This window comes from Mesorhizobium sp. M0833 (assembly GCF_040319905.1).
Classification (GTDB): domain Bacteria; phylum Pseudomonadota; class Alphaproteobacteria; order Rhizobiales; family Rhizobiaceae; genus Mesorhizobium.
Genome location: NZ_JAMYOQ010000009.1, coordinates 114,506 through 170,149, shown reverse-complemented (window position 1 = coordinate 170,149; position 55,644 = coordinate 114,506). Strand labels below are relative to the sequence as shown.

Here is a 55,644-nt window from a genome sequence, read left to right as displayed (position 1 = left end):
CATGGCCACAGCAGCAATTGCCAGCCGATCGGCCGGTCCCACCGGGCAAGCTGCGCATAGGGCCACAACCCCCGCGGCAGCGCGCGATAGACCCAGTGGCCGCTCGGCGCATCGGCGACGCGGCCCTGGGCCGCTTTCGACTGGACGGTTTCCATTTTGCTGAAGTGGCAGCAGAGGCGAATGCCGTCAAGCGTCAAGCAGCCCCCGCACGCTCGCCGCGCGCAATCGGCGCTTCGGCAGCCAAATGTCTTGACCCGTCGGGCGCGGCGCAATAGCGCAGTCCTGGTCTTGGAATGACGAGGAATCTGGGCATGCGTGTTTTACTGATCGGCTCCGGCGGACGAGAACATGCGCTGGCATGGAAGATGGCGGCGTCACCGCTGCTGACCAAACTCTATGCGGTGCCCGGCAATCCGGGGATCGGCCGCGAAGCCGAGCTGGTGAGGCTCGATATTGCGGATCACACGGCGGTGGCCCGGTTTTGCCGCGAGAATGAAATAGACCTCGTCGTGGTTGGGCCGGAAGGGCCGCTGGTCGCCGGCATTGCCGACGACCTGCGCGCCGAGGGCATCCGCGTCTTCGGCCCGTCAAAGGCGGCGGCACGGCTGGAAGGATCAAAGGGTTTCACCAAAGACCTCTGCGCCAAATACGGCGTCCCGACCGCCGCCTATGGCCGCTTCGGCGATCTGGCTTCGGCCAGGGCGTATGTCGAGAAGACGGGTGCGCCGATCGTCATCAAGGCCGACGGCCTAGCTGCCGGCAAGGGCGTCACCGTCGCCATGACGCTTGACGAGGCGCGGACCGCGCTCGACGCCTGTTTTGATGGCTCCTTCGGCCAAGCCGGCACAGAAGTGGTGGTAGAGGAGTTTCTCGTCGGTGAAGAAGCAAGTTTCTTCTGCCTGTGCGACGGCACCACCGCGCTGCCCTTTGGCACGGCGCAGGACCATAAGCGCCTCAGTGACGGCGACACCGGCCCGAACACCGGCGGCATGGGCGCCTATTCGCCGGCGCCGGTGATGACGCCGGAGATGATCGACCGAACCATGCGCGAGATCGTCGAGCCGACCATGCGCGGCATGGCTGAAACAGGCGCTCCGTTTTCCGGCGTGCTGTTCGCCGGGCTGATGATTACTGACAAGGGGCCGAAGCTGATCGAATACAACACCCGTTTCGGCGACCCGGAATGCCAGGTGCTGATGATGCGGCTGAAGGACGATCTGCTCGTCCTGCTCAACGCCGCCGCTGACGGCCAACTGGCGCACACCTCGGTGCGCTGGCGCGACGACGCGGCGCTCACCGTGGTGATGGCGGCCAGGGGTTATCCCGGAACGCCGGAAAAGGGCTCGGTCATCCGCGGTGTCGAGGCGGCGGCGGGTGAGGGCGTCGAGATATTTCATGCCGGCACCGCGATAAACGGCGGCGCACTCGTCGCCAATGGCGGTCGCGTGCTCAACATCACGGCGACCGGCCGCACCGTCGGCGAGGCGCAGAAGAAGGCTTACGCCGCGCTCGACAGGATCGACTGGCCGCAAGGCTTTTGCCGCCGTGATATTGGCTGGCTGGCACTGGCGCGCGAGCAGTCGAACTGACGCTTCAGGCGGCCTCCGGCCTCAGTGCAGGCCGCGGTAGAATTCGGTCGAGACGGTGCTGACCGCACCGGCGGCGGAGACAATTCCAGGGTCCGATGCCGCACGCTTTTCGTTTCGCATCCAGGCGACATATTCGGCAATCCCGCGGGGAAGGCTCGGCGCCGTCTTCGCAGCCGGCATTTGAAAGCCGCTGCTGAAGCTGGCCAAGCGCGCCCTGAATACCGCGACCAGTTGCTCGAGGCTCGGGGGTGCTGCCACGGTGGCGTAGGTCATGGCAGTGCCAGCGAGCCCCGCCTCGCGTGAGAGCGGCACCGGTATCAAGGCGAGATAATCCGGCTGCACGTCGATCAGGCCGCCGAACGGCCACTGCGCGCGCAATTCCGTCGCGTTCATCGGCGCGACGCTGACGTCGATATCGTTGGGTGTGCCCGCGACCCGGTAGGGACAGCGGAACCGGCCGCAATTTGCTCGCGCCGAAAACTGCCAGAGCGCATAGCCCTGCCAGTTGCCCATCGGAAAATGCAGGCCGATGTCTGGCTTGTAGCGCGCATACCACAGCGGCAGCCGGGACAGGAGCGGGTATTTATACTTGTTGTCGGCGATATGCCGGGCTGTCGTGCCGTTGGTGTAGAGCACCGGAAAGCGGCCAACCCGACGATGCACATGGCGCACGAATTCCTCGGCATCCTCGAGCGACATCCATTGGGTGGGGTCATCGTCCTCGATATCGAGGGCAAGCAGGTCATCCGGCCCGGGTTTCACGAAATTGATGAAATTATTGGCCTGTCCCACGGGGTTGCCGGGGCGGGCGAGATGATAGGCACCCCATTTCAGGCCCAGTGCCTTGGCCACCACCTTGCGCGTCTGGAACAGTTCCTGTGCCATCGCATGGCGTTTCCAAAGCGTCTTGCACAGCCGCAGCTCGGTCTCGTCGCCGAAACAGAAATAGGGTGGCGGCATTCCGTCCGATGCCTTGTTGATGAAGCCGACAAGACGCTTGTCGTCGGCTAGCCGGGTCCAGTCGATGGAATTGTATTCGTAGGCGTCGACGACCAGCGCCCGGTCCGCATCCTTCCAAGGTTCGGAAAAATCCGAGGCCTTTGCCGGCGTCAGCGCCAGCGTCATCGCGGCCGCGACAAGGAGGAGCGCTGAGCGGACAAGGGGGCGCGCCGGCGTTTTCAAACAGCAGATCCTTGCTGGCCAAAGCCAAATACTGAACCGCCATGGTTAAGGAAATGCTCTCGATCGCGGCCCGGGGACGCCACGGCTCGGACAGCTTCTCCGTCGATGGTTTTGATGGTCGTCAATGTCGAGAGCGGGTTTGAAACGGGTCGGGCGCCGGCACTTGCGACAGCGTTCCCGCCGTCTCGCGCTTACGGTGATGGGCGAGCGAGCATTGCGGCGAGCACAATATGCCGCGATCAGACCAATAGGCTGCTCCGTTCTCCATCTTACCTTCATGATAGCGAAACCCGGCCGCCCGGTAGGGCAGGCCGCATTCGATGCAGCGATAGGCGTCAGGTCTGGCGAGCACGGACGGTCCGATCCGGTGTTCCTGATTCCGCCGGTTGAACTTATCCCGGCTTTTGCCGAATTTAGCCTGCGTCGCAGCAATTGGCAAAATCCGCGTGACAAAGTTTGACGTTTACGTAAAAAGAAGATCGCCAGGGAGGCCGAAAGCAGATGATTTTGCCTCGGCACGGGTCTTAAGTAGACCTTTCGAACTGAGGGCGGCCGGACTGAGGAGGAGCGAGCGCCATGTATCGGGCACCGGTCGAGGAAATCGCCTTCACCCTGAAGCATGTCGCCGGCCTGAAGCCGGCGCTCGACGCCGGCAACTTTGGCGAACTCGGCGAGGACGTCGTCGACGCCATTCTGGCCGAGGCCGGCCGCTTCGCCAGCGAGGAGGTGGCGCCGCTTTACACGATCGGCGACCGGCACGGCTCGGTGCTCGACGGCGCTGCCGTCACTACCCCGCCCGGCTGGAAGGAACTTTATCGCCGCTGGATCGGCGGTGGCTGGAATGCGCTGTCGGCGCCGGAAGCGTATGGCGGCCAGGCGCTGCCGGCCACGCTCGGCGTCGCCGCGCTTGAAATGTGGAACTCCGCCTCGATGGCGTTCGGCATCGCCCCGACGCTGACCATGGGCGCGGTCGAAGCACTCGACAAGCATGGTTCGCAGGCACTCAAGGCCAGATATCTGGAAAAGCTGGTCTCCGGCGAATGGATGGGCACCATGAACCTGACCGAGCCGCAGGCAGGCTCGGACCTGAATGCCTTGCGAACCCGCGCCGAACCGGCCGGCGACGGCACCTACCGCATCTTCGGGCAAAAGATATTCATCACCTATGGCGAGCACGATTTCACCGACAACATCATCCATCTGGTGCTGGCGCGGCTGCCGGACGCACCGCCCGGCACGCGCGGCCTGTCTTTGTTCCTGGTACCGAAATTCCTCGTCGGAGACGATGGCGCGCTGGGCGCACGCAACGACGTCTTCTGCTCCGGGCTGGAGCACAAACTGGGCATCCACGCTTCGCCGACCTGCACGATGATCTATGGCGATGGCTTCGAAGGCGCTGCGCCCGGCGCGATCGGCTGGCTGGTCGGCGAGGAGAACAAGGGCCTCGCCTGCATGTTCACCATGATGAACAATGCGCGCCTTGCCGTCGGCATGCAGGGCGTCGCGGTCGCTGAGGCGGCGATGCAAAAGGCGCTCGCCTATGCAAACGACCGCCGGCAAGGCAAGGCGGCAAGCTATCGCGGTGCCGGCATGGCGCCGATCGTGCATCACCCCGACATCCAGCGCAGTCTTCTAACCATGAAGGCGCTGACCCAGATTGCCCGCGCCATCTGCTATTCCTGCGCCCACGCCATCGATCTCGCGTCGCGGAGCGAGGATGCAAAGCACTGGCAGGAGCGCGCCAATCTTTTGACGCCGCTGGCCAAGGCGTTTTCCACCGATGTTGGCGTCGAGGTCGCCTCGCTTGGGCTGCAGGTGCATGGCGGCATGGGGTTCATCGAGGAGACGGGGGCAGCAGCGCTTTATCGCGACGCGCGCATTGCACCCATTTACGAAGGCACCAATGGCATCCAGGCGATCGATCTGGTGACGCGCAAGCTGCCGCTCGGCGGCGGTCAGCATGTGCATGGCTACATCGCCGAGCTCAAGGCCGTCGCCGATGCGGTGCGAGCGTCGAACCTTGAAGGCTTTGGCCGCACCGCCGATCGCCTCGACCAGGCGCTTGATGACCTGTCACAGGCGAGCCGTTTCCTGCAAGACCTGCAGGCTGAAGGCCGTCCGGACGAGGCGTTGGCGGGCGCCACACCTTATCTCAGGCTGATCTCGCTTGCCGCCGGCGGCGCCTATCTGGCGCGCGGCGCGCTTGCCGACCAAAGCCGCATCGCGCTGTGTCGGTTCTTCGCCGAGAACCTGCTTGGCGAAGTGGGCGCGCTCAAGGAGCGCGTCATCGGCGGCGCCTACAGCCTTGCCGTTGCCGGCAAAGCGCTGATTTCAGCCTGACGTTCGCACGCGCCGAAATTCACAAAGGCCCAAATTCACAAAGGACCAATCCGTGACAGACCACATCCTCGTCGAACGCCAGGGTGCCATCCAGATCATCCGCATGAACCGTCCGGACAAGAAGAACGCCCTGACCCGCGCTATGTACGCGACGATGTCGGCGGCTCTTGTCGGCGGCGACGCCGATCCGGCAATCCGCGTCCATGTCTTTCTCGGCGTGCCCGGTGCCTTCTCGTCCGGTAACGACCTTGCCGATTTCATGGTCGTCGCCTCGGGCGGCGACAGCGGCACCGAAGTCTGGGATTTCCTGATGGCGCTGGCCAAAGCGGAGAAGCCGATGGTTTCCGGCGTCGACGGCATTGCGGTCGGTATCGGCACCACGCTCAACCTGCATTGCGACCTGACCTTCGCCACGCCGCGCACAATGTTCCGGACGCCCTTCGTCGATCTCGGCCTTGTGCCGGAGGCCGGATCGAGCCTGCTCGCACCGCAGATCCTTGGCCGGCAAGGCGCCTTCGCGCTGCTTGGCCTCGGCGAGGGCTTTTCGGCCGAGCGCGCCAAGGCCGCCGGGCTGATCTACGAGGTGGTCGAGGAAGAGGCACTCGAAGCATCGGTATTGGCGGCCGCGGGCCAGATCTCGGCCAAACCGCCGCAAGCGCTAAGGATCGCGCGCGACCTGATGCGCGGCTCGCGCGACGACCTTGTCGAACGCATCGGCAAGGAAAGCCACCATTTCCGCGAGCGGCTCACATCCGATGAGGCCCGCGCCGCCTTGACGGCCTTCATGACCAGGAAAAAGGCCTAGACCGTCCGGCCTTGTCTCGCATCGTGGACCCGCCGGCAGCAACCGACGGGCGGTTTCGCCATGCTCTCTTTGTCACATCGCCATTTTTTGTCACATCGCCATTTTTTTACGTTCGGCCTGGGCCTTTGCCGAAGACGTGTCGATCATGAATGTCTTGCCTTTGGCGTCGGTCATCAACATCATGCAATGCTTGATCGGTTTCGCCATTTTCATCATTTCGGCGCTCATCTTCGCGTCTGGCATCATGGTGCCCATATGCCCATCGGGCATGATCGCCATGACCTCCCCACCCTTCATCATCGTCATTGTCCCCATCGCCTCCTCCGCAAAGGCCTGCGAAGCGAAAAGGCCGACGAGACCGGCTATCGTGACCAACCTGAGTGAATGCATTGCTTCCTCCTGAATTTGCGCCAGCGGCGCGTTGAGCCCTTTCCTGGTTCGTTGCGGCACGCTGGAACGTTTCACGCACACGAGATCGTGATCGTGGGATTGGAAACGCCAGGTCTCTATAGCCCGGCATGGGTCGCGCAGGAGCCTGATCTCCTGTGTCTCGATGCGACTTACATGGTCTGCGGCCAGCGCTGCGCGGCGTGCATGACGGTGAGGATTTCGACAGTTTCGCCGTCGATGCGACAAGGGACGATATACGGCACATCGACCAAGACGAGTTCCCGTGTCCCCTTGATGCGCCCGATGCGCCCCATCGCCGGCTGTTCGGTGAGATGTTCCGCCGCCGTTACGATACGCGCAATGATCCTCGCGGCCGCCTCCGGATTGTCTTTCTCAACATGCGTGCCGATTTCATCAAGCCGCCGCAACGCCCGCTTGGTCCAGCGGATTCGCTTATGGCTCATGCCTGGCGGGTGGATTTAACGTATTTTCTAACGACAGCCTCTACGTCGCTGGCACCCGCAAGATCGCCTTGCGAGGCTTCAGCCAATCCTGCCTCTATCTCGGCGAGTTGCCATTCCTCACGGGCTACAAAATCCTCAATGGCCTTCGCAGCCACGTAGGAGCGCGAGCGGTCGAGCTTCTCGGCAAGCCGGTCTAGCCGGTCTGCAGTTTCGTCACGAACGCGCACGGTAAAAGCCGTCATGGCCACATTCCTCTGGTTCATTATGATTATTAGTGAACCAAAGTGGTTCGTCAAGGATTGCCGCATCGTCCTCTACGGATAAAGCCTCACCTTGTCCCAGCCGCCCTCGGCGTTGCGCGAAAAGACGACACGGTCGTGCAGCCGGAACGGACGGTCGTGCCAGAACTCGATGGTCTGCGGCACGATGCGGAAGCCCGACCAGTGTTTTGGCCGCGGGATGTCGCCGATCGCGTGGCGCGCCGTGTATTCGGCGACCGCCTTTTCCAGCGCGAAGCGGCTTTCCAGCGGCCGCGACTGCTTGGAGGCCCACGCGCCGATGCGGCTGCCGCGCGGGCGCGTCGCGTAATAGGCATCGGCTTCGGCGTCGGTGACGATCTCCACCGGGCCGCGCGCCCGCACCTGCCGGCGCAGCGATTTCCAGTGGAAGCACATCGCCGCTTTCATGCTGCCCAGGATCTCGCGGCCCTTGGCGCTCTCGAAATTCGTGTAGAAGACAAAGCCGCCCTCATCGAAGCCCTTGAGCAGCACCATGCGCACATTCGGCATACCCTCGGCGTCGACCGTCGCCAGCGCCACGCTGTTGGGGTCGTTGATCTCGCTCTTTGTCGCGTCGTCGAGCCACGCCGCAAAAAGCCGGAACGGCTCCGCTGCCTCGGTAAAGTCACCGCTTGTTAACCCGGTTTCGCTCATAGTTTTCCCAAATTTGTCGCCGGCTGGGGAGATTGCCGATTGTCGCGTATCGCGCAAGCTTTTGACAGTGGGCAATGGAGTGTTATCGCTTCGGCCAGCGCCAAAGCCATGATCGTGACAATCATCCTGCCGCTTGCCGCCTGTGGCGGGGGCGGCTTCAGTCTGGAGCAGACGGAGGTCGACCGCTCGATACTCACCTCGAGCACGCCGGCCTCGGTCACGCCGCTCGATCAGGACCGCGCCTCCGACCAGGCCACGATCCGCAACGCCGTGTCCTCCGCCGACGTCGAGCAACTGGCCGGGCAGGCCGTTCCGTGGGCGAATGCCGATACCGGCTCGCGCGGCTCCATCACCGAGCTCGCGGAATTCAGGGCTAACGGCGAGACATGCCGTCGCTTCACCGCTTCACGCGAGAGCTTCGACGGCGTCGCGCTGTTCAAAGGCGAAGTATGCCTGGCCGGCGGCAACGCCTGGCGAATGCAGGATTTCAAGGCGCTCTGATTTTCCGCCGGAGACATAGTGGTAAACCACTGGAATTTCTTCCTATGCAAGCGCATATAGGAGGCGATCATGGAACCACTCCTTCTCCAGGGCAGTAAGCATGCGCGACCCCTATGAGGTGCTGGGCGTTGCCAAGAACGCATCGGCCAAGGACATAAAATCGGCGTACCGGAAGCTCGCCAAGAAGTATCATCCGGACCAGAATCCGGATCCCAAGGCAAAGGAGCGTTTTGCCGCCGCCAACCAGGCTTACGAGATCGTCGGCGACGAGAAGAACCGGGCGGCTTTCGATCGCGGTGAGATCGACGCCGAAGGCAAACCGCGGTTCCAGGGTTTCGAGAGTGCGGCCGGCGGCGCCGATCCTTTCTCCGGTTTCCGCCGGCAGCAAGGGCCGGGCGGCGCGCATTTCGAATTCCGCACCGGCCGTCCCGGCGGTGATCCGTTCGACGGCAACAGCGACATCTTCAGCCAGATCTTCGGCGATGCTTTTAGCCAGCAGCGCGGAGCCGGCATGGGCGCCGGCCGCCGGATGCCGACCGCAGCCGACCTCAACGTCACGCTGGACGTCACCATCGAGGAGGCCGCAACCGCCCAGAAGGTGACGGCGATGTTCCCCGACGGCCGCAAGGTGGCGGTCAAGCTGCCGGCCTATGTCGAGGACGGTCAGACCATCCGGTTGAAAGGCCAGGGTGAGCAAGGACCGGGGCAGCCGGGCGATGCACTGGTCAAGATCCGTTTCCGCCGGCACCCGCGCTACCGCGTCGAGGGCCGCGACCTGCATGTCGACCTGCCGGTGGAACTGGCCGATGCGGTGCATGGCGCCAAAGTGGCGGTCGAAACCCCGACCGGCAGGATTGCGGTCAATGTTCCCCCTTGGTCGAGCTCGGACAAGGTTCTGCGGCTGAAGGGAAGGGGCCTGCCGGAAAAGGCCGGCGGTCACGGCGATCTCTACGCGCATGTGCGACTGATGCTGCCGGAAGGCGGCGACGCCGAGCTCGAGGCGCTGATGCGCCGGCGAAAGAGCTGACGGTCGAAAAGGCCGGCGCTGATATCATGTGTGAAACGCGGACATGAGTGGTTTCATGCCGTCGATTATCGACAGGAAACGAGCAACCAGCGCCACTGGGGTAGCCGACCACAACTCGCGATCGGTCATGCGCGCACTCGCGTCTATCAGTCGCCGAGTCTTCCCCCGCGGTGCCCCATCATCATCCGGGAAGCATACATCGTGGGCGAGCGCTTGCCGGGCAGATTTGCATCGAGAACGATCTGTTCGACGAACCCCTGGTTCATTTCGAATTCCACGCACTCATCAAGCTTGTCGACGATCCAGAGAAGATAATTGTCTGCTGAATTTCGGTCGTTAGGGTCAGCTTTCTTATCAAATCCGCAGTCGTCAATAGGTATGGGTTGAGGTGCGGCAGGAATAAGCATGATTTTTGGCTTTGGAAGGTCATAGCAATGACCTTCATACGAATAACCCACGATGATGCCGCATGATAGGGGCGCTTCCTGTTTCACCATTTCGTTAAGTGAAATTACGCTTGAAATTACAATTAATCCGAACTTTCGTATGTCCAAAGATATTTGTGTTGCATATCCAATACCATCTGGAAATATACTAGAGCTTTTAGCTATTAAATTGGCTACTTGACCATCTGTAAGCTTACCTTTTTGGCTAATATATTGGAATTGCTCTTTAATCTTTTCATTGTTACTGAGGTCATCCATTGTAGATTTTACGGCTATATCGAATTGATCCCCCGAAATGCTTTTCTCCTCTCCGGGGAGCAATAATTCGCTTCCGTTTGGGGAAATACCATAGAGTCTGACCTGAGTTGCATTGTACGCGCTCTGTGGGAAGGTTAGTGTGGGCCTTTGACAGTCGGCACTCATTTCCGCGCTCCTCTATCCGTTGCTTCATAAAATTTCCCGCCATCTGAAGTTCTCTTCGAAGCTTGCCGCTATCGCCGGGCGGATGCGTTCGGACACTTCGATGATGGTGGAGGCTGCGACTGCGAATGTGAGATGATCGGCATCGAGGCGCGTCCACGCGCGCGCGAGCGAAAGCGCGACATCGTCGCGCGCCTTGATTAGCTCGGTCTTGAAGAGGAACGGACGGGCTCGGAATGCATCGCCCGTGAAGTTAGAGATGTTCTGCATGTCGGCCTCGCCAACCTGTCTGATGTCGAAGCGAAGCAGGCGCTCGTCGGCGAGGCCCTGCCCCACCAGGCCGGCGTGGTAGAGATCGACCAGGGTATCGAACACCGCTCCCGTGAATGGCCGAGACCTGTCATGAATCTCTTCGGTCACTTCCGTCATCTTGCGTGAGTTACTGGCAAGGCGGATCTGGCGGTCGCCCGTCAATTCGGCGATGCGGTTGAGCTCGTTGAGGACAAGCAGGTTTGCCTGGCTATGCCGTAACAATCGATCCATCCCGCTGTCGAAATGCAGGAACGAAAGCAGCGAAATAAGATCGGCGTTGGCTTCGTGGAACGGCCCGAAGTCGCCGTCCTGCAGGCCTTTCATGGGCATCCCGAAGAGAGAAAAGAGTATGGAGTGACCTATTTCATGCGCGATCACGTCGAAGTTGAGAGCGTACGGATGGCCGTGCCCGTCGGCTCCGCGCTCGCGGCCAAGCTCCAGATAGCCATACCCCGATTGCGCATTCTCCCACTCAATCCAGGGAATGATCTCAAGCCGCTCGTATGTTTCGGCGAAGTACCAGATAATCGGTTTGCCCAGATAGCTTTCCCAGATGTCGAGCACCCGGCTCGCAGCCGCGAACGCATGGGCTGCCAGGAACTGACGCGACTGAAGAGAGAGCTGGTCGAAATGACCATCAAAGCCGGGTTCGGCTGGTGGAAAATACGCGCCGACGAAGGGCGGCAGGTAGGGATATTCGTACGGCTGCTTGTCCAGCACGGGATCACGCACGTATATACGATGATCCTCCGGGCCCGCATGGATCAAACCAGGCGATGTTGAAATCCAGACCACCTCGGGTTTCTCGTAACCAGAAACGTAAGGCGCTTGTGGATATAGCAGGAAGCGTGTTCCAGCCGACATCCCCGCCCGACCCTGCGCGGCCCCTCTCATAGTCGGCGACACTAGCACGAAGCCTGCACTTCGTAAATTGCACCAGGTATCACCGGCAACTCTGTCGTCAGATTGCTAAGCCGGCGTCCTCCAAATCTTGGGCAAACGCGACCGTCATTCTGAAACTCTTCAATTCCGCCGGCACGAATGCATTTTCGTGCATGAGTTGCATAGCTGACAGTGCGTCGCGTTTCTTTTGCTGAACGAAAGCCCCTGCGAGAATTTGCCGGCAGGCTTCGATATCATGGTCACCGGCTTCCGGTAATGCCTCGCGGACCATTCGCGACAGCGTACGTTCCCTAAAATTGAGGTTCCGGGCCGCGTTCTCAAGCTTTCCTGACAAATCGGTGGAGATCAGGTTCCGCCTCAAAGCGGCGCGGATGGTCATTCGCAAATCAACCAAAGCGTGCGTTAATGGCGAAAAATTCACCGCCTTCGGACCGTACAGCACTGCCACTGCGTCATCAGGCAGAAAAGCAAAGCGGCGGTACCATCGATAGATAAGGCCAACGCCGTGCATGTACGGGTAAAGCTCGGCGGCTCGCAGGGCTCCCATGCTTCCAGCACCAATCACCGGGATGGCCTGGCTGATCGCCCACAGTATTTCCTTGTGCCTCACTGCCGGCTCAGCCTGGAAAGCGCCGTCTATGATGACAATTGCAGCCGGGTCATAACGCTGCACCGCGGCTATGATCGAGCCTTGCACCGCAGGTGCCAGGCAGATAACGTCGGCCACCTGCTGTGCCTCTGGATGCGGTAGCGTGGGGCCGGTGAAAACGAGCCGAGGTCGCATCCGGTCACTCCACTAAAGGGTACAATTGCGGGATAACTATCCTGACGGCCGACAGTCGGTTCCAAGGGCTGGTGTTGAGGCGGATCAGATACACCGCGCTGATTCCGCTTTCCTCCAGTCGTGCGAGAAGACTGCCACGCAAGGTCTGCCCGCTCGCCGCTCGATCGGCAGGCTGGCGGGCGAAACTCACGTCCTTGCGGCCGCCGATGATCAGCTGGCGGTGCGCCTCGATAAGCTGCCAGTCGGGATATTTCGGATAAGACGCCCGGGTCATGTCGTCGCGCGCACCCGAGATCGCCGCAAGCCGCGCCTGCGCCGCCTCATGGATCGCTTGGACGGCAGCTGCCGCCGGATCGAATGCAGCGGCCGAGCCGTCGGCCGGCAGATGGAGCAATGCCGTCTCGCGAGGATTGCTCTCCATCAGATGGCACCAAATCACAGGCAGGCCAACAGGCGACGGCGCAAACCAAAGGCCGACGATCATGTCCTTTCGTGCAAGTTCATCCAAAAGGGCCACGACCCTTGCGTCATCGATGGTCGCTGGATCGATTCGCTGGTGTTGCAGAAAACCATGCGTCTTGAGAGCGCGGGCGATCGCATCGCGTTCGACGCATTCCAATATGCCGTGTATGATGGCGTCTGCTTCATCAAGCGCGGCCGCCAGTCCGGTTGTCGTTGGCGTGAAAATTCCGTCACAGGGGGTGGGCGGTACGAGATAGGCCGTGTGCACCAATTCCAGCGGAACGAAGTCGCGGCCGCCGCCCAGCAGGTTCTCCGCCTCCATCCAAGCGATTTCTCGGCCGCGCCAATCAGCAGGGGCGGGCTCTCGCAGCCACGTCTCAAATCGCCCGTAGGGTATCCCGAGTAACCTGGCCGAAGCGTAAGCTGCATCAAGATATTCGATGCGCTCGGCGAAAAAGCTCTCAGCGGATTCCAAAATGGCCGATATGGCAGCGCGAGCCAGGCTGGCACCCTTTCCCTGCGCGACCGCGTTTGAAAACGAGAACGGCCTCGTTGCCTGCACGACCGGGATGCCGAGACGGTCCAGGCCGGTAATGTCCGCAATACGGGTGATTCCCAACGCTTGGCGCATCGACATCAGATACGTCAGCGCTTCGTCTGCCGGAGGACCAAGGCGCTCATATTGTTCCACTATCGGCTGGCCCGCAGTTCCGGCTCAGGGTTGACGATCAGCGGTTCGCCGGGCTCAATCGACTTCCTTGCCGCTTCGACACGGTCGTTGTAGCTCCGAAACAGTACGGGCGAGAGATTTGACGCGCTGAGCGTCTCGTAGGCCGCGATGAGGATGGGCACGGCATTTTGCTCGGCTGCAGTATTGAGGCTCTTCTCAAGGGCAGATGCCACCTGGCCAGCTGCCGCGCCGTCAAGGACGAGAAGTTGTGCAATTCGCCGGTGTAGTTCCGCCAGCCAATATCGACTGCCACCCGCCTCGGCCTGCGCCACCGCCGAATGAAGCAGGGCAAGCGCGTCACTGATCTCACCCGAGCGCGCGAGAAGTTCCGCCAGCATGCCGCAATAGACGGGCTCGTCCTCAGGTGTCTGCACTTGTCCATGCAGGCCGAGGGCCTCACGCATCTTGTCCTTGCCCCGCTCGAGGTGGCCAGCGTTGCCATCGCACCAGCCCTCGAAGATTTGTGCCGAGACGACTAGCGAAGGCAGGTGATGAAGCGCGGTCAGCTGCCGCAGATCCTCAATCACGTCACGCAACGAAGCGAAGTCGCGGCGATAGCAACTCAGCATCGCGCCGTTGATACAGGCATGCGCAATGCTGCTGACATGGCCAGTCTGCTGAGCCCAGCGGCGGGCCTCCGACATGGAGCGGAGAGCGCTCGTTGCACGTCCCGAGAACCACAGCGACAGTGCACGATGCGCCAAGCCGCACACGCGCGCGTCGTGCCCCCCAAAACGCGTGGCATTCGCGTGCCCCTGGCCCACGTCATAGTGCGGCAATCCAGCATCAACCGCGGCTATGCATCCACCATGGTCTCCGCGATTGAAATCGACTGCCCACAAGCAGTGCCTAGCCTGGAGCTGAATCTCGGGGTCGTTAACCTCCTTTAGATCACTGACGACGGCCTGCGCCCGCTCGCCATCAACGACCGAACCCGTGAACCACCAACCCCAATAGATCGGGAACCACTTGGCGCGCTCCGCTATCGGCCGACGCCGTGCGAAATTTACGCCTTCGTCGTAGAGCCTGCGGGCATGCTCGGAATTTGGGCCTTCGACAGCGGTCAATATCGGCCCGAGCGCAACCATCGCCGAGAGCCGCAGCGCATCCCGTTTGTCATGATCAGAAACCTGCCCGCAAAGCGCAATGGCGTGCTCGAGCAGCTGCCTTGCCTCAGCCATAGCCGAGCGGGACGAGCTTTCCATGCCGGCATTGACGAACTCGCCGATCGCTTCGTCAAGCAGGCCGCCTCGCTCAGCATGATCTGCAAGAGCTGCCGTTGTTAGCCAGCCAACGAGGCTGCGGTTGCCACTAGCCACCGCATAAAGACGCTGATGCAGGATCCGGCGCCGTTTCCGCAGTGTTCCACTATAGATCGTTTCTTGGATAAGCGCATGCCGAAACGCGTACACTGTTGCCGCTGCATGCCTGGCGCGTATGAAGCCAGCCTCGGCCAGGGCATTGAGCGCCGCAGAGATTGTGCCCGGGTCAAATTCCGGCAAGAGCGCCGACAGCAAGTCCAGGCTGAATCTGTTGCCGGCGACGGCGGCCGCGCGCGCCACCTCGCGGGCGCGGCCGAGAGGCTCGAGCCGGGCGTCCAACACTGTTTCCAACACCGCCGCGCGGCCGAGCGAAACACCCTGTGGCAGGTGCTCAGTACCGCTACCGGCATTCTCCGCCATCCATTGGCAAACCTCCTCGATGAACAGGGGTACACCGCCGGTGACGCGCTCGACCAACTCTATCAGCTCAGGCGCGGGCGCTCGTTTGCCTTGAGGCCACATCGTCGCGATTGCCCGCAAGGTGTCGGCATGCTCAAGGGGAGCGAGCAGGACATGCTTGCTTTTTTCGTCCAGCCAGTCGCCAGATCCCGGCCTCGTCGTTGCGATCAAGAGCACGGGGCAACTAGGAACCAGTTTTGCAAGTTCACCCAGCAGTTGCTTCGACGTAAGGTCGATCCAGTGAATATCTTCAACGATCAAGATCACTGGGCCACTGGCGCACGTTGCTTGTAACGCATGGCGCGCAGCCCAACCGGCCTTCTCTCGGATCACTTCCGGATCCATCTCATGGAAACCGGACCTCGCGCCTTCCACGCCGAGCAGAAAAGAAAAGATGTCGACGACTTCGGCGTCGTGAATGTCATGTGCTGCGAACACCTCTGCTACAAGCGCAGGGGTGAGTGCACGCTCGCCATCGTCGAAATTGCCCAGCATCGCCTGCCGCAGTGGATACAGCGTCGAACGCGAGTCGCCTGGCATACATTGGAAGAGGAGCAACCTGTTGCGTTGGAAACGCGTTCGCCGGCGCACCTCGTGTAGGATGCGCGACTTGCCAATGCCGGCCTCGCCCTCGATCACTACGACTTGGCCACGTCCCGAAACGGCCTCATTCCAACATTCGTGGATCAGCTCGGCCTCATCCGTACGGTCGACCAAGGGACTGGTGAGGCGTCCGAACGCGGAGAAGCGGTCTACCCCCCGCTTGTGACTCAGCGCCTGCCAGACCTGCTCGGGTTGCGCGAAGCCTTTGATGACGTGAGAACCGTAGAAGCTAAATACGTGTGAGCGCCGTGCCAGATTGCGCGTCTCGTTGCACACGACGACGGTATCCGGCCGGGCAATTGCCTGCAGCCTGGTTGCCAGCGCAAATGCAGGGCCGGTTACCGTGTCCTGCGCTACAGCGGTGTCGCCCTTCAGGATCAGCGTCATCGAGGTCGCCACACCGACCCTTACATGCAGGTCGCTCCTCCCTTTCTCCGCGGCAAGGAGCTTGCACGCCCTGACGATCTCAAGTCCGGCGCTGATCGTCAGCGACGCCGCATCCTTCGCACCCAGATCGACTGGGAACACAGCGACGCCGCCGTCGCCGACCTCGACCGTCACGGTTCCGGAGCACGATACAATCGCTTCCTTGGCGGCCATTTGAAACGCCAAGATAAGTTCCTCAAAATCTTCGATGCCGAGCAGGCCCAGCAGCTCGGTGGAGCCTACGAGATCGTAGCAAAGAGCGGTTAGTATGCGCCGTTCGTGACGGGTCTCGACACCGTCATCCATCAACCCTTTGCCGATCGGAAGGCGCGAGCCAGTCCCCGCCTTCGGAACATCAACTCGGCTCTTATGCGACATGTCACCCTCGCTGACAGGGCATACTATCAAAAGTATGACAGAGCACAAATTACTGAGCGGCGATCGCCGGAAGGTGCGACGGCTGCTCAGGACCTCTCGCCTGTGGGTTGGCGGACTCAACGTCAAATTTTTTGTCCAAAGGCAGACATTCGACGGCCTAAGCCCAGACGTCCGCTCCCGGCGCACCGCAAAGCGGTCGTCCACGGCCCAAAGTATGGAAGTCGGCTCGGGGTCATGAGCGTGACTTCGGCCGCTGGCCAACGAAACTTCCGCCAAAGGGTCATCTTCCGCCGTGACACCGATACTGGCGTCGGATTTTTCCACTGGCCCCACGACTGCAAGGTCAAAGCGCTACAGCGTCCTTTGCGCGCCCAAAAGGACGCCCGGCTCTGTAGACCAGCGGCTTTGTCCCCGAACTGTCCGCTTTGAACGCTTGAAGGGGCACTGTGGCTGTGCGATAGGCACTCCACAAAGCAGAGAACCTTGCGGAGAGCGCTGACATGGCGGGTGAACGGGGCCTTATGGCCGGCAAGCGCGGCCTTATCCTTGGCATCGCCAACAATCGCTCGATCGCTTACGGCATCGCCAAGGCCTGTGTCGATCACGGCGCCGAGATCGCGCTGACTTATCAGGGCGAGGCGTTCAAGAAACGTGTCGAGCCGCTCGCGGCGGAACTGGGCGCGCATGTCGCCGGCCATTGCGATGTGACCGACCCGGCCAGCCTCGATGCGGTGTTCGCCGATATCGCCAGCCATTGGGGCAAGCTCGATTTCCTCGTCCACGCTATCGCCTTTTCCGACAAGGACGAGCTGACCGGCCGCTATGTCGAGACGACGCGCGATAATTTCCTGCGCACCATGGATATTTCGGTCTATTCCTTCACGACCATTGCCAAACGTGCCGAGGCGCTGATGACCGACGGCGGCTCGCTGCTGACGCTGACCTATTACGGCGCGGAAAAGGTGATGCCGCACTACAACGTCATGGGTGTCGCCAAGGCGGCACTCGAAGCCAGCGTGCGCTATCTGGCCGTCGATCTCGGTGCCAAGAAGATCCGTGTCAACGCGATCTCCGCCGGCCCGATCAAGACGCTTGCCGCATCCGGCATCGGCGATTTCCGCTATATCCTGAAATGGAACGAATACAATTCGCCGTTGAAGCAGACGGTCACGCAGGAGGAGGTTGGCGATTCCGGCGTCTATTTCCTGTCCGACCTTTCGCGTGGCGTCACCGGCGAGATCCATCATGTCGATTCCGGCTATCATGTCGTCGGCATGAAGGCGGTCGACGCGCCGGATATTTCGACGGTCAAGGACTGACGCCACCGCCTGACCTCTTCCGGAAGACCTGATGTACCCGCTCGTCTATATCGTGCGCCACGGCCAGACGGCGTGGAACGCCGAGGCCCGGCTGCAGGGGCAGGCCGATACCGACCTCGACGAGCTTGGCCGCGAGCAGGCTAGCCGCAACGGGCGCAGGCTGGCCGAACTCATCGACAAGCCCGAAGATTTCGACTTTGTCGCCAGTCCGATGCGGCGCACGCGCGAGACGATGGAGCGCCTGCGCGCGGCGATGAAGCTCGATCCGCACGCCTATCGTACCGAGCCGCTGCTCGTGGAGTTGAGCTTTGGCGACTGGCAGGGTTTCACCTTTGCCGAACTCGAGGCGAACAATCCTGGTTCGACCAGGCGCCGTCGGCTCGATAAATGGAATTTCCAGCCGCCCGGCGAAGGCGCCGAAAGCTATCAGATGCTGCTCGAACGGGTGAAGCCGTGGTTCGACGCGCTCGATCGCCAGACGGTCTGCGTGACCCATGGTGGCGTCATGCGCGTAATGTTCCGCTTGGTACTGGGGATGTCCGAACAAGATGCGGTCAGCATGGACGTGCCGCAGGACCGCGTGCTCAGACTGGACGGCCGGCGCCTGGAGTGGCTTTGAGACCGATGACGCAGCGTATGTTGAGATCAGGTCGGGCCGGCATCAGCTGAATGTCGACGCGTCCTACTCGGTCGATCCGGTGTCCGGCAGTTCCATATCGGTGACGACATTCTCGCCATTCGTCACGTCATAGGCGAGGACGATGTCCATGCCTGGCTTCAGCGCATCGAGGTCGGTTTCGGCGTTCAGCTTGTAGGACTTGCCGTCGTCCAGCGTCAGCGTCAGCGCATCCTTGTCGACCTTCTTGATCAGGCCTTCGGTCTGGCCGGCGAAGGCGGCGGTGGAGATCAACAGCGTGGCGGCAACAGCGCCAATCAGGATACGCATCATCGTCCTCTTTAATCATTGCCGGTACAGCGGCTCGGTCCAACGGAACGGAACTGAGCAGAAACCAATCGAATGTGTCAAAACTAAATCCGCCGGATCACAGTTTGACCACTGTGGAAAACGCCAATAGAAGGCAGGCGACAGCGCCGCGCGTCCTCCTGGACGCGCAAAGGACGCTGTAGCACTTTTGATTTTGTGCATGATCCTTTCCGAAAATCGCTCCGATTTTCGGGGTTATGCGCTAGGCCGGCTCCGACGCCGGCAGGGCTGGTTCCATGTCGCACAACACGTTCGGCCATCTTTTCCGCGTCACCACCTGGGGCGAAAGCCACGGGCCGGCGCTGGGCTGCGTCGTCGACGGCTGTCCGCCAGGCATCCGCTTCACTCGCGACGAGATCCAGGCCGAACTCGACAAGCGCCGCCCCGGCCAGTCACGTTTTGTGACGCAACGTCGCGAACCGGATGAGGTGAAGGTCCTGTCCGGCTTCGTCCTCGATGAGGACGGCGAGACGATGATCACGACCGGCACGCCGGTGTCGATGCTGATCGAGAATGTCGACCAGCGCTCGAAGGATTATGGCGACATCGCCCGCCAGTTCCGGCCGGGCCATGCCGATTACACGTACGAGGTCAAATACGGTCTGCGCGACTACCGCGGCGGCGGCCGCTCGTCGGCGCGTGAGACGGCGGCGCGGGTGGCGGCCGGAGCGCTTGCCCGGAAGGTCGTGCCCGGCATGGTGGTGCGCGGCGCGCTGGTGTCCATGGGCGATAAATCGATCGATCGCGCCAATTGGAACTGGAATTTCGTCGGCGACGCCGAAAACCCGTTCTTCACACCTGATCCGGCGTCCGTCGCCGTCTTCACCAAATATCTGGACGGCATCCGCAAGGCGGGCTCCTCGGTCGGTGCGGTCATCGAGATCGTCGCCGACGGCGTTCCGGCCGGGCTTGGCGCGCCGATCTATGCCAAGCTCGACCAGGACATCGCCGCCGGCCTGATGTCGATCAACGCCGTCAAGGGTGTCGAGATCGGCAACGGTTTCGAGGCCGCCCGCATCACCGGCGAGGAGAATGCCGATGAGATGCGCACGGGCAATGACGGCAAGCCGGTCTTCCTGTCCAACAATGCCGGCGGCATTCTCGGCGGCATCTCGACCGGCCAGGCGATCGTCGCGCGTTTCGCCGTCAAGCCGACCTCGTCGATCCTGACGCCGCGAAAGTCGATCGACAAGGACGGTAACGACGTCGAGATCATGACCAAGGGCCGGCACGATCCGTGCGTCGGCATCCGCGCTGTACCGATCGGCGAGGCGATGGTTGCCTGCGCCATTGCCGATCATTATCTGCGTCATCGGGGACAAACGGGAAGGCAGTAGGGAGTAGAGTAGGGGAGTAGGTTACGCAGCTCCCACGACAGCATTTTTTCCTTTTCTCTACTCCCGTACTGCCCTACTCCCCTATTCCCTGCGAGCGAAGCGAGCACTTATGCCTTACGACCAGAAGAAGATCGTCGAAGCCCTGCGCGCCTTCGAGCGCGGCGAGATCGTCGTCGTTATGGACGATGACGGCCGCGAGAACGAGGGCGACCTGATCGTAGCCGCCGTCCATTGCACGCCGGAAAAGATGGCGTTCATCGTTCGCAACACGTCGGGCATCGTCTGCACGCCGATGCCGCGCGAGGAAGCCAAGCGGCTCAACCTGTCGCCGATGGTCGCCGACAATGATTCGGCCCACACCACCGCCTTCACCGTCAGCGTCGATTTCAAGCACGGCACCACGACGGGCATTTCAGCGGACGACCGCACACTGACGGTGCGCAATCTCGCCAACGGCAATGTCGGCGCCTCCGATTTCGTCCGGCCCGGCCACATCTTTCCGCTGATCGCGCGCGAAGGCGGCGTGCTGATGCGTTCGGGCCATACCGAGGCCGCTGTCGACCTCTGCAAGCTCGCCGGCCTGCCGCCGGTCGGCGTCATTTCCGAGCTGGTCAACGATGACGGCACCGTCATGCGTGGCCCGCAGGTGCAGGCCTTCGCCGAAAAGCACGGGTTGAAGCAGATCTCGGTTGCCGACCTCATCGCCTACCGGCAGCGCAAGGAAACGCTGGTCGAGCGTGTCGCCTGTTCCGACATCGAGACGGCAGGCGGTAAGGCACAGGTCTTCACCTACACGCTGCCCTGGGATTCGATGCATCATGTAGCGATCGTCTTCGGCGACATCCGCGACGGCGAGGAGGTGCCGGTGCGCCTTCATTCCGAGGACGTGGTCAGCGACGTGTTCGGCACCAGCCACCGACTGGACGCCATCATGAAGGCGATGGGCGAGCGTAAGCGCGGCGTCATCGTCTATCTGCGCGAAGGCTCGGTCGGCGTCGCCCATCAGGAGCGCAAGCGCCCGGCTGCCGGTGACCGCGAGGATCACGAAGAGGCTCGCCGCCGCGAAAACGAATGGCGCGAGATCGGCCTCGGCGCGCAAATCCTCAAGGATCTCGGCATTTCCTCGATCAATCTGATCGCCTCGCGCGAGCGCCATTATGTCGGCCTCGAAGGTTTTGGCATCCACATCGCCAAGACCGAGATTCTTTAGGCCATTCTCACGGTGCTGGTATGCGTCCGGCCCCGGCTCGGGGCCGGACGCACCGGAAACTATTCCGCAGCGACCGCGGCTGCGTCGCATGCCGCCATGTCGCAGTTCGGCGCGGCAAGGCTGCGCTGGCCGGCGAGCACGATGGCCAAAGCGATTGTGCCCGATGCCACCGATACCCAGAACCCGTTCTGCGCGCCGAAAGCGTCCACCACCCAGCCGGCGGCGAAGGAGCCGAGCGCCATGCCGATGCCGATGCCGGTCATCACCCAGGTCACGCCCTCGGTCAGCACCGCCTCCGGCACGCGCCGCTCGATCAGGCCGAATGCCGTGATGAAGGTCGGCGAGATTGCCACGCCGCTAACGAAGACGGCCAGTGCCAGCAGCGGCACGGTGTCGGCGACGAGCAGCGGCAGCGTGGTGAGCGCAATGATGGCGATTGCGATGGCAAGCTGAATCTGCAGCGGCACTTTCAGGTTCAGGGCGCCGATGACGATGCCGACGACGAACGATCCGAGCGCGTAGACGCCGATGACGAAGCTGGCGGCGCCCGGCTGGCCAAGCTCCTTGGTGATCGCCACGGTGCTCACCTCCGTGGTGGCGAAGGTCGCGCCGATGAAGATCAGGGCCAAGGTGATGATCTGGACCGGCCGCAGGCGGATTGCCGAGCCGCCCGAACCGTGTTCCACCGGTCGCGCTCGCGGTTCGGTCGAGCGCTGCAGGATGAAGGCCGTCGAACCGAAGGCCAGGAACAATGTGCTCGCGAGCACTCCCGCTTCCGGGAAAAGCGCGACACTCAGTCCGACCGACAGCGATGCGCCGGCGATGTAGACCAGTTCGTCCGCCGCCGACTCGAAGGCGAACGCCGTGTTCAACTCGGGGCGGTTGCGAAAAATCTCGGTCCAGCGTGCGCGCACCATTGCCGGGATGCTGGGCATCACGGCGGCGAGCAGCGCCGAGACGAATAGCGTCCATATCGGCCAATGCTGATTGGCCGCTGCAATCAGGATCGCGAAAGCGAGCGTGGCAATCATGGTGGTCGGCACCACAACCCGCGTCTGGCCGAGGCGGTCCACCAGTCGCGATGCCTGCGGGGCGACGAAAGCGTTCGCCAGCGCATATGTCGCGGAGACGGCACCGGCCAGCCAGTATTCGCCATCGGTCTGCGACAGCATCGCGACGATCCCGATCGGAGCCATGGCCATCGGCAGCCGGGCAACGAAGCCGGCCGCGGCGAAGCCTTTGGCGCCCGGCGCGCGAAAGATCTGGGAATAGGGATTTTGCATGGTCTGGCTCCTCGACAACGGCCGCTTCGGCGATTACATACGTAGCGTATGAGTTTAAATAAATCATACGCGGCGTATGTCAATTGGCATACGAAGCGTATGTTAATAGGGCCAGAGCATGCACAGACCGCGCAAGGAGATGATTGCCGAAACCCGCGCAAAGCTGATCGGGGCGGCGCGCCAGGCCTTCGGCACGCTCGGCTATGCCGAAGCCTCGATGGATGACTTCACGGCATCGGCCGGGCTGACGCGCGGTGCGCTCTATCATCACTTCGGCGACAAGAAGGGCCTGCTCCAGGCGGTTATCGCCGAGATCGACGCCGAAATGGCAGCCCGGCTGAAGGTCGTTTCGGCCAAGCCGGACAATCTCTGGCAGGGCTTTGTCGACGAATGCACCGCCTATATCGAGATGGCGCTGGAGCCGGAGATCCAGCGTATCGTGCTTCGCGACGGGCCGGCGGTGCTCGGCGATCCATCGCAATGGCCAAGCCAGAGCACATGCATCCGCTCGATGACAGAGAGCCTGCAAAGACTGAGCGACGAGGGGACAATTCTCGCCGTCGATCCCGAAGCCGCGGCAAGGCTGGTCAGCGGCGCCTCGCTGCATGCGGCGCAGTGGATCGCAAATTCGAACGATCCCGAAGCGACGTCGAAGAAGGCAGTGAAGGCGTTCAAGGTTCTTCTGGAAGGGCTGCTCAATCGCACCGGCAAGCTGCATCAACCTGATCGACCGTCAGCGATGCAGCCCGAGGTTGACCGATCACCGGCCTGAGATCATCTTTTCGCCAATCCCAGGCGGCTCGCGGTGGGCTCAGCCGATGTCGGTTGCCTAAACCCTGTTGAACACCGCGTCGCCAGCGCGCGAAAACATGGCCAAAGCGGTAAGGCGCGCCTATATCGGGGCATGGTCACGAGACTTTACACCCATCCGATTTTCCTCGAGCACATAACACCGCCCGGTCATCCGGAGCGGCCGGACCGTCTGCGCGCCATAGAGCGTGTGCTTGACGACGAGGCCTTCGCGGCGCTCGATCGCGTCCAGGCGCCTGAAGGCGACGAGGCAACCATTCTCTACGCGCATCCGCCCGAATTCGTCGAACGTGTCCGTGCAGCGATACCGGACACCGGCATCGCCCGTATCGACGCCGATACCACCGCCAGCCCGAAGAGCTGGCAGGCTGCCGTGACCGCGATCGGAGCTGCCAACGCCGCGGTCGATGACGTCTTCACCGGCCGTGCCGAGAACGTCTTCGTCGCCGCACGGCCGCCCGGCCATCATGCCGAAAAGACCACCTCCATGGGTTTTTGCCTGTTCAACACCGCGGCGATCGCGGCACGCTACGCGCAGAAGAACCATGGCGCCGGCCGTGTCGCCGTCGTCGACTGGGATGTGCATCACGGCAACGGCACGCAGGACATCTTCTGGGACGATCCGTCGGTGCTCTATTGCTCGACACACCAGATGCCGCTTTACCCGGGAACCGGGGCTGCGAGCGAAACCGGCGCCGGCAACATCGTCAACGCGCCGCTGGCGCCGCAGAGCGGCAGCGATGTTTTCCGTGACGCCTTTCTGTCACGCATCCTGCCGGCGCTCGACAATTTTGCGCCCGATCTCATCATCATCTCCGCCGGCTTTGACGCCCACCACCGCGATCCGCTGGCCGAGATCAACCTGACCGAGGATGATTTCGACTGGGCGACCGGCCAGTTGCTCGAACGAGCCGGGCGCCATAGCCGCAACCGGCTCGTCAGCGTGCTCGAGGGCGGCTACGATCTGCAGGGATTGGCATTTTCGGTCGCCGCCCATGTCGGGCGGCTGATGAAGGGATAGATGATGGCTGGTGAGACCAACGAGGACGTCAAGGCGATGAGCTTCGAGCAGGCGCTCGAGGCGCTGGAACGGATCGTCGACGATCTGGAGCGCGGCGACGTGCCGCTCGACCAGTCGATCCGCATTTACGAGCGCGGCGAGGCGCTGAAGGCGCATTGCGACCGGCTGCTGAAAGCGGCCGAGGACAAGGTCGAGAAAATCAGGCTGTCGCGTGACGGCAAGCCGGTGGGGACAGAGCCGCTGGATGCGGACTGAGGCGCGGCCTCGAACGACGATTGTGCTTACCGGCTTTGGACATCATCACGATTGAGGGTAAAACTCATCCCGTTTGAAACGGCTCCAGGACGAGAGGAGATTGCGAACGATGTGCAGAAACATCAAAACCCTGTTCAATTTCGATCCGCCGGCAACCAATGACGAGGTCCGCGATGCCGCACTTCAGTTTGTCCGCAAGCTGAGCGGAACGACACGGCCGTCGAAACAGAACCAGCATGCGTTCGACCATGCCGTCGAGGCCATTGCCGCCTCGGCGCGTGAATTGCTCGACAGCCTCGAGACGACGCAGCATCCGCGCAATCGCGAAGAGGTGGCGGCCAAGGCGAAGGCCAAATCTGCACTTCGCTTCGCCTGAGGGGACTGCGTGAGCTTCTTTCCCGGAAACGATCCGCTGATGGGCGATGCCTTCGCCAGCGATCAGATCGAATTGATGGTCATTCCGAATGCCAAGGACATCGGCGGATTTCAGGTTCGCCGCGCCTTGCCGACGGCCAGGCGCCGGCTGGTCGGACCCTTCATCTTCTTCGACCGCATGGGTCCAGCCGTTCTGCGGGCCGGCCAGGCGCTCGACGTGCGCCCGCATCCGCATATCGGCCTGTCGACGGTGACTTACCTGTTCGACGGCAAGATCAGGCACCGCGATTCGCTCGGCACCGAGATGGTGATCCAGCCCGGCGACGTGAATTTGATGACCGCCGGCCGCGGCATCGTCCATTCGGAGCGCACGCCGGAAGAACTGCGCGGCGCGCCGATGTCGGTTTCCGGCCTGCAGACATGGCTGGCGCTGCCGGACGGCAAGGAAGAGGTCGCGCCGGTCTTCGAAAACACCGCGGCACTGCGCCTGCCCGAAATCGATGCAGAGGGTGTCAGCGGCCGTATCGTCATCGGTGCATTGTCCGGACTGCGCTCCCCGGTCGCCACCGCTTCGGACACGCTTTATGCCGATCTCAAGCTGGCGCCGGGTGCCAGCGTGAAGATCCCGGCCGATGCCGAGGAGCGCGCCATCTATACGCTGGAAGGCGAGGTTTCGATATCCGGTGACCGCTTCCCGGCCGAGCGGCTGCTGGTTTTCCGGCCCGGCGAGGAGATCGTTGTTTCATCGGAGGGCGGCGCCCATTTCATGCTGTTTGGCGGCGCTTCGCTCGGTTCGAAACGTTATATCTGGTGGAATTTCGTATCGTCCTCAAAAGAACGCATCGAGCAGGCGAAAGAAGAATGGAAGACGGGCCGCTTCGATATCGTTCCTGGAGACGAGCAAGAGTTCATCCCGCTGCCCGAAAGCTGATGCGCGTTACCGCCACATTTACATTCGCCGGCCAGCGGCATATTTCACGATTAACAGAAAATCTGACCAGGCTCGCAAACAGTGAACGCAAAGCCCGATACGCCGCTTCTCGACAAGGTCCGCGTCCCAGCCGATTTGCGCACGCTTGCCGAAGCCGACCTGCCGCAGCTGGCGTCCGAGCTTCGCGCCGAACTGATCGACGTCGTTTCCCACACCGGGGGCCATCTCGGCGCCGGCCTTGGCGTCGTTGAACTGACTGTCGCGCTGCACTACGTCTTCAACACGCCGGACGACCGGCTGATCTGGGACGTCGGCCACCAGGCCTATCCGCACAAGATCCTGACCGGCCGCCGCGACCGCATCCGCACGCTGCGCCAGGAGGGCGGCCTGTCCGGCTTCACGCGTCGCGTCGAGAGCGAATACGATCCGTTCGGCGCAGCCCACTCCTCAACCTCGATTTCAGCCGGCCTCGGCATGGCGATGGCGCGCGATCTGTCCGATGGCCGCAACAATGTCATTGCCGTCATCGGCGACGGCGCCATGTCGGCCGGCATGGCCTACGAGGCGATGAACAATGCCGGCGCACTCGATGCCCGGCTGATCGTCATCTTGAACGACAACGACATGTCGATCGCTCCGCCGACCGGTGCGATGAGCGCCTATCTGGCGCGGCTCGCCTCAGGCAAGACCTATCTTGGGTTGCGCGATTTCGGCAAGAAGCTGACGTCCTATCTCGGCGAGCGCGCGGATCGCGCCATCAAGCGCGCGGTCGAGCACGCGCGCGGTTACGTCACCGGCGGCACGCTGTTCGAGGAGATGGGTTTCTACCACATCGGTCCGATCGACGGTCACAACCTCGAGCACCTGATCCCGGTGCTGAAGAACGTCCGCGACAATGCCGACGGCCCGGTGCTGATCCATGTCGTGACCCAGAAGGGCAAGGGCTACGCCCCGGCCGAGGCGGCGGCCGACAAATATCATGGCGTCAACAAATTCGACGTCATCACCGGCGCTCAGGCCAAGGCGCCCGCCAATGCGCCGAGCTATACGAAGGTGTTTGCCGAAAGTCTGATCCAGGAGGCCCGAGAGGACGACCGCATCGTCGCCATCACCGCCGCCATGCCGAACGGCACCGGGCTTGACCTGTTCGGCGAAGCGTTTCCGGCGAGGACCTTCGATGTCGGCATTGCCGAGCAGCATGCGGTGACCTTCGCCGCCGGCCTTGCCACGGAAGGCTTCAAGCCTTTCGCCGCGATCTACTCGACCTTTCTCCAGCGCGCCTACGACCAGGTCGTTCACGACGTGGCGATCCAGAAATTGCCGGTGCGCTTTCCGATCGACCGCGCCGGCTTCGTCGGCGCCGATGGTGCCACCCATTGCGGCGCCTTCGACACGACGTTCCTGGCGACGCTGCCCGGTTTCGTCGTCATGGCCGCGGCCGATGAGGCCGAGCTGCGCCACATGGTACGCACCGCTGCAAACTACGATGACGGCCCGATCGCCTTCCGCTACCCGCGCGGCAACGGCGTCGGCGTCGAGATGCCGCAACGCGGCTCGGTATTGGAGATCGGCAAGGGCCGGATCGTCAGGGAAGGCACCAAGGTTGCGCTGCTTTCCTTCGGCACCAGACTGCAGGATTGCCTTGCCGCGGCCGAGGAGCTTGGCGCGGCCGGGCTTTCGACTACGGTCGCCGATGCCCGTTTTGCCAAGCCGCTGGACGAGGACCTGATCCGGCGGCTGGCCCGTTCGCACGAGATCCTGGTCACGGTGGAAGAGGGCGCGGTCGGCGGCTTCGCCAGCCATGTGCTGCAGTTCCTGGCCCATGAAGGGCTGCTGGAGAGCGGCTTGAAGGTGCGCCCACTCGTGCTGCCCGACGCGTTCGTCGACCATGCCAAGCCGGAAAAGATGTATGCCGATGCCGGGCTGGACAGCGCCGGCATCGTGCGCACAGTGTTCGTGGCGTTGGGGCATACCGCACAGGCCCAGCGCGCCTAGTTTTAGACGCATTTCCCGCGACGCCGAAGCGATTCAACTTGGCTGCAAGATGCCGGTCTGAATCAAAATCTCAACTGCTTGAATCAAATTGCCGGCGAACAGTCGTAACGTGCTGTTTACGCTGCTGTTTCCGGCCCCGCACGCAGGTGTCCGGCGACAGCAGCGACGGTCTGACGCCGGCCGTCGAACGGCGGGTTTCGCGGAAGATATTCTAAAGCATGATCCCGAAGAGACTCTAGAAACTAGAACCACATATCCCGCACGCAGCGACCATCTCTCGGCAAATCCTCGAATGTATCGAGACCATCGAAATGGTCGATCGGGAGATCGGCGACGGCCTCGGGCGGCGCAAGCCTCACATTGACGGCGATGCGGTAGCGCCCAGCCGCATCGGGACGCAAACCGCGCCAGGCCAGGACGCAAGCGCACGTTGGACAGAAGAGAATCTCAAGTGAAGGATGAGCCTTTCCGACGCGACTATAGGCGCTTACGGGCCCCGCAAGGCGGATGCGTTCGTCGACATAGTCGTAAGCCCAGAGCGTGCCGTAGCGGCGGCAAAGTGTGCAGTTGCAGGCAGTGACCGAACCGGGATCGCCCTCCAGGGTCCAGCGGGCGGCACCGCAGTGGCAGGTTCCCGTCAGCATTTCCTCCTCCGCGTTTCGACCACAAAACGGCATCTCGTTCTTAGCATTGCGTCGCGCCTGGCGCGAGGTTCGACTGGTAGCGGAGCGGCTTGATGCGTTCACCGCTTTTCCAGCCATGCCTTGTCTCATCGCCAATATCCTTGCCATCATCGTTGGCATTCGCCATGAAGGCCGATGACTTCCCTTCCGCCAGCCACCATACGCCAGAGGCTCGATGAATTGCTCGTCCAGCGCGGCCTGTTTGCCAGCCGCTCGCGTGCCCGCGATGCCGTGGCGCGCGGCACCGTGACGGTCGATGGCATCGTCGCCCGCAAGCCAAGCCAGGCCGTTCTGCCTGAGTGCAACATCGTCGTTGACGATCCGGCGCAAGGTTACGTGTCGCGCGCCGCACTGAAGCTGAAGGCTGGTCTCGACCATTTCGGCCTCGACCCCACCGGCAGCGAAGCCCTCGATGTCGGCGCCTCGACCGGCGGCTTCACGCAGGTGCTGCTCGAACGCGGCGCGGCGCATGTCACGGCGATCGATGTCGGGCACGGCCAGATGCACTCCGACGTTGCCGGCGATCCGCGCGTGAAGGTAATTGAAGGCCTGAATGCGCGCGAACTGTCGGCAGCCGATCTCGGCGGCCGTGTGCCGGATTTCATCGTCTCGGACGTCAGCTTCATCTCGCTGAAACTGGCGCTGCCGCCGGCGCTTGCCTTGGCCGGGAACGGCGCAAAGGCTGTGTTTCTGGTCAAGCCGCAGTTCGAGGCCGGCCGCGAGGCGATCGGCAAGGGCGGGCTGCTGAAGGACCCCTATGATGCGGCGCGTATTGCCGGCCTGATGCAGGACTGGCTCGATACCATTCCCGGCTGGCGCTCGCTGGGGCTGCATCTATCGCCGATAGAGGGCGGCGACGGCAACCGCGAGTTCCTGCTCGGCGGCATCAAGAACGTCGAGACCCAGAAGCGATGAGCACCCGTTTCACGATCGCAAGGTTGGGCTCGCAGGGCGACGGCATCGCCGAGACGGAAACCGGCGAGGTTTTCATTCCGTTCGCGCTGCCGGGAGAGGTCGTCACCGCCGCGCGGGGAAAAGACCGCGCCACGCTGATGTCGGTCCTTGAGGCTTCGCCGTTGCGGGTCGATCCGCCGTGCCGGCATTTCGGCGCATGCGGCGGCTGCGCCGTCCAGCATCTCGAGACTGAAGCCTATCACCGGTGGAAGCATGAAAAAGTCGTGCATGCGCTGAAGAGCAAGGGCATCGCTTGCGATGTCGGCGCGATGGTGCCGTGCGCGCCGCACACGCGCCGCCGCGTCGTCTTCACCGCCCGGCGGAGCGAGGCGGGAATGCAGTTCGGCTTTGTTCGCGCGCTGTCATCCGAGATCATCTCGATCGAGGAATGCCCGATCTCGCTGCCGCAGATCGTCGCTGCGCTCGACCGTTTGAGGATGCTTGCCGGACTGATCTGCACCACGACCAAATCGTTCCACATGGCGGTGACAGTGACCGGTTCCGGCCTTGATGTCGCGGTTCACGATTCCGGCAAGCTCGGCGAGAACCAGCGCCGCGTCGCGTCCAACTTCGTCATCGCCGAGGGGCTAGCCAGGCTGTCGATCGACGGCGAGATCATTATCGAACCAAAGAAACCGATCGTCCTGTTTGATGGCGTCGCCGTCGCAGTGCCTCCGGGCGCTTTCCTGCAGGCAACCGAGGCTGCCGAACAGGCGATGGCCAACATTGTCGGCCAGCATTTCGCGCGCGCCAAAAGGGTCGCCGATCTCTTCGCCGGCTGCGGCAGCTTCGCGCTGCGCCTGGCCGCAAGATCGGAGGTTCACGCGGTGGAAGGCGATGCGGCAGCACTCGCGGCGCTCGACCGGGCATTCCGTTTCGCCAGCGGCCTGAAGCGGGTGACCGGCGAACGTCGCGACCTGTTCCGGAGGCCGCTCACATTCAAGGAGTTGAATGCCTTTGACGGCGTAGTCTTCGACCCGCCGCGCGCCGGCGCCGAGGATCAGTCGAAGCAGATCGCGCGCTCCGGCGTGCCGCTCGTCGCCGCGGTGTCCTGCAATCCGGCAACGCTGGCGCGGGATCTTCGCATCCTCCTCGATGGCGGTTACGCCTTGAAGAGCGTAACCCCGATCGACCAGTTCCTGTGGTCGCCACATGTCGAGGCAGTGGCATTGCTGGAGAAGCCCAAGAGAAGGCGCTAGCAGCATTTATCGGGCGTGAAATGCGCACTAGAAAAGCGCATTTGAGCGTACGCCGGTCAAATATTCTAGGAAATTTATAATGAGCCAAAGCCTTTGATATTTCGGCATCGCGCTGCGGCGAGGAGCGGACGCCGTTTCTCTCGTCGAAGCGGGTGGCTGAACTGCTCGGGGTCACTATGACCGAACTGGCGGGCCTGAGCGGCATCGCCCGCAACACGTTGCCGCTAAGACCGGAGCGCGCAAGGTCGACGCCGCATTGAGCCCCATCATTCGTATTCTGCGACGGCCGGCGAGATGACCGGCGATCAAGTGCGTGCAGCGATCTGGTTCAAACATCAGCCGATCCCGGCTGGGTCGGAAAGACCGCCTATGATCTGGTTCGCGAAGGCAAGACGGATAAGGTTCTCGCTTACCTGAAGGCCGCTCGTTCCGGTATCTATGCCTGAACGGGCGCGCCTTCATGCCAGGCTGGGTAGCCATAAACTGCTATGCTTCTTGCACGCCGTCATATCCAGCCGCCTGCGCTGCCGTGACGAACTTACGATCAAAAGTCGCGAAGCCAACGCAGTGAGCAGATTTGCCCAGATGCAGCGCATCAGCGAAATCCAATCCCCTTTCCGAGAGGTCGAGCGCGGACGACACGACCGTCCCGTCTTCCACCTCTACCGTAGGGAGCCCGCTAAACGCCCGTAGCGTGCGGGCGATTTCGAGCGGTGCCAAACCGTAGGCGCTGCGCAACACCCACTCGACCTCCAGCATTACCGTGACGGCGACAAAGACTGGCCGGCTATCGATCAACGCGCGGGCGCGGGAAGACTGAGTCGGGTGATCGTCCGTCAGGTAGCGGACGATCAGGTTGGTATCAATCGCGAGCATGGCGCCGCCGCGCTTCGGCGAGCACGCCCGCGTCCATTTCTTCCAACGTCTTCGGCCTGCCGCTATAGCGCAGCGATCCAAACACGTCCTCTGGCCGCGTCTCGGCGAAGACTGGCGCAGGCTTCAGTAGCACGCCCTCCGGGGTATCTTCGACCAGAAGGCGTGTGCCGACGTCCCATTCTCTCCGTTTCCGGATCGAACTAGGCAGGATGACCTGTCCCTTGGTCGAGACGGTGGTCACGAGCTTTTCCGCGGCAGCCATGATGGCGCTCCCCTGGATGTAAGACGAACGTAAGATAAGTGAAGATCGCGCCCAATTCAAGGCTCGAATAGCTCAATGGGACGACAGGACGGACAGGGTGTTCGAAACAGCGATGCCGGACCGCCGGCCGCATCAAACCCTGGTGCCGCCGACCGTCATCTGGTTCATCCTGAGATGCGGCTGGCCGACGCCGACCGGCACGCCCTGTCCGGCCTTGCCGCACATGCCGATGCCGGTGTCGAGCTTCATGTCGTTACCGATCATCGCCACACGGTGCATGGCATCCGGTCCGTTGCCGATCAGCATGGCGCCCTTGATCGGCTGCGTTACCTTGCCGTTCTCGATCATGTAGGCCTCGGTGCAACCGAACACGAACTTGCCCGAAGTGATGTCGACCTGGCCACCGCCGAACGACACGGCATAGATGCCATTCTTGACCGAGGCGATGATTTCCTCCGGCTCCATGTCGCCTGCGGTCATGTAGGTGTTGGTCATGCGCGGCATCGGCTCGTGTGCGTAACCTTGGCGTCGCCCGTTGCCGGTGGCTTTCATGCCCATCAGACGCGCGTTCTGGCGGTCCTGCATGTAACCGACCAGCTTGCCATCATCGATCAGCACGTTGTGGGCAGAAGGCGTGCCCTCATCGTCGACGGTCAGCGAACCACGCCGCTCGGGAATGGTGCCGTCGTCGACGACGGTGACGCCTTTCGCCGCCACCTGCTGGCCAAGCAGGCCGGCGAAGGCAGATGTCTTCTTGCGGTTGAAATCGCCTTCCAGCCCGTGGCCGACGGCCTCGTGCAGCATAACGCCCGGCCAGCCGCTCGACAGCACGATGTCGAAAGTGCCGGCAGGCGCGGGAACCGCTTCGAGATTGACCAGTGCTTGCCGCAGCGCCTCCTTGGCTGCATGCTTCCAGCTGTCCTCGATCAGGAACTCGCCAAAATCCTTGCGCCCGCCCATGCCGTAGGAGCCGCTCTCCTGGCGGTCACCGTCGCCGACCACCACCGACACGTTGATCCTGACCAGCGGGCGGATGTCGCGCACCATCTGGCCATCAGCGCGCACGATCTCGACATGCTGCCAGGAGGCGGCGAGCGACGCCGTCACCTGTCGGACGCGCAAATCCTCGGCCCTTAGCCAGGCATCGATTTCCTGGAGCAGCTTGGCCTTGGTCTCGAAGGAAGGTGAGGGGATAGGGTTTCCGTCACCGTAGAGATGGCGGTTGGTGCGGGCGGGAGCCGCAGCAAGCGTGCCGGAATAGCCGCTCTTCACCGTCGAAACCGCCTCGGCGGCGCGCAGCAGCGAGGCTTCGGAGAGATCACTGGAATGGGCGTAGCCGCTGGCCTCGCCGGCGACTGCGCGCAGGCCAAAACCCTGGTCGGTGTTGAAATTGGCGGTCTTCAGCTTGCCATTGTCGAACATCAGCGCTTCGCTTTCGCTGTATTCGAGAAACAGTTCACCGTCGTCGGCGCCGTTCATAGTCTCGGCGACGATCTGCTTGATGCGATCGTCGGAAATGTCGAATTGGCCGATCAGGCTGTTCATGGCGCAGGCCCCTTAATAAGTGATTTTACGGCATGTAGGCGCCAGGGCGCCGTTCGGCAACTTCACGGTGGAACACCACGACCTAAGTCAAGCGGCGTGCCATCATGATTTCGTCGATCTCCCTGCCTTCATGAAGAAAGCCGGCCGGTATGCAGCCTACTTCGTGAAAACCTTCTCGTTGATAGAATCGTATGGCCGCTGGATTTTCAGCACTTACAGCCAGCTCGACCTGCCTTATGCCCAATGCTCGGGCGTGATCGAGCAGCAGATTGAGCATCTTGACGGCGTATCCGCCGCCACGCTCGCTGCCGCGCAAATAGACCATGACGATCGTCGCGCGGTGCGCCATCTTGCTGGCCGGCTGGCGCATCAGGCCCATTATGCCGACAGGTTCCCCGCTCCGAAAGCTGACGACGACCAGGTTGTTCGTCAGGCGCCGCCGCCATTCCTCGTCGGCAAGTTGCTCCCATTCCGCTGCGCTGCTGGCGAAGTCTTCGGGCGCAGCGCGCAAAGCCTCCAGGCGAATTCGCTTGAATATCTCGAAGTCGTCCGCATCGAGCAGTTTCAGCGTCAAACGTGCAGCCTCAAGGCAGGGCGGCAAAGCCGTCGGCGAAACCCTTGAGGTCGACGGGAATGCCGATGCCCTCCTCCGGCGTCTGGAAGACGATGAAGGTGGCGGACGTACCGGTCTTCAGCGTGTCGAGCAGCGGCTTTTCCAGGATGACCTCGGCGTAGCAGCCGTCCTGGAAACAGCGCACGAAATAGGCGCGGCCGATATCCTTGCCGTCGACATTGAGGCCGAGCCCGTTGGGCAACAGCACGCCGAGCGGCGCCAGCACGCGAAGGATTTCGGCCTTGTTGTCGGCTGTACGCAGCACGACGACGGAAAGACCCATTTCCGGGCGGTCCTCGGCGACAACGTTCTGCATCATCACGCATTGTTCGGACGTAGCACCGGCCGGCGTATCGCAGATGATCGACCACGCCCCATGCGTCGACTTCACGGTGCCGCTTGGCTGCGCGGCATTGGCCAAGCCGGCGCCGGGCAAGGCTATTGCGGCGGTAACAAGGATGACCTTCGCCAAGGTTCTCGAAAGCCAAGGGTTCATGACGGCTCCATTGCGAATCACGGCACTTTAAGCCGCACTAAACCCAAGTAAAGGACGAGACCCCGGCGATCTGCCCCGACACAGGCGACAATGCGCTTTTCAGTGCCAATTTCGCCCTAATTGCGACGGTTCCGCGCGCCGCGCGGCTCATTCTACTCGGATGCCGCTCTGGTGATTCGCGGCGAGCCGTCACCGCACGAAGCCAGCGCCGCGCTTGCGCGCAAAAATGCCGCACGGGTTCCGGCGCTCCTTTCTTGCGGAGGCAAATAGAGTATGGTTTGAACCAGCCTTGAATTGTCCGGGATTCCCGTCCCGGCATTGTTCGACATTCTTGCGGTCCGATCGCGAGGAACTGGGAGATGACGAGGGCGATGAGAAAATTCCTGGCAACCGCCAAAATCGTAGCTAGTGCCGCCGCCACGTTGTTTGCCGCTGCATCGGCTCGTGCAGCCCAGCCCCAGCCTTGGGAAACCAGTTTTCAGCCGGCGGCGACCGACATTATGAGGCAGATCGAGTGGTTCGGGAACTACTCGTTCGCGTTCATCATTGTGATCACCGCCTTGGTGCTTTTCCTGATCGCCTACTGCATCTTGCGGTTCCGGGCGAGCGTTAACCCGACCCCGTCGCGCACCAGCCACAACACGCTGATCGAGGTCATCTGGACTGTCGGTCCCGTCGTTATCCTGCTCTGTCTCGCCATTCCCTCATTCCAGTTGCTGACCGCGCAGTACACGCCGCCGGAAGAAGCCAAGCTGACCGTCAAGGCGACCGGCAATCAGTGGAACTGGGACTACGAATACCAGGTCGACAATACGCTTTCCTTCAATTCCGCGATCCTTCAGGATGCCGACAGGGCTGCTGCCGGCAAGGAAGATCGCGCCGCGTATCCGCGCCTGCTCGCCGTCGACAATGAGATGGTGGTGCCGGTCAACACCATGACCCGGGTGCTGGTGACGGCGACCGACGTCATTCACGCGTTTGCCATGCCGTCCTTCGGCATCAAGACCGATGCAGTGCCGGGCCGCATCAACGAGGTATGGTTCAAGGCCGACAAGGAAGGCCTCTATTATGGCCAGTGCTCGGAACTCTGCGGCAAGGACCACGCCTTCATGCCGATCGCTATTCGCGTCGTCTCCGATGCGCAATATAAGACCTGGCTGGCGGCAGCCAAGACCGACCTTCCCGGCGCCAACAAGGCGCTGATGGCCGAGGTCGATGGCACGAACAAGGTAGCGGCCGCCGGCAACTGATGCCGCGACCAGAAAAGATTCAGGGAACGGAGCCGATCATGGCAGACGCTGCAGTTCACGACGACCACGACCACAAGCCGTATCATGGCTGGGTCCGGTGGGTGTATTCGACCAACCACAAGGACATTGGCACGCTTTATCTGATCTTCGCGATCATGGCGGGCTGCATCGGTGGCGCCTTGTCGGTCGTCATGCGCATGGAATTGCAGGAGCCGGGCATCCAGATATTCACTGGCCTGGCTCAGATGGTCTACGGCATGAATGGTGACGCCGCCATCGACGGCGGCAAGAGCATGTACAATGCTTTCACCACGGCGCATGCGCTGATCATGATCTTCTTCATGGTGATGCCGGCGCTGATAGGCGGTTTTGCCAACTGGATGGTGCCGATCATGATCGGCGCGCCGGACATGGCCTTCCCGCGCATGAACAACGTCTCGTTCTGGCTGCTGCCGCCGGCTTTCATCCTGCTGATTATCTCGGCCTTCGTCCCGAGTGCGCCCGGCGCCTACGGCGTCGGCGGCGGCTGGACGCTTTATCCGCCGCTATCGACATCGGGCCAGCCCGGACCGGCCATGGACCTGGCGATCCTTTCAATCCACATCGCCGGCGCCTCCTCGATTCTTGGCGCCATCAACTTCATCACCACCATCTTCAACATGCGCGCGCCCGGCATGACCATGCACAAGATGCCGCTGTTCGCCTGGTCGGTGTTGATCACCGCCTTCCTGCTGCTTCTGTCGCTTCCAGTGTTGGCCGGCGGCATCACCATGCTGTTGACCGACCGCAATTTCGGCACCACCTTCTTCGCCCCGGACGGCGGCGGCGATCCGATCCTGTTCCAGCACCTGTTCTGGTTCTTCGGCCATCCGGAGGTCTACATTCTGATCCTCCCGGGTTTCGGCATCATCAGCCACATCATCTCGACCTTTTCGAGGAAGCCGGTGTTCGGCTATCTAGGCATGGCCTATGCGATGGTTGCCATCGGCGCGGTGGGCTTCATCGTCTGGGCCCACCACATGTACACGACGGGCCTGTCGCTCGACACACAGCGCTATTTCGTCTTTGCTACCATGGTCATCGCGGTGCCGACGGGTGTGAAGATATTCTCGTGGATCGCCACCATGTGGGGCGGGTCGATTTCGCTCAAGACGCCGATGCTGTGGGCGATCGGCTTCATCTTCCTGTTCACTGTTGGCGGCGTCACCGGCGTGCAGCTGGCCAATGCCGGCCTCGACCGCCCGCTGCACGACACCTATTTCGTGGTCGCGCACTTCCACTACGTGCTGTCGCTGGGCGCGGTCTTCGCCATCTTCGCCGGCTGGTACTACTGGTTCCCGAAAATGACCGGCTACATGTATTCGCCGGTGATCGCCAACACCCACTTCTGGGTCACTTTCGTCGGCGTCAACCTGGTCTTTTTCCCGCAGCACTTCCTCGGCCTTTCCGGTATGCCGCGTCGCTATATCGACTATCCGGATGCCTTCGCCGGCTGGAATATGGTGTCGTCCTACGGCTCGTACATCTCGGCTGTCGGCGTCGTCATCTTCCTGTTCGGCGTCTTCGAGGCGTTCCAGAAGAAGCGTGTCGCCGGCGCCAATCCTTGGGGCGAGGGAGCGACCACGCTGGAATGGCAGCTGCCTTCGCCGCCGCCGTTCCACCAGTGGGAACAGTTGCCGAAGATCAAGTAGGCGGTTGCCTCCTTTAATACGGAACCGCCGGCCGACCGGCGGTTTTGGCCAACGGAATGATGGACTTTAAGTACGCATGGCCCTTGCCGAAGACAGACTGATTGACGAGCCAGGCTTCCGCATGTCGGAAGCGACGGCGGGCGATTTCTTCGCTCTGCTGAAGCCGCGCGTCATGTCGCTGGTGGTGTTCACCGCGTTTGTCGGCATGGTCGCCGCTCCGGTGACCATCAATCCGCTGCTGGCGGTGATCGCGATCCTGGCTATTGCCATTGGTGCTGGCGCGTCCGGTGCGCTCAACATGTGGTACGACGCAGACATCGATGCGGTGATGACGCGCACCGCCGGCCGTCCCGTGCCGGCCGGCCGCATCCGGCCAGGCGAGGCATTGAGCTTCGGGCTGGTGCTGTCGGTTCTGTCGGTGATGACGCTCGGCGTGCTGGTCAACTGGTTGGCCGCATCGCTTCTGGCCTTCACCATCTTTTTCTATGCTGTCATCTATACGATGTGGCTGAAGCGCTGGACGCCGCAGAACATCGTCATCGGCGGTGCTGCCGGCGCCATTCCGCCGGTCATCGGCTGGGCGGCGGTAACCGGATCGGTCAGCCTCGAAAGCTTGGTGCTGTTCCTGATCATCTTCCTGTGGACGCCACCGCATTTCTGGGCGCTCGCGCTGTTCAAGTCGGAGGACTACGCCAACGCAGGCATTCCGATGATGCCGAATGTCGCCGGCCATCCCGCGACCAGGCGCCAGATCTTTGCCTATGCGCTGGTCCTCGCGCCGGTTGGCGTGCTGCCATGGGTTCTTGGCTTCACTACGCCGGCCTATGGCATCGTTGCGTTGCTGCTCGGCGCCGGCTTCGTCTGGTATGCGTGGAAGGTGCTGCAAATGGCCGATGACGACAGGGCGATGAAGCCGGCCAAGGCCTTGTTCGGCTATTCGCTGCTTTATCTCTTCGCCATCTTCGCCACCTATCTTGGCGATTGCGTCGTCGCGCGCGCGCTGACCGTCGGCGGAGCATGAGCATGGCCGAAAAGCAGCTTGAACTGGTCACGCTGACCGAACGTCAGCAGAAGGCGCGCCGCAATCGCTCGGCCGCAATCGGTTTCGCGCTGGCGGCGCTGGTCGTCATATTCTACGTCGCGACCATCGTGAAATTTGGCCACAGTTTCCCTGGCTCGATGTGAGCTGATGATGACCAGGCAAACAGTCACCGATCCTACGAAGAAGAATACGAACCGCGTCGTCGCCGGCGTTTGCATCGCGTTCTTCGGCGGCATGATCGGCATGGCCTACGCCGCAGTGCCGCTCTATGCGATGTTCTGCCAGGCGACAGGCTACGGCGGCACCGTCAAACGGGCGACCCAGCAATATGCCGATCGGGTGCTCGACCGCGACATCACCATCCGCTTTGATGCCAACACCGCCGGCGTTCCCTGGCAATTCCAGCCGGTCGACCGCTCGATCACCATCAAGATCGGCGAGACCGCCGAGGCGCATTTCAGCGCGACGAACAAATTCAGCCGGCCCATCACCGGACGCGCCACCTTCAACGTGCAGCCGGAACTGGCTGGGCCTTACTTCAACAAGGTCGAGTGTTTCTGCTTCACCGACACGACGCTGAAGCCAGGCGAGACGCTGGACATGCCGGTCGTGTTCTATGTCGATCCCGACATCGTCAACGCGCCGGAATTGAAGGATTTGAGGACGATTACCCTGTCCTACACGATGTTCCCGGTCGACAAGACCAAGCCGGTCGCATCATCGGTGCCGGCCGACGGCCGCCGCAACAAGATTTCAGATACCGAAGCAAGCCTCGGGGGTTGATATGGCAGACGCACACGCAAAACCACAGCATGACTATCATCTCGTCGACCCGAGCCCGTGGCCTTTCCTGGGCTCCGTCGGGGCACTGGTGACCGCGATCGGCGGCGTCTGTTACATGCAGTATCTCAAGGGCGGCGATTTCCCGATCTTCGGTTTCAACATTGCCAATCCGTGGCTGTTCTTCATTGGCCTTTTGATCGTCATCTACACGATGTTCGCTTGGTGGTCTGACACCATCAAGGAGGCGCATGAGGGTCGCCACACCCGCGTCGTGTCGCTGCATCTGCGCTACGGCATGATCATGTTCATTGCCTCCGAGGTGATGTTCTTTGTCGCCTGGTTCTGGGCCTTCTTCGACGCCAGCCTGTTTCCGGGCGAGGTCCACCAATACGCCCGCACCGCCTTCACCGGCGGCGTCTGGCCGCCCAAGGGCATCGAAGTTCTCGACCCCTTCCACCTGCCGCTCTACAACACCGTCATCCTGCTTCTGTCGGGCACCACGGTGACATGGGCGCATCACTCGCTCATCCACGGCGACCGCAAGGGATTAATCAACGGCCTGGTGCTGACCGTCGGCCTCGGCATGCTGTTCACCATGGTGCAAGCCTACGAGTACATGCACGCGCCGTTCGGCTTCAGGGATTCGATCTACGGCGCCACCTTCTTCATGGCGACCGGCTTCCATGGCTTCCACGTCATCATCGGCACGATCTTCCTGTTGGTCTGCCTGATCCGCGCCATGAAGGGCGACTTCACGCCCAAGCAGCATTTCGGCTTCGAGGCCGCCGCCTGGTACTGGCACTTCGTCGACGTGGTGTGGCTGTTCCTGTTTGCCTCGATCTACGTCTGGGCATCGAACGGCGCGATGATCGAACCGCATTGAGATCGACCTGAGGAAATCGACAAGGCGGCTGCGGCGACGTGGCCGCCTTATCTTTTGCGGCAAATGCTCCTAGGATGATCCGATGAGCGACGACAAGGCGATCTGGCCACCAATCGATCCGGTCTCGGCCGGCCTGCGTGGCCGCTGCCCGCGCTGCGGCGAGGGCAAGCTGTTTTCTGGATTCCTCACGGTCGGCAATCGCTGCACCAATTGCGGCCTCGATTATTCCTTCGCCGATGCCGGCGACGGGCCGGCGGTGTTCGTTATCCTGATCATCGGCTTCATCGTCGTCGGCCTGGCGTTGTGGACGGAGGTGACGCTCAATCCGCCGCTCTGGCATCATCTGTTGCTATGGATTCCGCTGACGCTGGTGCTTTGCCTGGCGGCGCTCCGGCTGATCAAGGGCGTGCTGCTGACGCTGCAATACCGCAACAAGGCGGCCGAGGGCCGACTGGACCGCGGCGAATGAGCGAGGCATCAGGTTTGGTGGCCGGCCGGTCGCGGCCCAAGCGCGCATTGGCGCTCGGCCTGGGTATCATCGTGTTTTTGATCCTGCTGGCGCTCGGCACCTGGCAGGTTCAGCGCCTGCACTGGAAAGAGGGCCTTCTCGAGACGATAGACCAGCGCACGCATTCGGCGCCCGTGCCATTGGCCGAGGTCGAAAAGCGGTTTGCTGCCACCGGCGACGTGGACTACACGCCGGTAACGGTGACCGGCACTTTCCTGCATCAAGGCGAGCGGCATTTCCTCGCCACCTGGGAAGGCCAGTCCGGTTTCGATGTCTTCACGCCGCTGCAACTCGACGATGGCCGCTTCGTACTGATCAACCGCGGCTTCGTGCCTTACGATTTCAAGGACTCAGCCAAGCGGCCGCAGGGGCAGGTAACGGGCGAAGTGACGGTGACGGGGCTCGCCCGCAACCCGCTGCCGGCCAGGCCCTCGATGATGCTTCCCGATAATGATCCGCAGAAGAACATCTTCTACTGGAAGGATCGTGATGCGATGGCCTCGAGCGCCGGCCTGCCGGCAGGTGCGGCGCTGGTGCCGATCTTCATCGATGCGAACGCCACGCCCAACCCCGGCGGGCTGCCGGTCGGCGGCGTCACCGTCATCGACCTGCCGAACAGCCATCTGCAATATGCGATAACCTGGTACGGCCTTGCCGCCGCCCTTGCCGGTGTCCTTATCTCCTGGCTCCGCCGCCCGGCGAAAGACCAATGATCGCCGCCACTACCCTTGACAGGGCAGGGCCGCGCACCTCATTTCGCGCCTAGAGCTCAGAAGTCACAGTCCGATCAACCGGCCTACAATCAGCGTAAGATGCAATCATGCTTCACACAAAGCCACCGCTGACCATCCGGCTTTGCCAGCCGCGCGGTTTCTGTGCCGGCGTTGACCGTGCCATCCAGATCGTCGTGCTGGCGCTGAAGAAATACGGCGCGCCGGTCTATGTCCGCCACGAGATCGTGCACAACCGCTACGTCGTCGAAGGGCTGCAAAGCCTCGGCGCGGTGTTCATCGAGGAGCTCTCCGAGATCCCGCCCGAGCATCGCCAGAGCCCGGTCGTCTTTTCGGCGCATGGCGTGCCGAAATCGGTGCCGGCCGACGCCCAGTCGCGCAACCTCTTCTATCTCGACGCGACTTGCCCGCTGGTCTCGAAAGTCCACAAGCAGGCAATGCGCCACCAGCGGCTTGGCCGCCACGTGCTTTTGATCGGCCATGCCGGGCATCCCGAGGTGATCGGCACAATGGGCCAGTTGCCGGATGGCGCGGTCACTCTGATCGAGACCGAAGCCGACGCCGCAAGCTTCGTGCCTGCAGACCCGCAGGCGCTCGGCTTCGTGACCCAGACGACGCTGTCGGTCGAGGACACCGCTGGTATCATTCGCGCCCTGCAGCAGCGTTTTCCCGAGCTGCATGCGCCGGCGGCGGAATCGATCTGTTATGCCACCACCAATCGCCAGGAAGCGGTCAAGGAAACAGCGGCCGGCGCCGATCTCTTCCTGGTTGTCGGCGCACCTAACTCCTCCAACTCGCGGCGCCTGGTCGAAGTGGCCGAGCGCGCCGGCGCCTCGATGTCGCTTCTCGTGCAGCGCGCCTCCGAAATTCCGTGGAATGAGATTGCCGGCATTTCGACGCTCGGCCTGTCGGCGGGCGCCTCGGCGCCGGAGATCATCGTCGACGAGATCGTCGATGCGTTCAGGCAGCGCTTCGACGTGACCATCGAGCTGGCCGTAACGGCGACGGAGACGGAGGACTTTCCGGTGATGCGGGTGTTGCGCGATGTCGAACTGACGGCCGCCGACATGGCCTTCGTCAAAGGGGCCGCGTAACAACGATGGCGGTCTACACCGACGTCAACGAGGGCGAGCTCGGCGCATTCCTCAGGAACTATCCGGTCGGCGACCTCCTGTCCTACAAGGGCATCGCCGAAGGCACCGAAAACTCGAATTTTCTGCTGCACACCAGCAGCGGCTCCTACATCCTGACGCTTTACGAGAAGCGCGTCGACAAGGCTGACCTGCCGTTCTTTCTCGGCCTCATGGCCCATCTCGCCAGAAAGGGCATTTCTTGTCCGCTCCCGGTCACCGCACATGATGGCAGTGTGATCGGAACACTTGCTGGTCGGCCGGCGGTCATCATCACCTTTCTCGAAGGCCTGTCGCTGCGGCGGCCGACGGCTGCGCATTGCGGCGAGGTCGGCAAGGCACTGGCGGCACTGCATCTCGCCGGCGCGGATTTTCCGATGACCCGCCCCAACGCCCTTGCCATCGATGGCTGGCGCAAGCTGTGGAATGCCGCCCGCGCCCGCGCCGACGAGGTCGAGCCGGGACTGGCGGCCGAGGTCGATGCCGATTTCGCCGATTTCGAGCGGAACTGGCCGAGCAGTCTGCCGCAAGGCATCATCCATGCCGATCTTTTCCCGGACAATGTGTTCTTCCTCGGCGAGAAACTGTCCGGGCTGATCGACTTCTATTTCGCCTGCAACGACCTCTACGCCTATGACGTTGCCACGTGCCTGAACGCCTGGTGCTTCGAGAAGGATTTTTCCTTCAATCTGACCAAGGGCACGGCGCTGCTTGCCGGCTACCAAAGCGTGCGGCCGTTGAGCAGTGACGAGAAAGCTGCGCTGCCGATGCTGGCGCGCGGCTCGGCGCTGCGCTTCATGCTGACCCGGCTCTACGACTGGTTGACGGTTCCGGACGGCGGGCTGGTGATGAAACGCGACCCGACCGAGTACATCCGCCGGATGCGCTTCCACCGGGCGATCAACTCTCCTTCCGAATATGGACTGACATGACCAAGCGCGTTGAAATCTTCACCGATGGTGCCTGTTCGGGCAATCCCGGGCCTGGCGGCTGGGGCGCAATCCTGCGCTTCAACGGCGCCATCAAGGAGCTCCATGGTGGCGAGGCTCTGACCACCAACAACCGCATGGAGTTGTTGGCGGCCATCTCGGCGCTCAACGCGCTCAAGGAGCCTTGCGTCGTCGACCTTTATACCGACAGCAACTACGTCAAGGACGGCATTTTCGGCTGGATCGATGGCTGGAAGCGCAACGGCTGGAAGACCGCTGCCCGGCAGCCGGTGAAGAATGCCGAGCTGTGGCAGCAGCTCGACGCTGCGCGCAACCGCCACCAGGTCACCTGGCATTGGGTCAAGGGCCATGCCGGCCATCCTGAGAACGAGCGCGCCGACGAGTTGGCGCGGCTCGGCATGGCGCCATTCAAGACGAAGTCGGCGAAACCCGTGCTCGCGTCCGTGCCGCCGAAGGAAGGCACCCAGTCCAGGCAATCGGCGGCCAAGAAGGTTCGGCGCTCGACCCAGAGTTATTGATCCGGTTGAACTGGCGTGTCAGCGGATCAGGAGGGCGGTGCCGAACAGTCCGATGGCAAACACCGTATGCGACACAAGATTGAGGGCGCGGACCTGCATCGGATTGGGCCGCTTCGAAGCGGCCCAGCCGGCGCCCATGCCGGGCGCCAGCAGAAACCACCCGGCGCCGACGGTGACGATGCCAAGGATAAAAGCCGGCAGGAAGGTCGGCGCGGTGAGCCAGGCCGTCCCGGCCAGCACGACCAGTATGATGCCGTAGACGATACCGACAGCATAATGAAAGGCCCAGCCAAGTACTGATTCATGTGGGTAGGGCGAGGCCCCGCCAATGTCATCATGGAAGACCTTGCCTTCCCTGAGATGCCAGACCCAGCGGCCGACCAGCCCCCAGTTCGGGCGCGGTTGGGCAAAGGCCTTGTCCAGGAAAATCGCCCAGACATCCATAAGCGCGGTTGCGCCGATGCCGATCGCGACGCTGCGCCACAAGATGTCAGACATAATCGAGGTCCCCAAAAGCAAGCAGTCCCGAAGGGCCGACACATGGCCCCGAAAACCGGGTCGGCTTTCGGAAGGATCATGCGCCGATGCAAAAGTCAGCGTCCTTTGGACGTTGAGCGCTCGAAGGCGCCCGCCGCCGTCCCAGGCCTAAGCTGTCGCCAGGACGGAAAGCTGTCCGAGAATGTGAGCCGCACCGGATTCGTCGACGCCGGGCTTTGTCTCGACATTGAGTGCGGTGACCTTGCCGTCCTCGACGATCATCGAAAAACGCTTCGAGCGCAGCCCCATGCCGCCGCTGGAGAGGTCGGCGTCGAGGCCGACCGATTTGGCGAAATCGCCATTGCCATCGGCAAGATAAAGGATTTTGCCTTCACCGCCGCTGAAGCGGGCCCAAGCCTCCATGACGTGAACATCGTTGACCGAGACAACGGCGATAGTGTCGACGCCGCGCGCCAGGATGGCGTCGTAATTGTCCAGGTAGCCGGGCAGATGATTGTTGCTGCAGGTCGGCGTGAAAGCGCCTGGAACGCCAAACAGCACCACCGTCTTTCCTGAGAATATCTCGCCCGTCGTGATCGGCTTTGCACCGTCGGCGGTCATTGTCTTGAAGGTCGCATCGGGCAGTTTGTCGCCAACGGAGATCGTCATGATGGTCCTCGTTTGGAAATGGAAGGGAGTGTCCTTGCGATAGCGAATTAAGGCGCGCCCGGCAACCGTCCAGACGTTGGCATCACGGGAATGGCAACAGGCCTTCGACCGCGCCTGCGGCACTTGTCAGCGTGTAGTGCAGGCCGCCATCGGTTGGCGTTGTCGACGGCCTGTCGAGGATCGGCACAGTAAAGATCAGCTTGCCATCCTTTACACTGCGTGCCGGGGCACCGAACATGTAATCGCGTTCGCCGGCAACGAAGAAGTCGGCGCCCTCGGGGCTGCCCGGAAAGCTCGCTTCGACAATCAGCGTTTCGTGGTCGCCCGGCAGTACGTTTATGCCGAAATCGGGCGTTGCCGTGGCGGGCAGGGTGGCAAGGCCTGCCTTGACCAGTGCCGCGTCCTCGGCGTTGTCCGGATCGGCGCCGGGATCGACGGTCAGCCTTGTTTGCACCGGGATGCAGATGGTTTCGCAGATGCCGAGGAAAATGTCCGCATCGATGACGGCCGGCTGGCCGGGCGTGGCAAGCGTGAACGCCACCGGCAACGAAACCGGGTGGTCGTAGCCGGCCCATTTGCCATAGCCGTCGTCATGGCGCTGCGGCGGCGGAAACAAAAGCGTCGCGTCGGCAATGTTGGTGCTGGCCGAGACGTCGATCTGTGGCGGCACGCCCGCATCGCCCGGATCGCGCCAATAGGTTTTCCAGCCAGGCTTCAGCGCAATGTCGAGGACGCCCTGGAGACGTCCGGCCTCGTCGGCTTTGCCGCTCGTCACCAGCCTCACCCTGCCGCCTTCGCTGTTGTACCAGGCCGACGAGGAGGCTGAGGCTGGGAGACCGGTCGCCGATCCAATGGCCACAACAAGCAGCAGGATTTTCAAGCTTTGCATGACGGTGATTTGATCGTCCGTTGATGGCCGCACAATGATTTCATGACGCGGCCGGCATCATATTTGCGTGACCTTCGATTTACGAGCCTGATCAAATCGAGCGCCGCCCATCTTTTCGAGGCTTCGGAAACGCGTTACGCTGTGGCCATGGATTTGTTGCGCCATAAAAGGACGGCCACAGGCCCCGGCTTTCTCGACGACCAGTTCCTGATCGCCATGCCCGGCATGAAGGACGACCGCTTCACGCGCTCTGTCATCTACATTTGCGCGCACAGCGACGAAGGTGCGATGGGGCTGATCATCAACCAGACGCAGCAGATGCTGTTTCCGGACCTGCTCGTGCAACTTGGCATCATGAATGAGATGGAGGCGATCCGTCTGCCGGCGCCGGCGCGCGACTTTGTCGTGCGCAATGGCGGACCGGTGGATCGCAGCCGCGGCTTCGTCCTGCATTCGGGCGACTACCGGGTGGAATCCTCGCTCGCCGTGTCCGATGACGTCTGCCTGACCGCGACCGTCGACATTTTGCGCGCCATCTCCTCCGGCCGCGGACCCCGGCGGGCTCTGATGGCGCTCGGCTATGCCGGCTGGGGCGCGGGCCAGCTTGAAAACGAAATCGCCGAGAATGGCTGGCTGACTTGCCCGGCAAGTGCCGAGCTTCTGTTCGACGCCGACATCGACCGCAAATACGACCGGATCCTTGCCTCGATCGGCATCGATCTCGCGCATCTCAGCCTGGCTGCCGGTCACGCCTGAGCCTCATCACGTCCCCGAAACTTGTCACGCTTGAGTGAGCGGGTACTGTTCCTTCAGCGTCTTCAGCACCTGGTCGCCGGGCATCGGCGCGCCGAACATGAAGCTCTGCACGTATTCGCAGCCCATCTGCCGCAGCTCCAGCGCATCGTTCTCGTCCGAAATGCCTTCGGCAACGACCGACAGGCCGAGCTCATGCGCCATGTTGACCATCGATTTGAGCAGCACCGCGCGTTTCGGCGTCGCGTCGTCGACGAAGCTCTTGTCGATCTTGATGGTGTCGAATGGAAAGCGCGTCAGATAGGCCAGCGATGAGTAGCCGGTGCCGAAATCGTCCAGCGACAGGCCAATGCCAAGCTGCTTCAGCTTGGTCAGCACATGAGCGGTCTGCTCGGGATTGTCCATCACCAGCGATTCGGTGAGTTCGAGCCGGAAGCAGCGCGGTTTCAGGTTGGCTCGCGCGATGACCGAGCGGACGTCGCTGACCAGGTCGCGACGGATGAGCTGACGGCTGGACAGATTGACCGAGACCGACAGTGGCGCATCGCCGATCTGCTTTTGCCATCCCGCCAGGTCTTCGGCAGCCTGCTGCATGGCGAACAGCCCAAGCTGCACGATCAGGCCGCAGTTTTCGGCAACCGGAATGAAATCCGCCGGCGGGATCATGCCGCGCCGCGGATGGTCCCAGCGCAGCAACGCTTCGAAGCCGGCAACGCTGCCGTCCTCCAGCCGCACGATCGGCTGATAGGCGAGCGTGAATTCGCGTCGCTCGACGGCGCGGCGCAGGTCGGACTCGAACTGCAGCCGGTCGGTGCCCACGGTGCGAAAGGCGGGCCGGAACGGCTCGATCCTGTCGCCGCCGAAGCGCTTGGCCTGATGCATGGCAAGCTCGGCATCCTTGACCATGTCCTCGGCCGAGGTCTGCGTGGACGTCCAGGTGATCAGCCCGATCGAGGCGGTCAGCACGATCTCGCGCTTGGCGAAGGTGATCGGGTTGTTGATGGCGTGCTTGATGGCATCGGCGATGGCCGCGATGCGCGCCGGATCCTGCTCCGACAAAAGCATCAGCGCGAACTGGTCGCCGGCAAAGCGCGACAGCGAATCCTTCGGCTTGAGCAGCCGGTGCAGCCGCCGCGCTATGGTCAAAAGGATGGTATCGCCGGCCGAGATGCCGAGCCCGTCATTGACCTGCTTGAAGCGATCGATGTCGATGACGAAGACGGTCGGGCGCACCTTCTCTTCGGTGCGGGCGATCGAAATGATCGCCTCCAGCCGGTTCATGAACAGCTCGCGGTTGGGCAAGCCGGTCAGATTGTCGTGCACGGCGTCGTGCAGCAGCCGTTCCTCGGACTTCTTCTGCTCCGTCACATCGACCATGGTGCCGACGCAGCGGATGACCTCGCCGTCCGAGCCGATCACCGGCCGGGCGCGCAGCGCAAACCAGTGATAGTGCCCGTCGGCGCCGCGCAGGCGGAAGTTTTGCGACACCCGGCCACGCCGGTGCTCGAGCACCACGTCGAGCGTCGTGCGAAACGTGTCGCGGTCGTCGGCATGCAGCACCGGCAGCCAGTTGCGGGCGGGACCGCCGAGACTGTTGGGAGCAAGGCCGAGCTGAATGCTGACGTCGGGACGAGTGACGACGCGGTCGCGCAGCACGTCCCAGTCCCACACAGTATCGCCCGATCCGGCAACCGCCAGCGCCTGCCGCTCGAGATCGGAGAACAGGCCCTGATGCAGGGCGCCGCCAGCAAAAGCGTGCTGCATCACCGTGAAGCCGATCAGCAGGATGATGAGGATCAGCCCGCCGCCCAGCGCCGGCTGGGCGATATCGTTGTCCAGCATGCCGGTGATCGCCATCCACGATCCGCATAGCCACAGCAGAACCATCACCCAACTGGGCACGAGCATGATGGCGCGGTCGTAACCGCGGATACCGAGGAAGATGATCAGGCCGAGCCCGGTCAGTGCGGTGGCGGCGAAGGACAGCCTGGCAATGCCGGCGGCAACCGCCGGATCGATGATGGCGACGCCGGCGATCAGCACCAGCCCGAGAATCCAGACCAGCGCGCCGTAGCTGAAATGGCCGTGCCACCGGTTGAGGTTGAGATAGGCAAACAGGAACACCACGAAGGTCGCCGCAAGCGCCACCTCCGTTCCGGCGCGCCACATCTGCTCGTTGCCCGGGGATATTTCTATGATCTTGTTAAGAAAGCCGAAATCGACGCAGATATACGCAAGCACCGCCCAGGCAAGGGCCGCCGTCGCCGGGAACATCGAGGTCCCCTTGACGACGAAAAGAATGGTCAGGAACAGCGCCAGCAGGCCGGCGATGCCGATGACGATGCCACGAAACAGCGTGTAGGAATTGACCGAGTCCTTGTAGGATTCAGGATCCCACAGATAGACCTGCGGCAGCTTGGGCGAGGCGAGCTCGGCGATGAAGGTGATCACCGTTCCGGGGTTCAATGTCACCCGGAACACGTCGGCGTCGGGGCTGGTCTGGCGGTCGAGCGCAAAGCCTTCGCTGGGCGTGATCGCAGCGATACGGGTCGAGCCGAGATCCGGCCAGAACAGGCCGGAATTCACCAGCCGGAAATGCGGTGCGACAATCAGCCTGTCGAGCTGCTGGTCGGTGGTGTTAGCGAGCGCGAACACCGCCCAGTCGCCGGTCGAGCGCGCGTCATTGGCCTCGACCTCGATGCGCCGCACGATGCCGTCCGGGCCGGGTGCCGTCGAGACCTGGAAATTCTCGCCTTGGTTGCGGTAGATTGCGACGGCACCCGAAAGGTCGAGCGCCACGTCGTCGCGGGCAATCTTGATCGGTTCGACCGCAAACGCCGACGATGCCGCGCAGAGCGTGACGATTGCCGCCAGCATAAAGGCAAGCAGCGACCCGTTGCGCAGAAAGTTCGTCAAAAATCAGTCCTTTGTGCCAACGCCCGGCGGATCGTCCGCGATTCGGGCGTATAGGTAATGGTCCTGCCAGATGCCGTTGATCCTGAGATAGGATCGTAGCAGTCCTTCGCGCCGGAATCCGGCTTTTTCAAGCACGCGGATCGACCGGGCATTATCGGGGATACAGGCAGCTTCGATCCGGTGCAACCGCAGCGTTTCGAAGGCGAAACGCGTCACCACCTTGACGGCATCGGTCATCAGGCCGCGTCCGCTGAAGCGCTCGCCGATCCAGTAGCCGATATGGCCGCTTTGGGCGACCCCGTGGCGGATATTGCCGAGGGTGATACCGCCGGCCAGCTTGCCGCTGCTTTTCTCGAAGATGAAGAAGGCGATCGCCGTCCCCTGCGCGTAGTCCTCGCGGTAGCGGCCGATACGGTGCCGCCACGCCGTGCGGTCGAGCTCGTCAGGCGTCCATCGCGGCTCCCACGGCTCGAGGAAGGCGCGGCTTTCACTGCGCAGCACCGACCACTCGCGATAGTCGTTGGTCAGCGGCACGCGCAGCGTGACCAGCTCGCCCTTCAGTGCCGGCAGGTCGCGGCGAAAGAAAGGGAGCGCGAACACGATGCTCGAATGGGCTTAGACGGCAAGCTTACGGGCAGTGGTCTGCGTGCCCGAAAGCGAATCGAGAATCGCCTCATAGGGCGCGAGCGTACCCACCGGCCCGACAGCTGTAAGCGTCGGCTTGGTCGAAAAAAGCCGGGACGACAGATCCGTCAGCCGCTCGACAGTCAACGCCGACAGGCGCTCCATCAGCTCTTCCTTGGCAATCGGCCTGCCGAACAGAAGCAACTGCCTGGCGATCTGCGAGGCGCGGCTGGCCGGGCTCTCGGCCGACATGATCAGCCCGGCGCGGTATTGCGCCCGCGCCCGGTCGAGCTCCTCCTGCAGGATGTTTTCGCCGGCCTTTTGCAGCTCGTCGATGATCACAGGCACCAGCTCGGCAATATCGCTTTGTCCGGTCGCGGCATGGACCCCGAAGACGCCGGTGTCGGAAAAACCCCAATGGAAGGCATAGACCGAATAGCACAGGCCGCGTTTTTCGCGGACTTCCTGGAAAAGTCGCGACGACATGCCGCCGCCGAGGATCATCGACAGGACCTGGGAGGCATAGAAATCGCGGACGTGATAGGCGCGGCCCTCGAAACCCAGCACGATCTGGGCGTCCATCAGGTCGCGGTCCTCGCGAAAATCGCCGCCGACATACTGCGCATATTGCGGGATGGTGCCGTCGGCCTTGCCGCGGAAGCTGCCGAGACGCTTTTCGACCTCCCGCACGAAATCGTCGTGCTTGATATCGCCGGCCGCCACCATCACCATGTTCTCGGCGCCGTACTGTCGCTCGATGAAGTCGTGCAACTGTTTCGAAGTGAAGGATTTGACGGTTTCCGGCGTGCCGAGAATCGAGCGGCCGATAGTCTGGTGGCGAAAGGCGGTCTCGGTAAAGTGATCGAAAACGACGTCGTCGGGCGTATCGTGCGCGGCGCCGATCTCCTGCAAAATCACATGCTGCTCTCGTTCCAACTCCTGCGGATCGAATTCGGATTCCTGCAGGATGTCGGAAAGAATATCGACCGCCAGCGGCACGTCGTCGCTCAGAACCCTTGCATAATAGGAGGTCGTCTCGACGCTGGTGGCGGCATTGATCTCGCCGCCGACGTCCTCGATCTCCGAGGCAATCTCGAAGGCGCTTCGCCGCCTGGTGCCCTTGAAAGCCATGTGCTCGAGCAAGTGCGCCATTCCGTGCTCTTCGTCACGCTCGTTGCGTGCGCCCGACTTGACCCAGGCGCCAAGGGCAACAGATTCGAGGCTTGGAAGGGTTTCGGTGGCGACTGTCAGGCCGTTCGACAGACGGCTTACCTCAACACCCATATGGCAATTACTCCCTAACGCGCCGCCCGCGTGTGGCGGCCGAGATAATCTTCCACCATTTTCAGGTCGGATGGAAGTACCGTGTATTTTTCCTCGGCGCTCATCAACCCGCCTAGCCATGCAGGCAGGGCAGGCGACACGCCGCTGGCGGCTTCGACGGCGGCGGGAAACTTTGCCGGGTGCGCAGTGCCCAGCACCACCATCGGCACCTCACCCGCAGCCTTGCCGGCGGCCACATGCACGGCCGCGGCCGTATGCGGGTCGAGCAGATAGCCGCTCGCCGCTAGTGTGGTGCGGATGGTGGCGGCGACCTCGTCCATGGTGGCGCGGCCGGCGTCGAATTCGGAGCGGATCTTGGCGATTTCGCCAGCCTCGATGGTGAAGGCGCCGGACTGCCTGAGCCCGTTCATGTAGCGCCGCACGGTCGAGGCATCGCGGCCGGACGCTTCGAACAGCAAGCGTTCGAAGTTCGAAGACACCTGGATGTCCATCGAGGGCGAAGTGGTCGAAAAGACCCCCTTCATGCGGTATTCGCCGGTCGCCAGCGTGCGCGCCAGGATATCGTTGTCGTTGGTGGCGATGATCAGCCGTTCGATCGGCAGCCCCATCTTCTTGGCGGCATAGCCGGCAAAGATGTCGCCGAAATTGCCGGTCGGCACGGTGAAGGAAACCGGTCTGTCGGGCGCGCCGAGCGACAGCGCGGAGGAGAAATAATAGACGATCTGGGCCATGATGCGGGCCCAGTTGATCGAATTGACGCCCGACAGCGATACCCGGTCGCGAAAACCGTGGTCGTTGAACATGTCCTTCACCAGGCCCTGGCAGTCATCGAAATTACCTTCGATCGCCAACGCATGGACGTTTGCGGCGGTCGAGGTCGTCATCTGCCGCTGCTGTACCGGCGAGACGCGGCCATGCGGGAAAAGCACGAAGATGTCGGTGCGGTTGCGCCCGGCAAAGGCATCGATGGCGGCCCCTCCGGTGTCGCCGGAGGTGGCGCCGACAATGGTGGCGCGCTGGTCGCACTCGGCCAGCACATGGTCCATCAGCCGCGCAAGAAGCTGCATCGCCACGTCCTTGAACGCGAGCGTCGGGCCGTGGAAGAGCTCGAGCACGAAGCTGTTCGGCCCGGTCTGCACCAGCGGGCAGACGGCCTCATGGCGGAAGGTCGCATAGGCTTCGCGCACCAGCCGTTCGAACACCGGCGCCGCGATCTCGCCGCCGAGGAACGGCGACAGCACCCGGATGGCAAGATCGGGATAGGCAAGGCCGCGCATGGCGCGGATCTCGGCTGCGGAAAAATGCGGCCAGGCGCTCGGCAGGTAGAGCCCTCCGTCGCGCGCCAGTCCGGCCAGCACGGCGTCGGAAAATCCAAGCGCGGGCGCTTCCCCGCGGGTACTCACATATTGCATCGTTACGTTTCCATTGCTGCCGGGAATTTTGGCCCGCCGCGAGGTGGTGGATTTCTGCGCGGGCTCAGTCGCATTTTTGCCGCGCGGTTGATATACGTCACCGGCTTTGCGAGAGGGAAGTGCAGTTCATGGCGTTTCATTCATTCAACGGTCGTTTTGTCGCGGGTCTGGGGCTCGCCGGCTTTATGCTTGCCGCCGCAGGCTGCCAATCGAGCGACAATGGTATTCTCGGCTTCGGCAAGAAGGACACGACGCCGCCACCGCCACCCGATCCCAAGGTGCTTTCCAGCCAGCTGCAGGCCTATTGCCCGAAAGTGACGTTGCGTGACGGCACCGCTTTCTTCAATACCTACGCCAAGAGCGGTCCGAAGCCGAAGAAAAAAACCGATGTTGCCGCCGAGGAAGCCGCGCAGCCGGCAACGGACGCGGCTAGCGTCGATCAGCCGGACGATTCCGCCAAGATCATCTATCAGGCTTCGATCACCGATGTGACCCGCGACTGCAGCCGCGCCAACGGCTCCTTGTCGATGAAGATAGCCGTCGCCGGCAAGGTCGTGCCTGGCCCGATGTTCACCCCCGGGACCATCACCATGCCGATCCGCATCGCGGTGATGCACGGCACCGAAGTTCTCTATTCGCAGCTTCACTCCTATCAGGTCCAGGTTACCGATCCTTCGAGTGCCACGCAGTTCGTCTTCACCGATTCCAACGTCGTCGTTCCGGAGCCGACGGCGAAGGACTACCAGGCATATGCCGGGTATGACGAGGGCGCTCCGAAAGTAGCGACAGACAAGCCGAGGAAGAAGAAAGCCGCCGCGACCAACTAAGCCGCTGCATTCGCGCCGCGGCGGCTGAGGCGGCCTCTCACGCGTCCGCCGACCATTCCGACAGCGCGGCGATCACGCTTTTCAGTTCCGCCCAGCGGCGGATGACCGTTTCCGCGCCGGCCTCGGTCAGCGCATCGGCGTGGCCGGGATAGCTGTGCGCCGCGCCGGTAAAGCCGATGACGCGCATTCCCGCCGTCTTGGCGCCGGTGACGCCATGCACCGAATCCTCGATGACAAAGGTGTTCGCCGGATCGGCCTTGAGCTTTTCCGCGGCGAACCGAAACACGTCCGGCGCCGGCTTGGTTTTCCCGGTCGGGGTTTCCAGCGAGGAAAAGATCCGGCCGGCAAAGAACGGCAAAAGCTGCACCTTCTCCAGCATGAATTCGATCCGCTCAGAACGCGAATTCGAACAGACGCAGCGCGGCACTGCTACCGCGGCGACAGCTTCGTGCGCTCCGTCGATGGCACGCACGTCGCTGCGCAGCCTGCGATCGACAAGCTGTTCCTCCTTGTCGATCAAGGAGGCCTGGAACGGGATCCGGGACTTTTCCTCGACCCGCATCATGATGTCCTTGAAAGTCAGCCCGGCATAGACCTCGGAAATCTCCTCGGCCGATATCTCGTAGCCGGCCGAGGTCAAAAGCTCGGCATCGATACGCGCGGCGATGATTTCGGAATCGACGAGCACGCCGTCGCAATCGAAGATGACAAGATCTGGCTGGGGCATGGTGATCCGGGAAGCGGGATGAGGGGAATGCCGAGAGGGCCTTTGGTCAAAACGGCTCAGGCGGCGCGGCATACACCAACAGGCCGGGCTTCGCAAATTCGGCGTGCTGCTTCACTGAATATTTACGCTGATCGGTAACCATAACGGACAGTAAACAGTAACGCGTGCCTTGGGTGTCACAATGTCTGCCGTGCGTCTTCTCGACGACCTTTCCGATGCTCCCCAGCAATCCGAGTGGCTGGATACGATCCTGAAGGGCGACTGCGTCGCCGCGCTCGAACGGCTGCCGGAAAAGTCGATCGACGTGATCTTTGCCGATCCGCCTTACAATCTGCAGCTCGATGGCGATCTGCACCGGCCCGACCAATCCAAGGTCGATGCCGTCGACGACCATTGGGACCAGTTCGACAGTTTTGAGGCCTACGACGCCTTCACTCGCGCCTGGCTGCTGGCGGCGCGCCGCGTGTTGAAGCCCAACGGCACGATCTGGGTCATCGGCTCCTACCACAATATTTTCAGGGTCGGCGCCAAGATGCAGGACCTGGGCTTCTGGATCCTCAACGACGTCGTCTGGCGCAAGACCAATCCAATGCCCAATTTCCGTGGCCGCCGTTTCCAGAACGCGCATGAGACGATGATCTGGGCATCGCGCGACCAAAAGGGCAAGGGTTACACATTCAACTACGAGGCGCTGAAGGCGTCGAATGACGACGTTCAGATGCGTTCCGACTGGCTATTTCCGATCTGCACCGGCGGCGAGCGCCTGAAGAACGACAATGGTGACAAATTGCATCCGACGCAGAAGCCGGAAGCGTTGCTTGCCCGCGTCATGACGGCATCGACCAGGCCAGGCGACATCGTGCTCGACCCCTTCTTCGGTTCAGGTACCACCGGGGCTGTGGCCAAGCGGCTTGGCCGCCACTTCGTCGGCATCGAGCGTGAGCAGGCCTATATCGATGCCGCCATGGAACGTATCGATGCGGTCCGGCCGCTGGAAGGCGCCAATTTGACGGTGC

General features: G+C 62.4%; 59 protein-coding genes and 1 pseudogene (2 of these 60 only partly in view). 32 read left to right on the top strand and 28 right to left on the bottom strand.

The features are described 5' to 3' along the window. Positions 1–155, bottom strand: the start of a protein-coding gene (gene ubiA / locus NKH98_RS13100) for a 4-hydroxybenzoate octaprenyltransferase (RefSeq protein WP_352898970.1). Its footprint begins 829 nt before the window's first position; 155 of the gene's 984 nt are visible here — the first part of the coding sequence; the start codon lies at positions 153–155; its stop codon lies off the left edge, out of view. A gap of 156 nt (positions 156–311) precedes the next feature. On the opposite strand from ubiA, the gene purD reads away from it, so the two are divergent. Continuing rightward, positions 312–1,589: a phosphoribosylamine--glycine ligase gene (purD, locus tag NKH98_RS13095; RefSeq protein WP_352898967.1), complete on the top strand. Its 1,278-nt coding sequence runs from the start codon at positions 312–314 to the stop codon at positions 1,587–1,589. A gap of 21 nt (positions 1,590–1,610) precedes the next feature. Here the strand turns inward: purD and NKH98_RS13090 are convergent, their stop codons facing one another. Further along, positions 1,611–2,771: a glycoside hydrolase family 25 protein gene (locus tag NKH98_RS13090; protein ID WP_502894245.1), complete on the bottom strand. Its 1,161-nt coding sequence runs from the start codon at positions 2,769–2,771 to the stop codon at positions 1,611–1,613. A 121-nt stretch (positions 2,772–2,892) separates the two neighbouring features. After that, positions 2,893–3,123: a hypothetical protein gene (locus tag NKH98_RS13085; RefSeq protein ID WP_352898964.1), complete on the bottom strand. Its 231-nt coding sequence runs from the start codon at positions 3,121–3,123 to the stop codon at positions 2,893–2,895. 224 nt (positions 3,124–3,347) lie between these two features. Here NKH98_RS13085 and NKH98_RS13080 point away from each other — a divergent pair, with 224 nt between their 5' ends. Beyond that, positions 3,348–5,111 (top strand): acyl-CoA dehydrogenase family protein, encoded by a 1,764-nt coding sequence (locus NKH98_RS13080; RefSeq protein ID WP_352898962.1) that lies wholly within the window; start codon positions 3,348–3,350, stop codon positions 5,109–5,111. Between the two features lie 52 nt (positions 5,112–5,163). Then, positions 5,164–5,916 carry a crotonase/enoyl-CoA hydratase family protein gene (locus tag NKH98_RS13075; protein WP_352898958.1) on the top strand — a complete coding sequence of 251 codons (753 nt, stop codon included), beginning with the start codon at positions 5,164–5,166 and terminating at the stop codon, positions 5,914–5,916. A 90-nt stretch (positions 5,917–6,006) separates the two neighbouring features. Here NKH98_RS13075 and NKH98_RS13070 read toward each other — a convergent pair whose 3' ends face one another. From NKH98_RS13070 to pdxH, 4 genes are all read right to left on the bottom strand, one after another. Beyond that, positions 6,007–6,222 (bottom strand): hypothetical protein, encoded by a 216-nt coding sequence (locus NKH98_RS13070; protein ID WP_352898955.1) that lies wholly within the window; start codon positions 6,220–6,222, stop codon positions 6,007–6,009. 254 nt (positions 6,223–6,476) lie between these two features. Beyond that, positions 6,477–6,770, bottom strand: coding sequence for a type II toxin-antitoxin system RelE/ParE family toxin (locus tag NKH98_RS13065; RefSeq protein ID WP_254818423.1), 294 nt, complete (start codon positions 6,768–6,770; stop codon positions 6,477–6,479). Next, on the bottom strand, positions 6,767–7,012 hold the full coding sequence (locus NKH98_RS13060) for a CopG family ribbon-helix-helix protein (RefSeq protein ID WP_352898952.1): 246 nt from the start codon (positions 7,010–7,012) through the stop codon (positions 6,767–6,769). Before NKH98_RS13060 ends, NKH98_RS13065 begins: the two co-directional genes overlap by 4 nt. A 72-nt stretch (positions 7,013–7,084) precedes the next feature. Next, positions 7,085–7,702 carry a pyridoxamine 5'-phosphate oxidase gene (gene pdxH, locus NKH98_RS13055; RefSeq protein WP_292663882.1) on the bottom strand — a complete coding sequence of 206 codons (618 nt, stop codon included), beginning with the start codon at positions 7,700–7,702 and terminating at the stop codon, positions 7,085–7,087. Between the two features lie 39 nt (positions 7,703–7,741). Between pdxH and NKH98_RS13050 the strand changes: the two genes are divergently transcribed. After that, the gene (locus NKH98_RS13050) at positions 7,742–8,203 is read left to right on the top strand and encodes an RT0821/Lpp0805 family surface protein (RefSeq protein ID WP_352898951.1); all 462 of its coding nucleotides are present in this window, start codon (positions 7,742–7,744) and stop codon (positions 8,201–8,203) included. A gap of 100 nt (positions 8,204–8,303) precedes the next feature. Beyond that, the gene (locus NKH98_RS13045) at positions 8,304–9,230 is read left to right on the top strand and encodes a DnaJ C-terminal domain-containing protein (RefSeq protein WP_352898949.1); all 927 of its coding nucleotides are present in this window, start codon (positions 8,304–8,306) and stop codon (positions 9,228–9,230) included. A gap of 146 nt (positions 9,231–9,376) precedes the next feature. Here the strand turns inward: NKH98_RS13045 and NKH98_RS13040 are convergent, their stop codons facing one another. The 5 genes from NKH98_RS13040 to NKH98_RS13020 form a co-directional block, all read right to left on the bottom strand. Further along, entirely contained in the window at positions 9,377–10,099 is a 723-nt protein-coding gene (locus NKH98_RS13040) for a hypothetical protein (protein WP_352898946.1), read from the bottom strand. Positions 10,100–10,123: 24 nt separating this feature from the next. Next, the gene (locus NKH98_RS13035; RefSeq protein ID WP_352898944.1) at positions 10,124–11,140 is read right to left on the bottom strand and encodes a gluzincin family metallopeptidase; all 1,017 of its coding nucleotides are present in this window, start codon (positions 11,138–11,140) and stop codon (positions 10,124–10,126) included. 229 nt (positions 11,141–11,369) lie between these two features. Further along, positions 11,370–12,038 (bottom strand): TfuA-like protein, encoded by a 669-nt coding sequence (locus NKH98_RS13030; protein ID WP_352801442.1) that lies wholly within the window; start codon positions 12,036–12,038, stop codon positions 11,370–11,372. A gap of 61 nt (positions 12,039–12,099) precedes the next feature. After that, complete coding sequence (locus NKH98_RS13025) at positions 12,100–13,248, bottom strand: YcaO-like family protein (protein WP_352801443.1); 1,149 nt, start codon at positions 13,246–13,248, stop codon at positions 12,100–12,102. Continuing rightward, complete coding sequence (locus tag NKH98_RS13020; protein WP_352898939.1) at positions 13,248–16,415, bottom strand: ATP-binding protein; 3,168 nt, start codon at positions 16,413–16,415, stop codon at positions 13,248–13,250. The genes NKH98_RS13025 and NKH98_RS13020 overlap by 1 nt, the downstream gene beginning before the upstream one ends. A gap of 500 nt (positions 16,416–16,915) precedes the next feature. Here NKH98_RS13020 and fabI point away from each other — a divergent pair, with 500 nt between their 5' ends. Together fabI and NKH98_RS13010 are read left to right on the top strand one after the other, a co-directional pair. Then, entirely contained in the window at positions 16,916–17,734 is an 819-nt protein-coding gene (gene fabI, locus NKH98_RS13015) for an enoyl-ACP reductase FabI (protein WP_352593325.1), read from the top strand. 31 nt (positions 17,735–17,765) lie between these two features. Further along, positions 17,766–18,353, top strand: a complete 588-nt coding sequence (locus tag NKH98_RS13010) for a histidine phosphatase family protein (protein ID WP_352476657.1) — start codon at positions 17,766–17,768, stop codon at positions 18,351–18,353. 63 nt (positions 18,354–18,416) lie between these two features. On the opposite strand, the gene NKH98_RS13005 is transcribed toward NKH98_RS13010, so the two are convergent. Next, a complete protein-coding gene (locus NKH98_RS13005; protein ID WP_023716902.1) occupies positions 18,417–18,680 on the bottom strand; it encodes a DUF1344 domain-containing protein in 264 nt (87 codons plus the stop codon). A gap of 275 nt (positions 18,681–18,955) precedes the next feature. Between NKH98_RS13005 and aroC the strand changes: the two genes are divergently transcribed. Both aroC and ribB read left to right on the top strand, forming a co-directional pair. Beyond that, on the top strand, positions 18,956–20,056 hold the full coding sequence (aroC, locus tag NKH98_RS13000; RefSeq protein WP_352898936.1) for a chorismate synthase: 1,101 nt from the start codon (positions 18,956–18,958) through the stop codon (positions 20,054–20,056). Between the two features lie 109 nt (positions 20,057–20,165). Then, entirely contained in the window at positions 20,166–21,266 is a 1,101-nt protein-coding gene (gene ribB / locus NKH98_RS12995; RefSeq protein ID WP_352898933.1) for a 3,4-dihydroxy-2-butanone-4-phosphate synthase, read from the top strand. A gap of 59 nt (positions 21,267–21,325) precedes the next feature. Here the strand turns inward: ribB and NKH98_RS12990 are convergent, their stop codons facing one another. After that, complete coding sequence (locus tag NKH98_RS12990) at positions 21,326–22,549, bottom strand: MFS transporter (protein WP_352898931.1); 1,224 nt, start codon at positions 22,547–22,549, stop codon at positions 21,326–21,328. Positions 22,550–22,667: 118 nt separating this feature from the next. On the opposite strand from NKH98_RS12990, the gene NKH98_RS12985 reads away from it, so the two are divergent. From NKH98_RS12985 to dxs, 6 genes are all read left to right on the top strand, one after another. Continuing rightward, a complete protein-coding gene (locus NKH98_RS12985; protein ID WP_254818441.1) occupies positions 22,668–23,321 on the top strand; it encodes a TetR/AcrR family transcriptional regulator in 654 nt (217 codons plus the stop codon). Between the two features lie 132 nt (positions 23,322–23,453). Then, entirely contained in the window at positions 23,454–24,380 is a 927-nt protein-coding gene (locus tag NKH98_RS12980) for a histone deacetylase family protein (protein ID WP_352476662.1), read from the top strand. A 3-nt stretch (positions 24,381–24,383) separates the two neighbouring features. Next, on the top strand, positions 24,384–24,635 hold the full coding sequence (locus NKH98_RS12975) for an exodeoxyribonuclease VII small subunit (protein ID WP_031211056.1): 252 nt from the start codon (positions 24,384–24,386) through the stop codon (positions 24,633–24,635). A 109-nt stretch (positions 24,636–24,744) separates the two neighbouring features. After that, the gene (locus NKH98_RS12970) at positions 24,745–25,011 is read left to right on the top strand and encodes a DUF2277 domain-containing protein (RefSeq protein WP_023716908.1); all 267 of its coding nucleotides are present in this window, start codon (positions 24,745–24,747) and stop codon (positions 25,009–25,011) included. Positions 25,012–25,020: 9 nt separating this feature from the next. Next, positions 25,021–25,941 (top strand): pirin family protein, encoded by a 921-nt coding sequence (locus tag NKH98_RS12965; protein WP_352898928.1) that lies wholly within the window; start codon positions 25,021–25,023, stop codon positions 25,939–25,941. Between the two features lie 81 nt (positions 25,942–26,022). After that, positions 26,023–27,936 carry a 1-deoxy-D-xylulose-5-phosphate synthase gene (gene dxs, locus NKH98_RS12960; RefSeq protein WP_352898926.1) on the top strand — a complete coding sequence of 638 codons (1,914 nt, stop codon included), beginning with the start codon at positions 26,023–26,025 and terminating at the stop codon, positions 27,934–27,936. Between the two features lie 242 nt (positions 27,937–28,178). On the opposite strand, the gene NKH98_RS12955 is transcribed toward dxs, so the two are convergent. Beyond that, positions 28,179–28,580, bottom strand: coding sequence for a GFA family protein (locus NKH98_RS12955; RefSeq protein ID WP_352807762.1), 402 nt, complete (start codon positions 28,578–28,580; stop codon positions 28,179–28,181). 174 nt (positions 28,581–28,754) lie between these two features. On the opposite strand from NKH98_RS12955, the gene NKH98_RS12950 reads away from it, so the two are divergent. The 3 genes and pseudogenes from NKH98_RS12950 (at position 28,755) to NKH98_RS12940 (ending at position 31,218) form a co-directional block, all read left to right on the top strand. Further along, the gene (locus NKH98_RS12950; protein ID WP_352898923.1) at positions 28,755–29,534 is read left to right on the top strand and encodes a TlyA family RNA methyltransferase; all 780 of its coding nucleotides are present in this window, start codon (positions 28,755–28,757) and stop codon (positions 29,532–29,534) included. Further along, a complete protein-coding gene (locus tag NKH98_RS12945) occupies positions 29,531–30,772 on the top strand; it encodes a class I SAM-dependent RNA methyltransferase (RefSeq protein ID WP_352898921.1) in 1,242 nt (413 codons plus the stop codon). The genes NKH98_RS12950 and NKH98_RS12945 overlap by 4 nt, the downstream gene beginning before the upstream one ends. 98 nt (positions 30,773–30,870) lie before the next feature. Further along, positions 30,871–31,218 (top strand): annotated as a pseudogene (locus NKH98_RS12940) (antitoxin Xre/MbcA/ParS toxin-binding domain-containing protein). Positions 31,219–31,258: 40 nt separating this feature from the next. Here the strand turns inward: NKH98_RS12940 and NKH98_RS12935 are convergent. The 5 genes from NKH98_RS12935 to NKH98_RS12915 all read right to left on the bottom strand — a co-directional run bounded on the left by NKH98_RS12935 (position 31,259) and on the right by NKH98_RS12915 (position 34,564). Further along, positions 31,259–31,648, bottom strand: coding sequence for a type II toxin-antitoxin system VapC family toxin (locus NKH98_RS12935; protein ID WP_352898918.1), 390 nt, complete (start codon positions 31,646–31,648; stop codon positions 31,259–31,261). Further along, positions 31,635–31,910: an AbrB/MazE/SpoVT family DNA-binding domain-containing protein gene (locus tag NKH98_RS12930; protein ID WP_352898916.1), complete on the bottom strand. Its 276-nt coding sequence runs from the start codon at positions 31,908–31,910 to the stop codon at positions 31,635–31,637. Before NKH98_RS12930 ends, NKH98_RS12935 begins: the two co-directional genes overlap by 14 nt. Before the next feature lie 132 nt (positions 31,911–32,042). Beyond that, on the bottom strand, positions 32,043–33,455 hold the full coding sequence (gene tldD, locus NKH98_RS12925) for a metalloprotease TldD (RefSeq protein WP_352898915.1): 1,413 nt from the start codon (positions 33,453–33,455) through the stop codon (positions 32,043–32,045). A gap of 82 nt (positions 33,456–33,537) precedes the next feature. Continuing rightward, complete coding sequence (locus tag NKH98_RS12920) at positions 33,538–34,029, bottom strand: GNAT family N-acetyltransferase (RefSeq protein ID WP_352898913.1); 492 nt, start codon at positions 34,027–34,029, stop codon at positions 33,538–33,540. A 10-nt stretch (positions 34,030–34,039) separates the two neighbouring features. Next, positions 34,040–34,564, bottom strand: a complete 525-nt coding sequence (locus tag NKH98_RS12915) for an invasion associated locus B family protein (RefSeq protein ID WP_352898911.1) — start codon at positions 34,562–34,564, stop codon at positions 34,040–34,042. Positions 34,565–34,923: 359 nt separating this feature from the next. Between NKH98_RS12915 and coxB the strand changes: the two genes are divergently transcribed. The 11 genes from coxB (at position 34,924) to rnhA (ending at position 44,050) form a co-directional block, all read left to right on the top strand. Beyond that, positions 34,924–35,814: a cytochrome c oxidase subunit II gene (gene coxB / locus NKH98_RS12910; RefSeq protein WP_352804342.1), complete on the top strand. Its 891-nt coding sequence runs from the start codon at positions 34,924–34,926 to the stop codon at positions 35,812–35,814. Positions 35,815–35,852: 38 nt separating this feature from the next. Next, positions 35,853–37,505 (top strand): cytochrome c oxidase subunit I, encoded by a 1,653-nt coding sequence (ctaD, locus tag NKH98_RS12905; RefSeq protein ID WP_352476671.1) that lies wholly within the window; start codon positions 35,853–35,855, stop codon positions 37,503–37,505. A 76-nt stretch (positions 37,506–37,581) separates the two neighbouring features. Beyond that, complete coding sequence (locus NKH98_RS12900; protein WP_352898907.1) at positions 37,582–38,526, top strand: heme o synthase; 945 nt, start codon at positions 37,582–37,584, stop codon at positions 38,524–38,526. Next, a complete protein-coding gene (locus NKH98_RS12895; RefSeq protein WP_502894244.1) occupies positions 38,523–38,690 on the top strand; it encodes a cytochrome c oxidase system small membrane protein in 168 nt (55 codons plus the stop codon). The genes NKH98_RS12900 and NKH98_RS12895 overlap by 4 nt, the downstream gene beginning before the upstream one ends. Before the next feature lie 7 nt (positions 38,691–38,697). Further along, positions 38,698–39,330: a cytochrome c oxidase assembly protein gene (locus tag NKH98_RS12890; RefSeq protein ID WP_352737060.1), complete on the top strand. Its 633-nt coding sequence runs from the start codon at positions 38,698–38,700 to the stop codon at positions 39,328–39,330. Position 39,331: 1 nt separating this feature from the next. Beyond that, positions 39,332–40,213 carry a cytochrome c oxidase subunit 3 gene (locus NKH98_RS12885; RefSeq protein ID WP_254818455.1) on the top strand — a complete coding sequence of 294 codons (882 nt, stop codon included), beginning with the start codon at positions 39,332–39,334 and terminating at the stop codon, positions 40,211–40,213. Between the two features lie 82 nt (positions 40,214–40,295). Next, a complete protein-coding gene (locus NKH98_RS12880) occupies positions 40,296–40,682 on the top strand; it encodes a DUF983 domain-containing protein (RefSeq protein WP_352898905.1) in 387 nt (128 codons plus the stop codon). Further along, positions 40,679–41,434, top strand: coding sequence for an SURF1 family protein (locus NKH98_RS12875; protein WP_352898903.1), 756 nt, complete (start codon positions 40,679–40,681; stop codon positions 41,432–41,434). The genes NKH98_RS12880 and NKH98_RS12875 overlap by 4 nt, the downstream gene beginning before the upstream one ends. A 107-nt stretch (positions 41,435–41,541) precedes the next feature. Beyond that, positions 41,542–42,546 (top strand): 4-hydroxy-3-methylbut-2-enyl diphosphate reductase, encoded by a 1,005-nt coding sequence (gene ispH / locus NKH98_RS12870; protein WP_352898900.1) that lies wholly within the window; start codon positions 41,542–41,544, stop codon positions 42,544–42,546. Positions 42,547–42,551: 5 nt separating this feature from the next. Then, complete coding sequence (locus NKH98_RS12865; protein WP_352898897.1) at positions 42,552–43,514, top strand: homoserine kinase; 963 nt, start codon at positions 42,552–42,554, stop codon at positions 43,512–43,514. Continuing rightward, a complete protein-coding gene (gene rnhA / locus NKH98_RS12860) occupies positions 43,511–44,050 on the top strand; it encodes a ribonuclease HI (protein ID WP_352476676.1) in 540 nt (179 codons plus the stop codon). Before NKH98_RS12865 ends, rnhA begins: the two co-directional genes overlap by 4 nt. An 18-nt stretch (positions 44,051–44,068) precedes the next feature. On the opposite strand, the gene NKH98_RS12855 is transcribed toward rnhA, so the two are convergent. From NKH98_RS12855 to NKH98_RS12845, 3 genes are all read right to left on the bottom strand, one after another. Beyond that, positions 44,069–44,548, bottom strand: coding sequence for a DUF2938 domain-containing protein (locus tag NKH98_RS12855; RefSeq protein ID WP_352898894.1), 480 nt, complete (start codon positions 44,546–44,548; stop codon positions 44,069–44,071). 147 nt (positions 44,549–44,695) lie between these two features. Beyond that, positions 44,696–45,196 carry a peroxiredoxin gene (locus tag NKH98_RS12850; protein WP_352898893.1) on the bottom strand — a complete coding sequence of 167 codons (501 nt, stop codon included), beginning with the start codon at positions 45,194–45,196 and terminating at the stop codon, positions 44,696–44,698. An 82-nt stretch (positions 45,197–45,278) separates the two neighbouring features. Then, positions 45,279–46,085, bottom strand: a complete 807-nt coding sequence (locus NKH98_RS12845; protein ID WP_352898891.1) for a protein-disulfide reductase DsbD domain-containing protein — start codon at positions 46,083–46,085, stop codon at positions 45,279–45,281. 147 nt (positions 46,086–46,232) lie between these two features. On the opposite strand from NKH98_RS12845, the gene NKH98_RS12840 reads away from it, so the two are divergent. Next, positions 46,233–46,841 (top strand): YqgE/AlgH family protein, encoded by a 609-nt coding sequence (locus NKH98_RS12840; protein WP_254818656.1) that lies wholly within the window; start codon positions 46,233–46,235, stop codon positions 46,839–46,841. A 24-nt stretch (positions 46,842–46,865) separates the two neighbouring features. Here the strand turns inward: NKH98_RS12840 and NKH98_RS12835 are convergent, their stop codons facing one another. From NKH98_RS12835 to thrC, 4 genes are read right to left on the bottom strand one after another with little or no spacing between them, the layout of a single operon-like run. Further along, positions 46,866–49,754 carry an EAL domain-containing protein gene (locus tag NKH98_RS12835; protein WP_352898889.1) on the bottom strand — a complete coding sequence of 963 codons (2,889 nt, stop codon included), beginning with the start codon at positions 49,752–49,754 and terminating at the stop codon, positions 46,866–46,868. A 3-nt stretch (positions 49,755–49,757) separates the two neighbouring features. Continuing rightward, a complete protein-coding gene (locus tag NKH98_RS12830) occupies positions 49,758–50,354 on the bottom strand; it encodes a GNAT family N-acetyltransferase (protein ID WP_254818464.1) in 597 nt (198 codons plus the stop codon). A 15-nt stretch (positions 50,355–50,369) separates the two neighbouring features. Next, entirely contained in the window at positions 50,370–51,662 is a 1,293-nt protein-coding gene (locus NKH98_RS12825; RefSeq protein ID WP_292657506.1) for a M16 family metallopeptidase, read from the bottom strand. A gap of 14 nt (positions 51,663–51,676) precedes the next feature. Beyond that, positions 51,677–53,074, bottom strand: a complete 1,398-nt coding sequence (gene thrC, locus NKH98_RS12820) for a threonine synthase (protein WP_352898887.1) — start codon at positions 53,072–53,074, stop codon at positions 51,677–51,679. 128 nt (positions 53,075–53,202) lie between these two features. Between thrC and NKH98_RS12815 the strand changes: the two genes are divergently transcribed. Then, the gene (locus NKH98_RS12815; RefSeq protein WP_352898885.1) at positions 53,203–53,901 is read left to right on the top strand and encodes a hypothetical protein; all 699 of its coding nucleotides are present in this window, start codon (positions 53,203–53,205) and stop codon (positions 53,899–53,901) included. 37 nt (positions 53,902–53,938) lie between these two features. On the opposite strand, the gene NKH98_RS12810 is transcribed toward NKH98_RS12815, so the two are convergent. After that, positions 53,939–54,628 carry an HAD family hydrolase gene (locus NKH98_RS12810; RefSeq protein ID WP_254818468.1) on the bottom strand — a complete coding sequence of 230 codons (690 nt, stop codon included), beginning with the start codon at positions 54,626–54,628 and terminating at the stop codon, positions 53,939–53,941. 181 nt (positions 54,629–54,809) lie between these two features. Here NKH98_RS12810 and NKH98_RS12805 point away from each other — a divergent pair, with 181 nt between their 5' ends. Next, positions 54,810–55,644, top strand: the 5' portion of a protein-coding gene (locus tag NKH98_RS12805; protein ID WP_352898883.1) for a site-specific DNA-methyltransferase. 299 nt of this gene lie beyond the right edge of the window; 835 of the gene's 1,134 nt are visible here — the first part of the coding sequence; it begins with the start codon at positions 54,810–54,812; its stop codon lies off the right edge, out of view.

Excerpts from the sequence above, each read along its gene's own strand:
- tldD (WP_352898915.1), bottom strand. The coding sequence starts at position 33,455 with ATGAACAGCCTGATCGGCCAATTCGACATTTCCGACGATCGCATCAAG.
- NKH98_RS12895 (WP_502894244.1), top strand. The coding sequence starts at position 38,523 with ATGAGCATGGCCGAAAAGCAGCTTGAACTGGTCACGCTGACCGAACGT.
- NKH98_RS12855 (WP_352898894.1), bottom strand. The coding sequence starts at position 44,548 with ATGTCTGACATCTTGTGGCGCAGCGTCGCGATCGGCATCGGCGCAACC.
- NKH98_RS13005 (WP_023716902.1), bottom strand. The coding sequence starts at position 18,680 with ATGCGTATCCTGATTGGCGCTGTTGCCGCCACGCTGTTGATCTCCACC.
- NKH98_RS12840 (WP_254818656.1), top strand. The coding sequence starts at position 46,233 with ATGGATTTGTTGCGCCATAAAAGGACGGCCACAGGCCCCGGCTTTCTC.
- NKH98_RS12885 (WP_254818455.1), top strand. The coding sequence starts at position 39,332 with ATGGCAGACGCACACGCAAAACCACAGCATGACTATCATCTCGTCGAC.
- aroC (WP_352898936.1), top strand. The coding sequence starts at position 18,956 with ATGTCGCACAACACGTTCGGCCATCTTTTCCGCGTCACCACCTGGGGC.
- NKH98_RS12975 (WP_031211056.1), top strand. The coding sequence starts at position 24,384 with ATGGCTGGTGAGACCAACGAGGACGTCAAGGCGATGAGCTTCGAGCAG.
- rnhA (WP_352476676.1), top strand. The coding sequence starts at position 43,511 with ATGACCAAGCGCGTTGAAATCTTCACCGATGGTGCCTGTTCGGGCAAT.
- NKH98_RS12970 (WP_023716908.1), top strand. The coding sequence starts at position 24,745 with ATGTGCAGAAACATCAAAACCCTGTTCAATTTCGATCCGCCGGCAACC.
- NKH98_RS13040 (WP_352898946.1), bottom strand. The coding sequence starts at position 10,099 with ATGAGTGCCGACTGTCAAAGGCCCACACTAACCTTCCCACAGAGCGCG.
- NKH98_RS12825 (WP_292657506.1), bottom strand. The coding sequence starts at position 51,662 with ATGGGTGTTGAGGTAAGCCGTCTGTCGAACGGCCTGACAGTCGCCACC.
- NKH98_RS12955 (WP_352807762.1), bottom strand. The coding sequence starts at position 28,580 with ATGCTGACGGGAACCTGCCACTGCGGTGCCGCCCGCTGGACCCTGGAG.
- NKH98_RS12990 (WP_352898931.1), bottom strand. The coding sequence starts at position 22,549 with ATGCAAAATCCCTATTCCCAGATCTTTCGCGCGCCGGGCGCCAAAGGC.
- coxB (WP_352804342.1), top strand. The coding sequence starts at position 34,924 with ATGACGAGGGCGATGAGAAAATTCCTGGCAACCGCCAAAATCGTAGCT.
- NKH98_RS13020 (WP_352898939.1), bottom strand. The coding sequence starts at position 16,415 with ATGTCGCATAAGAGCCGAGTTGATGTTCCGAAGGCGGGGACTGGCTCG.
- NKH98_RS12865 (WP_352898897.1), top strand. The coding sequence starts at position 42,552 with ATGGCGGTCTACACCGACGTCAACGAGGGCGAGCTCGGCGCATTCCTC.
- NKH98_RS12985 (WP_254818441.1), top strand. The coding sequence starts at position 22,668 with ATGCACAGACCGCGCAAGGAGATGATTGCCGAAACCCGCGCAAAGCTG.
- ispH (WP_352898900.1), top strand. The coding sequence starts at position 41,542 with ATGCTTCACACAAAGCCACCGCTGACCATCCGGCTTTGCCAGCCGCGC.
- NKH98_RS12810 (WP_254818468.1), bottom strand. The coding sequence starts at position 54,628 with ATGCCCCAGCCAGATCTTGTCATCTTCGATTGCGACGGCGTGCTCGTC.
- ctaD (WP_352476671.1), top strand. The coding sequence starts at position 35,853 with ATGGCAGACGCTGCAGTTCACGACGACCACGACCACAAGCCGTATCAT.
- NKH98_RS13045 (WP_352898949.1), top strand. The coding sequence starts at position 8,304 with ATGCGCGACCCCTATGAGGTGCTGGGCGTTGCCAAGAACGCATCGGCC.
- pdxH (WP_292663882.1), bottom strand. The coding sequence starts at position 7,702 with ATGAGCGAAACCGGGTTAACAAGCGGTGACTTTACCGAGGCAGCGGAG.
- fabI (WP_352593325.1), top strand. The coding sequence starts at position 16,916 with ATGGCGGGTGAACGGGGCCTTATGGCCGGCAAGCGCGGCCTTATCCTT.
- thrC (WP_352898887.1), bottom strand. The coding sequence starts at position 53,074 with ATGCAATATGTGAGTACCCGCGGGGAAGCGCCCGCGCTTGGATTTTCC.
- NKH98_RS12815 (WP_352898885.1), top strand. The coding sequence starts at position 53,203 with ATGGCGTTTCATTCATTCAACGGTCGTTTTGTCGCGGGTCTGGGGCTC.
- NKH98_RS12915 (WP_352898911.1), bottom strand. The coding sequence starts at position 34,564 with ATGAACCCTTGGCTTTCGAGAACCTTGGCGAAGGTCATCCTTGTTACC.
- ribB (WP_352898933.1), top strand. The coding sequence starts at position 20,166 with ATGCCTTACGACCAGAAGAAGATCGTCGAAGCCCTGCGCGCCTTCGAG.
- purD (WP_352898967.1), top strand. The coding sequence starts at position 312 with ATGCGTGTTTTACTGATCGGCTCCGGCGGACGAGAACATGCGCTGGCA.
- NKH98_RS12930 (WP_352898916.1), bottom strand. The coding sequence starts at position 31,910 with ATGGCTGCCGCGGAAAAGCTCGTGACCACCGTCTCGACCAAGGGACAG.
- NKH98_RS12850 (WP_352898893.1), bottom strand. The coding sequence starts at position 45,196 with ATGACGATCTCCGTTGGCGACAAACTGCCCGATGCGACCTTCAAGACA.
- NKH98_RS12980 (WP_352476662.1), top strand. The coding sequence starts at position 23,454 with ATGGTCACGAGACTTTACACCCATCCGATTTTCCTCGAGCACATAACA.
- NKH98_RS12950 (WP_352898923.1), top strand. The coding sequence starts at position 28,755 with ATGACTTCCCTTCCGCCAGCCACCATACGCCAGAGGCTCGATGAATTG.
- NKH98_RS13065 (WP_254818423.1), bottom strand. The coding sequence starts at position 6,770 with ATGAGCCATAAGCGAATCCGCTGGACCAAGCGGGCGTTGCGGCGGCTT.
- NKH98_RS12935 (WP_352898918.1), bottom strand. The coding sequence starts at position 31,648 with ATGCTCGCGATTGATACCAACCTGATCGTCCGCTACCTGACGGACGAT.
- NKH98_RS12900 (WP_352898907.1), top strand. The coding sequence starts at position 37,582 with ATGGCCCTTGCCGAAGACAGACTGATTGACGAGCCAGGCTTCCGCATG.
- NKH98_RS13080 (WP_352898962.1), top strand. The coding sequence starts at position 3,348 with ATGTATCGGGCACCGGTCGAGGAAATCGCCTTCACCCTGAAGCATGTC.
- NKH98_RS12845 (WP_352898891.1), bottom strand. The coding sequence starts at position 46,085 with ATGCAAAGCTTGAAAATCCTGCTGCTTGTTGTGGCCATTGGATCGGCG.
- NKH98_RS13070 (WP_352898955.1), bottom strand. The coding sequence starts at position 6,222 with ATGACGATGATGAAGGGTGGGGAGGTCATGGCGATCATGCCCGATGGG.
- NKH98_RS12880 (WP_352898905.1), top strand. The coding sequence starts at position 40,296 with ATGAGCGACGACAAGGCGATCTGGCCACCAATCGATCCGGTCTCGGCC.
- NKH98_RS13010 (WP_352476657.1), top strand. The coding sequence starts at position 17,766 with ATGTACCCGCTCGTCTATATCGTGCGCCACGGCCAGACGGCGTGGAAC.
- NKH98_RS13060 (WP_352898952.1), bottom strand. The coding sequence starts at position 7,012 with ATGACGGCTTTTACCGTGCGCGTTCGTGACGAAACTGCAGACCGGCTA.
- NKH98_RS12945 (WP_352898921.1), top strand. The coding sequence starts at position 29,531 with ATGAGCACCCGTTTCACGATCGCAAGGTTGGGCTCGCAGGGCGACGGC.
- NKH98_RS12875 (WP_352898903.1), top strand. The coding sequence starts at position 40,679 with ATGAGCGAGGCATCAGGTTTGGTGGCCGGCCGGTCGCGGCCCAAGCGC.
- NKH98_RS12890 (WP_352737060.1), top strand. The coding sequence starts at position 38,698 with ATGACCAGGCAAACAGTCACCGATCCTACGAAGAAGAATACGAACCGC.